This window comes from Megasphaera hutchinsoni (assembly GCF_001553405.1).
GTDB classification, from domain to species: Bacteria; Bacillota; Negativicutes; order Veillonellales; family Megasphaeraceae; genus Megasphaera; species Megasphaera hutchinsoni.
This window is the reverse complement of the sequence record NZ_KQ960953.1, coordinates 125517-183187: the sequence shown is the minus strand read 5'-3', so window position 1 is coordinate 183187 and position 57671 is coordinate 125517. Positions and strand designations below refer to the sequence as shown.

General features: G+C 40.4%; 48 protein-coding genes and 1 other annotated feature (1 of these 49 only partly in view). Of the genes, 10 read left to right on the top strand and 38 right to left on the bottom strand.

Translation table 11 applies throughout. From position 1 onward, the window contains the following. The coding region annotated (locus HMPREF3182_RS07825; protein ID WP_328587214.1) for a hypothetical protein crosses the window boundary (this coding region is incomplete at its 3' end): on the bottom strand, positions 1–2966 show 2966 of its 3397 nt. 431 nt of the annotated region lie to the left of the window's left edge. A 288-nt stretch (positions 2967–3254) separates the two neighbouring features. Here HMPREF3182_RS07825 and HMPREF3182_RS06555 point away from each other — a divergent pair. Together HMPREF3182_RS06555 and panB are read left to right on the top strand one after the other, a co-directional pair. Then, positions 3255–4139, top strand: a complete 885-nt coding sequence (locus HMPREF3182_RS06555; RefSeq protein WP_062486406.1) for a Rossmann-like and DUF2520 domain-containing protein — start codon at positions 3255–3257, stop codon at positions 4137–4139. Next, on the top strand, positions 4108–4911 hold the full coding sequence (gene panB, locus HMPREF3182_RS06550) for a 3-methyl-2-oxobutanoate hydroxymethyltransferase (RefSeq protein ID WP_082718224.1): 804 nt from the start codon (positions 4108–4110) through the stop codon (positions 4909–4911). The genes HMPREF3182_RS06555 and panB overlap by 32 nt, the downstream gene beginning before the upstream one ends. 138 nt (positions 4912–5049) lie before the next feature. Here the strand turns inward: panB and HMPREF3182_RS06545 are convergent, their stop codons facing one another. The 17 genes from HMPREF3182_RS06545 to HMPREF3182_RS06465 form a co-directional block, all read right to left on the bottom strand. Further along, positions 5050–5568, bottom strand: a complete 519-nt coding sequence (locus HMPREF3182_RS06545; RefSeq protein WP_062486403.1) for a shikimate kinase — start codon at positions 5566–5568, stop codon at positions 5050–5052. Then, on the bottom strand, positions 5555–6382 hold the full coding sequence (locus HMPREF3182_RS06540) for a shikimate dehydrogenase family protein (RefSeq protein ID WP_062486401.1): 828 nt from the start codon (positions 6380–6382) through the stop codon (positions 5555–5557). The genes HMPREF3182_RS06545 and HMPREF3182_RS06540 overlap by 14 nt, the downstream gene beginning before the upstream one ends. Then, complete coding sequence (gene aroC, locus HMPREF3182_RS06535; protein ID WP_062486398.1) at positions 6379–7473, bottom strand: chorismate synthase; 1095 nt, start codon at positions 7471–7473, stop codon at positions 6379–6381. Before aroC ends, HMPREF3182_RS06540 begins: the two co-directional genes overlap by 4 nt. Continuing rightward, complete coding sequence (gene aroA / locus HMPREF3182_RS06530) at positions 7470–8762, bottom strand: 3-phosphoshikimate 1-carboxyvinyltransferase (protein WP_062486395.1); 1293 nt, start codon at positions 8760–8762, stop codon at positions 7470–7472. Before aroA ends, aroC begins: the two co-directional genes overlap by 4 nt. After that, entirely contained in the window at positions 8759–9829 is a 1071-nt protein-coding gene (gene aroB, locus HMPREF3182_RS06525) for a 3-dehydroquinate synthase (RefSeq protein WP_062486392.1), read from the bottom strand. Before aroB ends, aroA begins: the two co-directional genes overlap by 4 nt. A gap of 25 nt (positions 9830–9854) precedes the next feature. Continuing rightward, positions 9855–10874, bottom strand: coding sequence for a 3-deoxy-7-phosphoheptulonate synthase (gene aroF / locus HMPREF3182_RS06520; protein WP_062486389.1), 1020 nt, complete (start codon positions 10872–10874; stop codon positions 9855–9857). Between the two features lie 238 nt (positions 10875–11112). Then, positions 11113–12126 (bottom strand): polysaccharide deacetylase family protein, encoded by a 1014-nt coding sequence (locus tag HMPREF3182_RS06515; protein WP_062486386.1) that lies wholly within the window; start codon positions 12124–12126, stop codon positions 11113–11115. Then, positions 12126–12914: a selenium cofactor biosynthesis protein YqeC gene (gene yqeC / locus HMPREF3182_RS06510; protein WP_007393323.1), complete on the bottom strand. Its 789-nt coding sequence runs from the start codon at positions 12912–12914 to the stop codon at positions 12126–12128. The genes HMPREF3182_RS06515 and yqeC overlap by 1 nt, the downstream gene beginning before the upstream one ends. Positions 12915–12929: 15 nt before the next feature. Next, positions 12930–13664 (bottom strand): hypothetical protein, encoded by a 735-nt coding sequence (locus HMPREF3182_RS06505; protein ID WP_062486383.1) that lies wholly within the window; start codon positions 13662–13664, stop codon positions 12930–12932. A 19-nt stretch (positions 13665–13683) separates the two neighbouring features. Beyond that, the gene (locus tag HMPREF3182_RS06500) at positions 13684–14382 is read right to left on the bottom strand and encodes a suppressor of fused domain protein (protein WP_082718222.1); all 699 of its coding nucleotides are present in this window, start codon (positions 14380–14382) and stop codon (positions 13684–13686) included. A 236-nt stretch (positions 14383–14618) separates the two neighbouring features. After that, positions 14619–15503, bottom strand: coding sequence for an L-serine ammonia-lyase, iron-sulfur-dependent, subunit alpha (sdaAA, locus tag HMPREF3182_RS06495; RefSeq protein ID WP_007393296.1), 885 nt, complete (start codon positions 15501–15503; stop codon positions 14619–14621). 10 nt (positions 15504–15513) lie between these two features. Continuing rightward, complete coding sequence (sdaAB, locus tag HMPREF3182_RS06490; protein ID WP_062486376.1) at positions 15514–16173, bottom strand: L-serine ammonia-lyase, iron-sulfur-dependent subunit beta; 660 nt, start codon at positions 16171–16173, stop codon at positions 15514–15516. Positions 16174–16182: 9 nt separating this feature from the next. Continuing rightward, a complete protein-coding gene (addA, locus tag HMPREF3182_RS06485) occupies positions 16183–19836 on the bottom strand; it encodes a helicase-exonuclease AddAB subunit AddA (RefSeq protein WP_235808664.1) in 3654 nt (1217 codons plus the stop codon). Further along, positions 19811–23221 carry a PD-(D/E)XK nuclease family protein gene (locus tag HMPREF3182_RS06480; RefSeq protein WP_062486370.1) on the bottom strand — a complete coding sequence of 1137 codons (3411 nt, stop codon included), beginning with the start codon at positions 23219–23221 and terminating at the stop codon, positions 19811–19813. Before HMPREF3182_RS06480 ends, addA begins: the two co-directional genes overlap by 26 nt. A 42-nt stretch (positions 23222–23263) precedes the next feature. Further along, a complete protein-coding gene (locus HMPREF3182_RS06475) occupies positions 23264–24010 on the bottom strand; it encodes an IclR family transcriptional regulator (protein WP_062486367.1) in 747 nt (248 codons plus the stop codon). A gap of 106 nt (positions 24011–24116) precedes the next feature. Continuing rightward, positions 24117–25157, bottom strand: coding sequence for an ADP-ribosylglycohydrolase family protein (locus tag HMPREF3182_RS06470; RefSeq protein ID WP_007393311.1), 1041 nt, complete (start codon positions 25155–25157; stop codon positions 24117–24119). Positions 25158–25182: 25 nt separating this feature from the next. Further along, complete coding sequence (locus HMPREF3182_RS06465; protein WP_062486364.1) at positions 25183–26127, bottom strand: cation diffusion facilitator family transporter; 945 nt, start codon at positions 26125–26127, stop codon at positions 25183–25185. A 634-nt stretch (positions 26128–26761) separates the two neighbouring features. Between HMPREF3182_RS06465 and HMPREF3182_RS06460 the strand changes: the two genes are divergently transcribed. Continuing rightward, positions 26762–27625, top strand: a complete 864-nt coding sequence (locus HMPREF3182_RS06460; protein ID WP_062486361.1) for a mechanosensitive ion channel family protein — start codon at positions 26762–26764, stop codon at positions 27623–27625. A gap of 57 nt (positions 27626–27682) precedes the next feature. Here HMPREF3182_RS06460 and HMPREF3182_RS06455 read toward each other — a convergent pair whose 3' ends face one another. The 12 genes from HMPREF3182_RS06455 to HMPREF3182_RS06400 form a co-directional block, all read right to left on the bottom strand. Further along, positions 27683–29008: an aromatic amino acid transport family protein gene (locus tag HMPREF3182_RS06455; protein ID WP_082718220.1), complete on the bottom strand. Its 1326-nt coding sequence runs from the start codon at positions 29006–29008 to the stop codon at positions 27683–27685. A 132-nt stretch (positions 29009–29140) separates the two neighbouring features. Next, positions 29141–29686 (bottom strand): glutathione peroxidase, encoded by a 546-nt coding sequence (locus HMPREF3182_RS06450; RefSeq protein ID WP_062486359.1) that lies wholly within the window; start codon positions 29684–29686, stop codon positions 29141–29143. Between the two features lie 199 nt (positions 29687–29885). Beyond that, positions 29886–31169, bottom strand: coding sequence for a DUF445 domain-containing protein (locus tag HMPREF3182_RS06445; RefSeq protein ID WP_007393338.1), 1284 nt, complete (start codon positions 31167–31169; stop codon positions 29886–29888). 1 nt (position 31170) lies between these two features. Next, positions 31171–32439 (bottom strand): DUF445 family protein, encoded by a 1269-nt coding sequence (locus HMPREF3182_RS06440; RefSeq protein ID WP_062486356.1) that lies wholly within the window; start codon positions 32437–32439, stop codon positions 31171–31173. A gap of 38 nt (positions 32440–32477) precedes the next feature. Further along, positions 32478–33176, bottom strand: a complete 699-nt coding sequence (locus tag HMPREF3182_RS06435; protein WP_062486353.1) for an MBL fold metallo-hydrolase — start codon at positions 33174–33176, stop codon at positions 32478–32480. 136 nt (positions 33177–33312) lie between these two features. Next, on the bottom strand, positions 33313–33597 hold the full coding sequence (locus HMPREF3182_RS06430; protein ID WP_007393361.1) for a ferredoxin family protein: 285 nt from the start codon (positions 33595–33597) through the stop codon (positions 33313–33315). Position 33598: 1 nt separating this feature from the next. Further along, positions 33599–34894, bottom strand: coding sequence for an FAD-dependent oxidoreductase (locus HMPREF3182_RS06425; protein ID WP_062486349.1), 1296 nt, complete (start codon positions 34892–34894; stop codon positions 33599–33601). A 66-nt stretch (positions 34895–34960) separates the two neighbouring features. Continuing rightward, complete coding sequence (locus tag HMPREF3182_RS06420; RefSeq protein WP_062486346.1) at positions 34961–35659, bottom strand: ubiquinone/menaquinone biosynthesis methyltransferase; 699 nt, start codon at positions 35657–35659, stop codon at positions 34961–34963. A 6-nt stretch (positions 35660–35665) separates the two neighbouring features. Continuing rightward, complete coding sequence (locus HMPREF3182_RS06415; RefSeq protein WP_062486343.1) at positions 35666–36583, bottom strand: prenyltransferase; 918 nt, start codon at positions 36581–36583, stop codon at positions 35666–35668. Next, complete coding sequence (locus tag HMPREF3182_RS06410) at positions 36580–37608, bottom strand: polyprenyl synthetase family protein (RefSeq protein ID WP_062486340.1); 1029 nt, start codon at positions 37606–37608, stop codon at positions 36580–36582. The genes HMPREF3182_RS06415 and HMPREF3182_RS06410 overlap by 4 nt, the downstream gene beginning before the upstream one ends. Before the next feature lie 28 nt (positions 37609–37636). Continuing rightward, positions 37637–39799, bottom strand: coding sequence for an L-lactate dehydrogenase (quinone) large subunit LdhH (gene ldhH / locus HMPREF3182_RS06405; RefSeq protein ID WP_062486337.1), 2163 nt, complete (start codon positions 39797–39799; stop codon positions 37637–37639). A 15-nt stretch (positions 39800–39814) separates the two neighbouring features. Next, positions 39815–40360, bottom strand: coding sequence for a LutC/YkgG family protein (locus HMPREF3182_RS06400; protein ID WP_062486333.1), 546 nt, complete (start codon positions 40358–40360; stop codon positions 39815–39817). A 503-nt stretch (positions 40361–40863) separates the two neighbouring features. Further along, positions 40864–41130: a binding site (T-box leader), on the top strand. Positions 41131–41174: 44 nt separating this feature from the next. On the opposite strand from HMPREF3182_RS06400, the gene cysE reads away from it, so the two are divergent. Further along, on the top strand, positions 41175–41873 hold the full coding sequence (gene cysE / locus HMPREF3182_RS06395; RefSeq protein WP_062486330.1) for a serine O-acetyltransferase: 699 nt from the start codon (positions 41175–41177) through the stop codon (positions 41871–41873). A gap of 114 nt (positions 41874–41987) precedes the next feature. Next, positions 41988–42917 (top strand): cysteine synthase A, encoded by a 930-nt coding sequence (gene cysK / locus HMPREF3182_RS06390; RefSeq protein ID WP_062486329.1) that lies wholly within the window; start codon positions 41988–41990, stop codon positions 42915–42917. A 97-nt stretch (positions 42918–43014) separates the two neighbouring features. On the opposite strand, the gene HMPREF3182_RS06385 is transcribed toward cysK, so the two are convergent. The 5 genes from HMPREF3182_RS06385 to glpK all read right to left on the bottom strand — a co-directional run bounded on the left by HMPREF3182_RS06385 (position 43015) and on the right by glpK (position 48591). After that, the gene (locus tag HMPREF3182_RS06385) at positions 43015–43389 is read right to left on the bottom strand and encodes a DUF1667 domain-containing protein (RefSeq protein ID WP_007393331.1); all 375 of its coding nucleotides are present in this window, start codon (positions 43387–43389) and stop codon (positions 43015–43017) included. 1 nt (position 43390) lies between these two features. Beyond that, positions 43391–44659 carry an NAD(P)/FAD-dependent oxidoreductase gene (locus HMPREF3182_RS06380; RefSeq protein WP_062486326.1) on the bottom strand — a complete coding sequence of 423 codons (1269 nt, stop codon included), beginning with the start codon at positions 44657–44659 and terminating at the stop codon, positions 43391–43393. Continuing rightward, on the bottom strand, positions 44659–46125 hold the full coding sequence (locus tag HMPREF3182_RS06375) for an NAD(P)/FAD-dependent oxidoreductase (protein WP_062486322.1): 1467 nt from the start codon (positions 46123–46125) through the stop codon (positions 44659–44661). Before HMPREF3182_RS06375 ends, HMPREF3182_RS06380 begins: the two co-directional genes overlap by 1 nt. Positions 46126–46300: 175 nt before the next feature. Further along, positions 46301–47029: an MIP/aquaporin family protein gene (locus HMPREF3182_RS06370; protein WP_062486319.1), complete on the bottom strand. Its 729-nt coding sequence runs from the start codon at positions 47027–47029 to the stop codon at positions 46301–46303. A gap of 59 nt (positions 47030–47088) precedes the next feature. After that, positions 47089–48591 (bottom strand): glycerol kinase GlpK, encoded by a 1503-nt coding sequence (gene glpK / locus HMPREF3182_RS06365; RefSeq protein ID WP_062486316.1) that lies wholly within the window; start codon positions 48589–48591, stop codon positions 47089–47091. A gap of 307 nt (positions 48592–48898) precedes the next feature. Here glpK and HMPREF3182_RS06360 point away from each other — a divergent pair, with 307 nt between their 5' ends. Beyond that, positions 48899–49846 carry a sugar-binding transcriptional regulator gene (locus HMPREF3182_RS06360; RefSeq protein WP_062486312.1) on the top strand — a complete coding sequence of 316 codons (948 nt, stop codon included), beginning with the start codon at positions 48899–48901 and terminating at the stop codon, positions 49844–49846. A 58-nt stretch (positions 49847–49904) separates the two neighbouring features. Here HMPREF3182_RS06360 and HMPREF3182_RS06355 read toward each other — a convergent pair whose 3' ends face one another. Both HMPREF3182_RS06355 and HMPREF3182_RS06350 read right to left on the bottom strand, forming a co-directional pair. Continuing rightward, positions 49905–50150, bottom strand: coding sequence for a GIY-YIG nuclease family protein (locus tag HMPREF3182_RS06355; protein ID WP_007393318.1), 246 nt, complete (start codon positions 50148–50150; stop codon positions 49905–49907). After that, complete coding sequence (locus tag HMPREF3182_RS06350; RefSeq protein ID WP_007393316.1) at positions 50150–50623, bottom strand: peptidylprolyl isomerase; 474 nt, start codon at positions 50621–50623, stop codon at positions 50150–50152. The genes HMPREF3182_RS06355 and HMPREF3182_RS06350 overlap by 1 nt, the downstream gene beginning before the upstream one ends. 261 nt (positions 50624–50884) lie before the next feature. Here HMPREF3182_RS06350 and hcp point away from each other — a divergent pair, with 261 nt between their 5' ends. After that, positions 50885–52453, top strand: a complete 1569-nt coding sequence (gene hcp, locus HMPREF3182_RS06345) for a hydroxylamine reductase (protein ID WP_062486309.1) — start codon at positions 50885–50887, stop codon at positions 52451–52453. 55 nt (positions 52454–52508) lie between these two features. On the opposite strand, the gene HMPREF3182_RS06340 is transcribed toward hcp, so the two are convergent. Further along, positions 52509–53885 (bottom strand): YadA-like family protein, encoded by a 1377-nt coding sequence (locus HMPREF3182_RS06340; protein WP_062486306.1) that lies wholly within the window; start codon positions 53883–53885, stop codon positions 52509–52511. Between the two features lie 314 nt (positions 53886–54199). Between HMPREF3182_RS06340 and HMPREF3182_RS06335 the strand changes: the two genes are divergently transcribed. From HMPREF3182_RS06335 to HMPREF3182_RS06325, 3 genes are read left to right on the top strand one after another with little or no spacing between them, the layout of a single operon-like run. Then, positions 54200–55021 carry a hypothetical protein gene (locus HMPREF3182_RS06335; RefSeq protein ID WP_062486303.1) on the top strand — a complete coding sequence of 274 codons (822 nt, stop codon included), beginning with the start codon at positions 54200–54202 and terminating at the stop codon, positions 55019–55021. A gap of 9 nt (positions 55022–55030) precedes the next feature. Beyond that, the gene (locus HMPREF3182_RS06330) at positions 55031–56143 is read left to right on the top strand and encodes an AAA family ATPase (RefSeq protein ID WP_062486301.1); all 1113 of its coding nucleotides are present in this window, start codon (positions 55031–55033) and stop codon (positions 56141–56143) included. A gap of 4 nt (positions 56144–56147) precedes the next feature. Further along, complete coding sequence (locus HMPREF3182_RS06325) at positions 56148–57542, top strand: vWA domain-containing protein (RefSeq protein ID WP_062486298.1); 1395 nt, start codon at positions 56148–56150, stop codon at positions 57540–57542. Positions 57543–57671: the final 129 nt, after the last annotated feature.

Below are 57671 nucleotides of genomic sequence, written 5' to 3'. Positions count from 1 at the left end.
TCTTCGTATGCCTTTTGTTTCTCCGTTAAAGTTGTTTTTAATTTATTTAATTCGTGTTTCAACTTACTCTTCTTCTCTGCATTTTCACCGGCAATACACATCTTACCGCATACTTTTTCGATAGTCGTAACCTCTTCCTGTTTGGCGTCAACGGCTTTCTTCGCTTCTTCATAAGCGGCTTTAGCGGCAGTATATTTTTCTGCCAACGGTTTAAGTGCCGCACTGTTGCCAAGGGCTGCCGCTGCGCCCGCTTCGTCAAGGACTTTGCCCGTTGCCACATCGTAACCGAAGGCGCCTTTATCCCGTTTAGCAATAGCACCGCTACCCAAGGCGATACCGCCTTCTTTTTCCACATGCGCATTATGGCCGATAGCGACGACATCGGCTACGGTCGTTTCGGTTTCCTTATCTTGCGAACCGAGTAATACGCCGTGTTTGACCTTGGTCACTTTTTGCTTGTCACCCATGACCACGGTGGATTCGCTGTCGGTGGCCGTATTTTCAGAACCGATCATGGTTACGTGCGTGCCGTTCGTTACTGTATTTTTGTAGCCGTCTATCATATTAAATTCGCTGACTTTATTTTCCGTACCGGTCACGGTATTATTTACGCCGACCAATTGTGAATGACGTACATAATCCGCTACGTTACCGCCGCCGATAGCCAATACGGCACCGCCGGAGTTGGAGTCTTTAATCGACTTTTGTAATGTCGTTACCGTATCTTCCCATGTATTCAATGTCGTAAGGCCACTGGGAGCGCTAATCGAAGTAATAGAATTTGTCACTTTATTTCCGGCACCGTACACCAAAGTACCGTTAGCATTTTCTACTGTATTTGCTACCCCGACAATGCTGTTGGCAATACCGGATGAACCGCTATGTCCTTTGGAACGGATACTGTTCAACGAACCAACCACATTGGCGCCGAAGTTTTGCGGTCCGTATGTCACGCTATTAAATCTGCCCGCACCGGTAAAACCGCCGGTAATCACCGAATAGGCACCGTACATATTGGCAAAGGCGCCCTTGTTGTATGTATTCGTACCGATAGTCGTCATGCCGACAATATTCGACTCACTATCATTCGTGCTTTGCGTGATGTCAACACCGCCCATTTGATAACCTACAAAAGTATGCGAACCGATTTGAATACTTCCCGTACGGGCATAAGAATTTGTACCGATAGCGATACCGCCCGGAACTTTATCCGCATTTTTCGGCAAAGTATTTCCGCTACCCAAAAATCCGGGTTTATCAAAATTATCCGGCGTAAAGCTCAAGCCCCGTTCCTGTTTACCGCTGCCGTTCAAGACCTTCGCATGTTTACCGATAGCGATACTCGCCAAATCCAGCCCGTTCGTCGTAATTAAGGTATTATCACCGATGGCGACACTGCCTTCACCGTCCGCATTACCGCCGTTGCCTAAAATTTGTGCATTTCTGCCGATAGACACGGTACCGCCTTTAGATGCCAGTGCCTTTTCGCCGATGGCTACGGCACCTTTACCCTTTGCACCGTCATTTTTGTAATTGGAATCGTTGTCTTGGCTCTCGCCTTTCACCGAAATATAGTGAACGGCACTGTTCGTTACCATATTTGCAACCGCTTTCAATTGTGCCACGTTCACCGCATCATGATCCATAATACCGCCTGCAACATTGACAATGCGACGATAATTGGCTTTTACCTCCGTCGTATCTCCTACTTTATAGGCCGGATTCCCTACCGATACAATACCGGCCGCCGCTTTTACTTCTTCATTCGTATACAATGCCTTTCCGTCCATTGCTTCTTTCGCAATGGAATTGGCACCGATAGCTACACTGTTTTCATCATAAGCCAGAGCATTACTGCCTAACGCGGTTGATCCCTTTTTAAAGGCAATACTTTTGGCCCCCAATGCCGTAGCAAATTCATCCCGTGTATCCGCCCAATGACCGACAGATGTCGTTTCCTGTCCGTATGTACGGGCTTGTTTCCCTAAAGCAGTACTGTGATGCCCTCTTGCCACCGCCGCTACACCCACTGCGGTACTGTTCGTATCATGCGCTTCCGCCGCCGCCCCGATGGCCACATTTTGATAACCGAATGCACCGGCACGCATACCGATAGCCAACGAATTTTCTTGTGCTGTTTTGTTATGCACCGCCGGATTTGTATCATCATCTGTCGGTTGGAACGGCATAACAGGCTTCCACTCATCTCCGGGTTTCGGCATAGCCGTCCCTTTATGTTCCTCCGTAACAGGCCCTACATACGCCCCGTCACCGATTGCAATGCCCCGTGCAGCCGTATCCACCACACTACTGTTCGTACCGACAGCTATCCCGCGCTTGGCGGAAGAACCGGCATTCGTACCGATACTGAGAGCATATTGTCCCGATGCACTTGCCTGCGACCCGAAAGATATGCCATCCTCACCGGATACATTAGCATTCGTACCGATACCGATTCCTCTAGTATTCGTTACTTTTGCCTGCACACCCAGAGCCAGACCCTGTGCAGCCTCCACCTTTGTAGCATAGCCGATAGCCATACCCAATTGTGCCGTATTTTTAGCATCTACGCCAATTGCCATACCCCAACCGCCGGCAGAATTTGCTCCACTACCGATGGCAATGTCACTCGAATCGGTACTTTTTGCCTTTTCGCCGATGGCAATGCCTCCATTTTGCTTTGCCCCGTCATTTTTATAATTGGAATCATTGTCTTGGCTCGTGCCTTTCACCGAAATATAATGAACACCGTTCTTTGCCAACACCTGCAAAACAGCATTATATACAGCTTGTTGCTCCTCCGTTAATGTCGTTGCCGCCGGCGGTTCGGCCGCATACCCGGTGCTTGATACCATCAATGGTAATGCCATCACCAAGGCAGCCACAAGGCGGACTTTTGTGTTATTAAGTCGCCGTTCTGCTTTATACGTGAGCGTATTCGTTCGATTTGTTACATCATGTTTCATTGCTTTCACTCCTTTATATGTATATTTTTTCTCAGCATGATATAGTATTTTTTCATATTATTTTTCATATTATATATTATCATATTTTTTATTAATAACATAGTCCTTACTTTTTATTTACCTTGTCAGTCTTCTTTTTTCGTGATACAATTCACATAGAGTAGGATGTAGGCTGAATGGTAACATCGGTACGATCATCATCCTATCATACAATTTAGCATCGCTTGGATCTCATGACCGGGACGAATCAAAAACGATATTCTGATAATCTAGTAATTAGGAGTTATTATGCGTTTAGGAATTATAGGCACCGGTAATGTCGGTGCCTCTTTTTTATTGGCGTTGCGGCCCATTCTTTCTTCTATCGGAATTGTCGCTTCGCATGCGAACAAAACTAATTTACAAGCTCGACAATGGCATGTCACGCCCTATACGTTAGAAACGATCGCCGCCGCTTCGGATGTACTATTGCTCACAGTCCGTGATGACGTGCTACCAACGTTAGCAGAACAAATCAGTCATCATCTTGATGGGCATAACCCTATTGTCTTGCATTGTAGTGGTGCCTTGGATACAACCGTGTTGCAGGCAGTCCAACAAAAAGGCTGCCCCATCGGCTCGTTACATCCATTACAAACGGTGTGTCGACCGCAAGCGCAAATTTGGCAAGGTGTATATTTCGCAATTGACGGCATGCCCTTAGCACAACAAGCAGCACGTACCTTAGTCCAATGGCTCGGTGGCCATTCATTCACGCTGACTGCGGCCGCTCGCCCTACTTATCATGCAGCGGCGTGCCTTGCGTCCAACTATATAGTCACCATCTATACGCTGGCACAACAGTTACTCGCACCGTTTTTATCCACGGGCGATGCGGCGACCGCCCTTGCCCCCTTACTCAACGGGACGGTACAACATCTCTGTCAAGCATCAACTAGTCGAACCGCTTTAACGGGACCCATTGCACGTGGTGACATCCATACGCTAACGAAACATCTCCACGCATTACCACCGGAATATATTGATCTGTATATCTCCTTGGGCATACCCACAGCGGCGTTGGCTTTACAAAATAAAACTATTTCAAGCGAACAATATCAGGCGATATTATCCATTTTCCGCAATGTGAAAGGAGCTAATCATGCAAAAAATAACACATCTGACCATTCGTAAACAAAAACAAGAAAAGAAACCCATTACCATGATCACCGCTTATGACGTACTCATGGCAAAAAATGTCGATGAAGCTGGTATTGATATGATTTTAGTCGGCGATTCTTTAGGTAATGTCGTCATGGGTTATGATTCTACTTTGCCCGTTACCTTAGACGACATGATCCATCATACGGCATGTGTCGTCCGTGGTACTAAACACGCCCTTGTTGTCGGCGATCTCCCCTTTATGAGCTATCAAGAAAGCCCTCTCCAGGCCTTACGCAGTGCCGGTCGCATGATGAAAGAAGCACGCTGTGATGCAGTCAAGTTTGAAGGCGGACAACACGTATGCGATGCCGTGTACAAAATCACCCAAAGCGGTATTCCCGTTGTCGGTCACCTTGGCCTAACGCCGCAATCAGTACATCAATTAGGCGGTTTTCGCGTGCAAGGTAAGGACGAAAAAACCGCCCGAACCTTGCTCGATGACGCACTCGCTCTTGAGGCGGCCGGTGCCTTCGCTATCGTCCTCGAATGCGTACCAACAACCGTTGCCACTACTATCACTAATGCACTAACTACGGCTGCTACCATCGGTATCGGTGCCGGTAACGGTTGTGACGGGCAAGTCCTCGTATGCACGGATCTCCTCGGTATGACGACGGGTTTTCGCCCGTCCTTTGTCAAGCCCTATGCGGACTTGCATCACGTCATTACGACAGCCGTACAAGCATACATTCACGATGTTACTGAACGCACCTTCCCTGATGACGAACATAGTTTCACGTAATGCAGCAACAAGAATCAACCGGTTACAGCAACGCAGGTAAAACAAACGCACCTCATCTATGCTAAAAAATTAAACGCTCGAAAAAAGCAACTCGTCCTATGGGCGGGTTGCTTTTTCGTTCTTCACACCTCTCGCTGTCTATGGTTTGTTCGCAGCGAAATAGTGTTGAATATAACAAGTCATCTTATCTATCGTTTGTTGCTCTGTTTTCGTATTACAGATACAAGCATCGCCATATTGGCGATATAACTCATATCGTTCTTTATATAAGGTTCGTAATCTTGTCTTGCTTCCTTGTAATAACGGTCTATTTTCTCCTTGCAACGTCCGCATCAGTTGATATAACGGACGATATAGCCACAGAATATGCCCTGCTCGTTGCAATAAGGTCATATTCTGTGCTCGTAAGACAACGCCACCACCAGTTGCCACAAGGGTGTATTCATAAGTAGATACCTGTTGACACGCCTTGCTTTCCCAATCACGAAAACAGGTTTCTCCCCGGGCAAATAAAGAGGGAATGTCATGGTGGCTATGTTGCTCAATCCATTCATCTAAATCAACAAAGGAAAGTTCCATTTGTTGTGCCACTAAACGGCCCAATGTCGTTTTCCCAACGCCAGGCATGCCAATTAAAATGATATTATGTTTCACCATTAATTTGCTCCATCTGCTTGACAAGGTATTGAATATACGCGGTATGCCACGTTCGTTTTTGCCAGATTTCTTCTGCCCGTAGGGCCTGTGCAACTAACATGTACATACCGTTAATCGTTTGTTTTCCCTGTTGGCGTGCCTGCTGTAAAAGCCGTGTTTCTTGCGGACGATAAATAATATCGATAACGACATCACCCGTTCCTACCGGCAAAGTCATGAGTGGACTTGCCTCTATCTGTGGATACATACCGACCGGCGTGGCGTTGACGAGAATATCGCATGTAGGCCGGGCATATAGTTCCGCATAGGATTCAATATGTCCACCCCATTTTTCTGCATATAGGCAATCTGCTTTTTTTTGCAATGGTTGTCGCGAGATAAGACGGATGTTTTTTGCCCCTTGTGCATGTAACAGGGCAACGATTGCTCGGGATGCACCGCCTGTTCCCAAGACGACACAGGTTTTGCTGGAAATATTCACCCCATGTGCCTGTAATGCCAGGTGAAAGCCGTCATAATCGGTATTATATCCATACCGCTTTCCCGCTGCGAAAACAATGGTATTGACGGCACCAATAGTTTGTGCGGCCGGCGAAAGCTGATCTAAAAAAGGGATGACCTCCGTCTTATAGGGAATAGTCACATTGATACCTGCAAAACCCGCTGCTTCTATCTGCTGTAAAAGCACGTCCATATCGGTTTTGGCATAAGCAAGTAAGGTGTATGTATCATTTGTCCCCAGGTCATCAAATATATGTTGATGAATCTGTGGCGATAGGCTATGGGTATTATTTCCTAATAAGCCGAATTTCATATGTACCCTCCTCTTATCCCCTCACTATCTTCCCATAGGTCTAGTAAACTCCACGCCAAAGCAGCTTCTAAAACAGGAACAACGCGAGGTACTATACACGGATCATGTCGTCCTCGTATCGCCAGGGTAATGTTCTTTTCGGCGTGTACATCAATCGTTTCTTGCACTTTGCCAATAGAAGGAGTTGCTTTGATTGCAACTTGGCAAATAAGAGGCATACCATTGGTAATACCGCCGTTAATGCCTCCATTATGATTGGTCCGCGTATATACAGTGCCGTTTTCATAGTAGAATGAATCGTTGCTTGCAGATCCCTTCATCGTCGCCAAAGCAAATCCACTACCAAAGGAAACCCCCTTCACCGCGGGAATGGAAAAGAAGAAATGACTAAGAACGCTTTCGACACTGTCAAAAAAAGGAGTTCCTAAACCGGCGGGAAGACCGCTTGCCATTAGTTCGACTATCCCTCCTAAGGAATCGCCCTCGGCTTTCACATTACCTATGGCTTCTTCTATGCGTGGTCGTAGTGTACTATCTAGTAAGGGCAATGCTTGCGTTGTCAAGGTACACAAGGTATCTTTGCTTTCACCGAGAGCTGAAAAGGGGCGATCGCCAATGGTCCCCACTTGTAAAATGTGACCGCCCATATATACGCCACGGCGTTGTAAGATTTGCTTGGCGATGGCACCGGCAAAGACGAGCGGTGCCGTTAAACGTCCCGAAAAATGCCCTCCGCCACGATAATCGTGGCAACCGTGATAGCGTATATATGTGGTATAATCAGCGTGACCAGGACGAACTACACCAGCTTGATAGTCCTGTACTTGGCAATCTTCATTGTAAATGCGTATACAAAGAGGTGTGCCTGTCGTCTTGTCTTGAAAATATCCGCTTTCAATCGTATAGGCATCTGTTTCTTGGCGAGAAGTCGTCCATGGACCTTGTCCCGGCCGACGCCGTGCCATTTCACGTTGCACGGCTGCCCAGTCAATCGTTTCGCCTGGTGGCAACCCATCCAATACGGCCCCAATGGAAGGGCCATGTGATTCGCCAAAAAGGGTTAAACGCACACGCGTGCCAATGGTATTCATATGGTTTCCTCCTGTGTTAATATACCTCCTACTTTCTGTATGTCCTGCCAAAAACAGGGATATGATTTAACAACGGCTTGGGCGTCTTCAATTTGTAACGCGTGCTGACAAAAAGGTGCTAATATGGCCAACGCCATGACAATGCGATGGTCACGACTACCCGATACCGTTCCGCCGCGGAGCGGTGTCGGACCGACAATACATAACTGATCGGCTCGTTCCGTCACCGTTGCACCTAATGTTTGCAAGGCCGTTGCCATGGCATGAAGACGATCGCTTTCTTTGTATCGCAATCGTGCCGCATGATAAAGTCGCGTAACGCCTGTCGCTTGTGTGCCTACGGCAGCTAATACGGGAAATAAATCGGGACAACTCGAAACATCTATGTCTATCCCCTGTAAATTCGATTGCCTAGCCGTAAGTTTATCCCCTTCCCAACCTACGTGTCCGCCCATTTGTTGTAAAAGGGCAAGTATCTGTCGATCGCCTTGCAAGGAGTTACGATTTAACCCACTGCAAGTAAGGGTGCCACGCAAAACGCCCGCAGCCAACCAAAAGGCAGCTTGTGAATAATCTCCTTCAACGTGATAGGTACCAGCCCGATAGGTTTGACCGCCGCGAATGAAATAGACAGCATTTTCTTTCGCTTGAATCGCTACGCCGTGTTCTCGCAAGCACGCACATGTCAAATTAACGTAACCAGCCGATTCAAGAGGCGTTGTACTTATAACCGTGGAACTTTCTTTTAGCAGCGGCAAGACGAATAATAAGCCCGAAAAAAATTGAGAACTAATGTCCCCTCGTAAAGCCATAGTTCCTGCCGTCCAATGACCTTGTACCGTAAGAGGGAATGTGTGTTCGCTTTGTTGCCAATATATTCCTTGCTTCATACATAAGGCTTGATAAGGAGCCAATGAGCGTTGTGTCAATCGTCCTCGCCCCGTAAATAAAACTTTATTATCACTATATATAGCTAGAGGTAATAGCAATCGCAACGTTGAGGCCGATTCACGGGCATCACATACTATCGGGTGGGAATAGGACTGCATACCGCCTTGTACCAAATAGGTGTATCTATGAGGACGCACTTCCGCCTGTCGTTGGATGTCTACGCCCAAACTGCGTAAAACTTCAATGGTTGCTTCGATATCATCGGACGGTGTTATTCCCTTAATATAACTAGTATCCCGACTTAACGCAGCAGCAATCAAGTGCCGGTGCCCCATACTTTTCGAGGAAGGCACATCAATTTCACCTTGCCACCGTGCTGCCATAATTTGTAATTTCATATTGCCGTTCCTTTCAAATAAATTCCCACCGCGGAAAATAAAACAGGATATAATACGGCTTGTCCCATACGAGAAAGAACGACCAACGTAATCTTGTCACCTCGTCTTTTTTTATCTTGTTGCAAAAAAGGGGTCATTTTCTCCCACGGAATATCCGTGGTGATGGGCAAATGATATTGTTGTAACAGTTGTCGTAAGCGTTCGGTTACGCCTGCTTCGGTGAGGTGCAAGGTTTCTGTCTGTGCTGTCAAAAGGGACATGCCAATGGCAACGCTTTCGCCATGCGTATAGCTCTGAAATTGACCTGCTCCTTCCACTGCATGACCAAGGGTATGACCAAAATTCAATAGTTGTCGTTCCCCTCGGTCGTAGGCATCATGTTGTACAATTTCCCCTTTTATTCGACAGCAAGTCGCAATAATTTCTTCCCAATGAGAATAAATACGTTGTTCATCTAAGGCCTCAAGCTGTGTAATTAACCGTTCTTCACGAATACAACCGTATTTAATGACTTCCCCCATGCCATCACGAATAAACCGCTTCGGTAAAGTACGTAATAAGTCGGGATCAATCCATACACCATGAGGTTGATAAAAGGAGCCAACTTGATTTTTCCTGCCACATACATTAATCGCAACTTTTCCCCCAATACTGCTGTCAACCTGTGCTATAATCGTCGTTGGTATCTGGATAAAGGGAATTCCCCGTAAATAGGTAGAAGCAACAAAACCGCCTAAATCTCCCGTCACACCACCGCCTAAAGTAAGGATGCAATCTTGCCGTGTAATACCCGCATCCATGCATTGACGATAAATATCCATCGCCATATGCATGGATTTGCTTTGTTCTCCCGCTGGAAAAACAATCGGTTGTACGACTAAGCCCATGTTGTTAATACTACGTTCCAACCGTTTCCCATACCGGGCATACACATTCTGATCACTAATAATAACAACCGTCTTAGGTGCTAAGGACGTAGGAAAATAGTTTTCTACCTTATCGAGGATTCCCCTTTCAATATGAATGGAATATGTACGTTGCTCCGTTTTAATTGGAATCTCTATCATATGTGCCTCCTCTATCATCTATTGGCTATATTTCACGTCCTACTAACGGTGCTAACTGACGTAAATCATCAACTAACTGGCCAAAGGTTTCAGGTGTAATCGATTCTTCACCATCGCACCATGCTTCTTCCGGCCGGGGATGTACTTCTACCATAATGCCATCGGCACCACATGCAATAGCTGCCTTGGCTAAGGCTGGTACCATCCATCTTTTCCCTGAAGCATGGCTAGGATCAACAATAATAGGCAAATGACTTTGCCGTTTTACCGCTAGCACCGCACTGAGGTCTAAGGTATTACGCGTATACGTTTCGTACGTACGAATCCCCCGTTCGCACAATATCACATGCGGATTTCCCGCAGCCATAATATATTCTGCCGCCATAAGCCATTCTTCAATAGTCGCACAAAGTCCTCGTTTTAAAAGTACAGGTACCTGTGTTTTGCCTACGGCCTGCAAGAGGTCAAAATTCTGCATATTTCTCGCACCAATTTGAATTATATCCACTTTTTTTTCCAAAAAGATATCAATCATATGCGGTGCCATGATTTCCGTTACAACGGGTAAATGGGCTGCCCTTGCCGTACGACATAACATATCAAGGCCTTTTTCTTTCAATCCTTGAAAAGAATAGGGCGATGTCCGTGGCTTAAAGGCCCCACCACGCATAACCGTTGCCCCTAACGTTGCCATTTTTGTTGCCAAATACTGCATTTGTTCCATTGTTTCTACGGAACATGGACCAGCCATTATAGCGAGTTTTTTGCCGCCAATGGTACTACCATTTTTCAACGTAATAATCGTATCATCTGCATGAAAAGCACGGGCCGCTTGTGTATAAGGAACTTCTAGTGGAATAACTTGCTCAACGCAAGAAAATTGTTGCCACTGTTCGTAATTTCTTTGTTTTGTATTCCCCATAACGCGAAGCACCATTTTTGTTTTTTCTTCAATGCGTTCTATTTGTAACCCTTGTATTTGCAATGTATCTGTTAATCGTTTTATCTCCAATAAAGAACTACTTGATTTTATGATGATTATCATATTCCCTCCCCCTTATAACAAATGGTAAAGCAGACTCCTATGAGCCTGCTTTACCATTATTATAAGGTTTTTACCATAAACCATACTTGTATATCATCGGCTTAAAATGGATATAGCTATATCTGCTGTAACAACCTTATATTTTCATCCTATCAGTACACTCGAAAATAGAATTATATGCAATACCCTGATATTTCGTTTATCATATGCTGTTTTGAATACATTTGTCAATATTTTTTTACCATGCGGGAGGTATTGCCGGTGTAATCACCCGAAATGTATAGCCTTGCTCTTTAAAATAATGGATAATTCTCGGCAATACGGTCACCGTTTCACCATGCCCAGCGGAATCATGCATTAAAATGACTAAATGGGTATGTAAGTAGGGTTGTTGTTGTATTTGCGATACAATATTTTGATACGCCTTATCTGCCGTTTTACCCGTGCCATCCGCATCCCCCGTCAAGGAATTCCAGCCTACTTCAATATAGCCATAGCGTTTTATCGTATCCCAATAAGCTTTCGTAAAATGTCCAGCCGTACCGCCAGGAGCCCGTGTAATAATCGGTCGTACTTGTAAAATACGATATATGACATCTTCCGTCATCATCATTTCATCCATATAATTCTGCGGTGATGCATATAGTTTCTTATAATTATGCGTATAAGAATGCAAGCCAATGGCATTTCCCGATTCAAAAATAGCACGCACGATACTAGGATGTTTGACAACATTCAAGCCAACTAAAAAAAAGGTTCCCTTAATATTTTCCTGCTTTAAAATACGTAAAATTGCCGGTGTATTTTGTTTATCCGGTCCATCATCAAAGGTTAGATATACAACTTTTTTACCGTAATAATACTCTCGTTTTGCCCCATACGTAAGAGGTAAACCCTTTTCTTGGCGTTGTCGTATGGTATATCTGTCATAAACAGGTCGATTTTCATGTGGATCTGGAAGCGTAAAGGCATCATCAAGATAGGTTACTTGATCATTCTTCGGTGTAACGGGTTGAGCCATTATGGGTTCTTCCGCAGGTTGTTCTTCTTTAGGCATAATGGACGTTTTTTCTTGTGGCGATGTAGCCGGTTGCGTTGAAATAACACGCTGTACTACTGATTCGTCTTTTAACCCCGATGTAGCAGATTCCCGCGTAGCTTTTTCCAAATGGTAAAAAGCTAGACTGCCACTAATTCCCAATAAAATAATGACACACAAACTAATAATAATAATATGTTTATTTTTTCTCATTACTCATTCCTATCTCGACTCACACCATAACATACGTATTGTCGAATTATACATGTATCTCGATAGCCATCAGCAAGTACGCTAGCTTCTAAGTCAAGATCTGTTAAATCGTCTAATAAAGCTGACGTCATGCGATGTTGTACTGCATTATACCCCGTGCAAAAAAGGATTTTCGCACAGGCGGCTCCACGAAATAAGCCACGTGGATGCATAAGCAAGGTTGCCAGCATCGACGGGGTTACGATAGCCCCGTGTGCACGGCCCATGATAGCGGTTGCCGTTTCAATGCCTGCAACTTTATCTGCCGTCAACGCCATACCCAACATTTGCAAATTGACTACGCCAATCACCAAATCGCAATCTACTGGTAAGGGAACATCATTAGGTAGCGGTGCTTTGAGCCATTTATTTTGCGTATAATCCCCTTCAATGAGAATGTACCATGCTGGATGATGGTGTTTTATCTGATCAATAAGAGTAGGACTTAACCCTTCATAACAATCCTCTTCGTTTAACCGACTAAACCAAGCGGGCAAATGTCCCGTAGCAATGCGTTCCTCACAAAAAGCCATCCCTTTTTCTATATCGTCCGTACAAATCACATCAAATGGTTCTACATTATCTACTCTTGCACTGTCTACCGGCACGGTACTACTCACCAACAATGGATATTTATTTGCATGGCCAAACGTTCCCAAGCGTTCTAAAACAGTTGTTTTTCCTCCTGCACCTAAAATCATTGTAATCCCCGGTCTTAACATACGTAGCCACCGATTATCTGCTGTCATAGCTATATCTCCCTTCTATTCTACCACACGACTATATCCGTGCCATGCCTTTTGTACCAATGCTCTTACGATCTGCTTAATATATTCCCGACGTGTTTGCGCGGTGCATAACTCGTCATCGCTAACAGCCATTTCTTCTGCCGCCAAGTGGGCAACGTTTTCACAAACGGTAACCCCTTTTTCCGTCAATTCGATGCTCGCATTATGGGCTACTAATGCACCGCCCGGTCTTGCACCAATAACGACTCGCCAGCCTTCTTCTCGTACGGCCACCGCCGCTGTAATATAAGGTATTTGCGTTTTTTCTTGTCGTATCGCCGCATAAGCAGCATATACTTTTTCTTTAGCAATGCGTATTTCTAAAATATCTTCTCCCAAGGGTGGGCAAGATATATAATCACGTACACACATACGGCCTTTATGCCGTAAAACCACATCTACCTTTAAGGAAATTAAAAAAGGGATGAGCAACGATTGAGGATTTTTAGAGGCAATAACTTCTCCTATGGATAGCGGATCTGTTTCCAGTGTATCTTGTGTATCTTGTAAAAATTGAACAAACGTTCCACCGGCTATATCTTGTAAAAGGGTATTATTTCGCAACACTTGTAATGTTGTATTCGCCCCAATGGCAATTTCTTCCACACAATCAGAAATATATACACCTGCTTCGCATTCGCTTTCACAAGGCGTAAGCACTGCTGCTATTTCCTGTTCTTCGTACATGTACGTATTGTGTCTTTCTTTCATAAGGATCGCTCCTTCCCTACTATATAAGAATAAATTCCATATCCGCTACATTCGGACGTTGCCGTTGTAGCTGAAAGGAATCATTATTACACGCAATGACCGACTCTACCAAGTCATCCGTACTAATATCTGATAATAAAGATAATTCTTCTTGATATACTAAAATAGGCATAAATAACTCTACCTTTCGACCGTCTTGCATAGTATATGCCGCCAGTTCACCAGATAGCTGCGACATGATCACACCGGATAAAGGCATTTGTTTCAAAAAGGGTACCGCCACTTCCCCCTGAGATAACACCCAGCCATTTGTCACCTTTACCTGATAACGATGAAAAAATTCAGCAAGACATAGCAGTAATCGCAACGGCCACGCCGCTGTATCATCTAATTTTATCGGAAACTTTGAAAAAGGCCATGACACCGTAACCATCAACCATAATTCAGCTCCGCCTATATCCTGATGTTGCCCCTTCGTCACCATAGAAGGGTGATTCATCCCAATAGTGTGAATGATATAAAATGGCTCTATGGCACAGGGATACAATACTTGTAAAGAAATTCCCGTATCCTTGCTTTGGTTCTCTATATATGCCGCTTGATGTTGAGGAAAACGAGCACGAAAAAATGCACCGATGTCTGCTTCATATGTACTTTTCTTTATATTTTTGCTGAAAAAAGAACCTTTCTTTTCCCATTTATTCTGCACTCGCATCATGGTTCTCCTCTTTTCTAGTATCTATGATTATTATACCATATACCTTTTACTTAGCCTATAAAAGGTATGTTAATATCCTTTTATCAGCCTCACATGTAAATAATCTTATCTATATTGTAAAGTTGTACATTCTATAGTACACTACTGGTGTAGAGAACAAAATCCTCTCTTTGACACCATAACAAAAAACGAGTCACTTCTATAAGAAGTGACTCGTTTTATCTTTTATTTTCCCCTTATGCATTCATCGCTTTTTCTAAGCGTGCCGCAATAGCTTTTCCCGTTTCCGTTTGTGCTAAGCCACCTTCGGATGTTTCTTTTAACGCGACTGGCATCAATCTACCAATTTCTCCCATCGCTTCAATAACTTCGTCTGGCGGAATAACACTTTCAATTCCAGCAAGTGCCATTTCTGCTGCCGTCAATGCAAGTACGGCATAACAGCCATTTCGTTTGACACAAGGTACTTCTACTAACCCTGCAACAGGATCACAAGCTAAGCCTAAGGTATTTTTCATGCACAAGGCAAATGCATGTAAAATTTGGGTCGTTGTCCCTCCACAGAGATATGCCGCCACCGCAGCTGCCATCGCAGCCGCACTGCCACATTCGGCTTGGCAACCGCCGACAGCACCGGCAACGGTCGCTTTATGTGATACCACCGCACCGACACCAGCAGCAATAAACATAGCTTCGCCTTGTTCTTTCTTGCCAATATGTCGCTCTTCCGCTACGGCTAATAAGACAGCTGGCACAATGCCGCAACTACCCGCCGTAGGACAGGCGACAATTTTAAACATTTTCGCATTGGCTTCGGCTATGGCAACCGCATAACTAAGTGCTTTATTAGCTAAACTTCCCAGGAAAATAGCCGGATGTTGTTGTACCCGTGCCGCATCACCACCAACTAAACCGCTAACAGAACGGTCTGTATCGTTCAGACCGGCTTGCACGGATTCATGAAATACGACAATACGTTCCTCCATTAATTGCCGTATTTCGCCTTCTGATTTTTCCGCTTGTTCCATTTCATGACGAATAATGATATCTGCCAAAGTTGTTTGATATTGCTGTGTTAGTTTTACTAAATCTTGTATTGATTTATATTCGTATTGAAACATGTATCTCCTCCTACAACGGTAATAATGTAACAACGCTGTCAATCGCCTGAATTTCCCCTATCGCCTGTACCATTTCTTCCGGTACAGGACTATCTGTACATACAATCATCACGGCCATGGCATTTTTACCACTACGAAATACACGCATATTCGATACATTGATATTTCCCGTTGCCATAATTGTCGTGGCTTGAGCAATAATGCCGGGCAAATCTTGATGCACCGTAATGAGCGTATGTTCTTCTCCACTCAACGCTACGGCCGATCCATTAATTTCACGGATTTCAATTTTCCCGCCACCTAGCGAAACGCCCATAACTTCCATTTGTTTTCCCGATCGTCCCGTCATGGCAATCCGTACCGTATTAGGATGATTCGGTTCTATATCGCTACGCTGCAAGGTAATATCCACCCCTTGTTGAGCAGCAATTTCAAAGGAATTGCGTAAGCGTACGTCATCTGCCATAAATCCTAATAAACCTGCCACGAGTGCACGGTCCGTGCCATGCCCTTTATACGTTTTCGCAAATGAACCGTATACGGTAATCTCTGCTTTTATTGGTTCTTCTTTTAATATATTTCGTGCCATGAGGCCAATCCTTGCTGCACCAGCCGTATGCGAACTTGATGGTCCAATCATAACGGGACCAACTACATCAAATACACCCATATATCCTCCTTAAGGTACAATAATCGCTTGTTGTAAATAAAAACTAAATAAGTACATTTCTTTTACCCGTTTACCTGTAACTTGTTCAATCGCTTCTTTATAGATATCTAATTGTACGCGATATCGTTTAATAAACGCCTCTTTATCGGGTAGAAAATCATTTTTATAATCTAATAAAATCCATTCATCCTGGTCAAGAAACAAGGCGTCAATAATCCCTTGTACCAAAACAGCTTCGCCTTTTTCTAAAGAAGGCAAGTATGTATTTTGTTTCAATAAAACGCTAAAAGGATATTCTCGATGCACTTCCGGTGACCTTGCCATGCACTTACCTATGTCAGATTGCAAAAAAGCCTGTAAATGTATTATATCCACCATTTCACTTTCTTCACTCGTAAGATGCCCTTTTTGCGTTTGTTCTACAAGATATGCCCGAATATCCGCTAAAGATAAATCAACTTGCAAGGGAATATACTGCATGGCTTTATGCATAGCCGTACCTCGCATAGCCCCACTCACACGGTCTTGTTGTGGACGTTCCCACGCAGGCGGTATCATAAAAGGATTTTCTTCCGTTAATGGCTTAATCAACGGTTCACTTAATTCTTCATTGTCAGCCTGCTGTATTAGCGAATGTTGTCGTTTAATTTCCGATACGGAAATTTTCGCTGACATATGCACAGCTTCAGGAAAGGGGTATTGCCACCGTAAAGCAGAAAGCAACCATCTTGGTGCTGGTGTTTGGGTCAATATACCTTGACGAACCGCTTCTATCCGTGCGTCAGCGGTCTTAGCACGTGCTTCCCCTGTTTCTGGTGAAACGGCACCACGAATTTGCACCTGCCATATATCGTCTTCCCATATTTTACTGTTTTCCAGCGATTCCATCAAGAAATTATCGACTTTATTTAATACGACCGACATCACCCAATCCAAATACGATTTTGCTTGTGCCGGATGTACCCGATGTCGCCAACGTAACAAATCGTGCTTCATCTTATTAGTATGTCCTACAAGGATTAATTTATCTCTTGCTCGTGTCATTGCAACATATAAAATACGTTCTTCTTCAGCTGTACTCTCCCAAGCCAACTGCGTTCGCACACCATTCCATGCCAAGGTAGGATAGAGCATCCGCCAGAGTGAATCGTATTGTTTAATGCCGATGCCCAACGTGTGATGACATAAAATCAATTCATTCGTATCACGACGATTAAAGGTTTTGCCCATATCCGCAACAATAACGACAGGGAATTCTAACCCCTTACTTTTATGAATACTCATAATGCGCACGACATTTTCATGTTCTCCTAACACGTTAGCTGGTGCTAAATCAACGCCATCTTCTTGCATTTTTTCAAGCAACCGAATATAGCGAAATAGACCACGATACCCTACCTTTTCATAAGCTTGAGCCCGATCATACAAGGCCTTCAAGTTACCTTGTCGCACGCTACCACCCGGTAATCCCCCAACATAATCGTAATATGAGGTATCTGTAAAGAGCCGCCAAATTAGCTCTGCAACACCATGTCTACGACCGTACGTACGCCATTCTTCAAATTGTCGTAAAAATTGTTGTACCCGTTTTTGCTCTTCTCCCTGTGCTATCTGACTAGCAAAATACGGCAAATTTTGCCACAAAGAACCAGTTTGGCAAGTCCGTAAATTAGCTAAGGCGATATCGTTTATCCCGACAATTGGCGAACGTAAAACAGCTGTTAAAGGAATATCTTGTTCAGGGTTATCAATACATTGTAGTAAGGATATCATAACCTGTACTTCAATGGCTGCAAAGTATCCACCTCGCTGTTCTGCCACAGAAGGAATACCAGCTTGTTGTAAACATTGGGTTAACGGGGCCGTTTTTCCTGCCAAAGAACGTAATAAGATAACAATGTGCCGATACGTCAATGGCTCTAATGAGCCATCTTTATTAGCAATTTTTTTACCGCTAGCAAGTAGTGCTTGTATACGTTCTGCTATAAGCGTGCACTCTTTTTCAAACGCCGTCTGTTCGGGCAAGAGTTCCTCTTCCGCCGGTTCTGCCAACCGTTTTTCCTCATCAGCATCTGTCACCAAAATATGTATTTCCGTCTTACCACCAACCCACGCTTCGTCATCCAGTTTTTCGCGTCCAGCATAAAGACGTTCTCGCGAACCATATGAAAGACCCGTTGTTTCTTCGGTCATTACCTGTTCAAATATTTCGTTTACCGCTGCTAATACACTCGGAGCACTACGAAAATTACGACACAAGTCGATACACCGTTCCGTTGCTGCTTCTTCTCGACTAAATTGGGTGTATTTCTGCAAAAAAAGCGTTGGATCGGCTAAACGAAAGCGATATATACTTTGCTTAATATCCCCGACCATAAAGCGATTATCTTTTCGCGATACTAATTGTATGATCGTTTCTTGTACGCCATTCGTGTCTTGATATTCATCCATTAAAACTTCACTATATTTTTGTTGCAGCTCTAACGCCACAGAAGAGGGAATAATCTGTTCGGGTGTAGATGCCGGATCCAATAAAATCTTCAGACACAAGTGTTCTAAATCGCTGAAATCAATCCATTGCTTTGCTTTTTTCGCCTCTCTATACGCATTAAAAAAATCAGTAGTGATGTCAACTAACCCCGATATAATGGGATACATCGTTTGCATACCCGCAAGCCACGAGTCTTCTGATACAGAAAAATAAGTAGGCACGGCCTGATCTTGAATATATTTCTTTATATCCGTACGAATTTTTTTACACTGTTCCCACACGGCTTTATCCACTTCATCCAGTTTACGAAATGAAGGCAAGCGTGAAAATTCTATGGCAACAAGGGCTTTTTGTAACCCTTGCCATGTCGTTTTAGATGCAGCCGTAATAAAGACTTGTTGTTCTTGCTGAAACAGCAATAATCCTTTTTCTAACGCCGGATATTCACTAAGTTTTTCAATAAGTTGTCCATATAACCGGATGTTTTCGCGTAGCATCCGTTGTATTTCCATGATAATAGGTTTGCTCCAAGCTAACTTATCTATACCTGTACCGTTCGGAATATCATAGGCTTTTGCCGCCTCTTGCAACCAATGCAAAGGCCAAGGCATGCTGATAGCATATTGATACAAGCGTTCAATCGTTTGCATACAAACATCATCACCACGAGCAGTGCCAAACATATCGACAATCGGATAGAGTATATTCGCCTTCGTTTCCGATTCATAATAGGATAACAAAACCTCTTCCATTACTTGTTTTCTAAGTAGACTGAGTTCTTCTTCGCCCGCTATTATAAAAGACGGATCTAAATCAATTGTATAAAAATAATTACGAATAACATCCTGACAAAAGGAATGTAATGTCGATATCGAAGCAGCCGGCAACAACGCCAATTGTCGTTCAATATCTGTTCTACCTGTCTTTTCTGCAACATCCGCCAAGGCAACGGCAATACGATCTCTCATTTCTGTTGCTGCAGCTTTCGTAAACGTAACGACCAAAACATCAGTAATATCCGGCGAAGACGGCGAGTCGATAATACGTTGTACAATCCGTTCAACCAATACAGCCGTTTTGCCTGAACCCGCTGCAGCAGATAATAACAACGTTTGACCACGGCTCATAATCGCTGCTTGTTGTTCGTTAGTCCATGCCATCTTCTTTTTCACCCTCTTGGCGAATTTTATCTCGCACGACATCATTGCTTTCTTGCTGCCACACATGATAGGCATTGCCACATTGCGTGTCAAAACGGCAAACCGCTTGATATGGGCAATATACACAAGGCGATGAGATTCCTTGCCGTAACGGAGCAATATCTATATATCCATCCGTAATGCGTAATGCCGTTTCATATAAACGTCTGCGTACCATAGAAAGCATATACGCCCACCCTTGTTCTGTATACATTTGATTGCCTGCATTACTAAGCGTACCATCTTTTTTAAGCCGTAAATTAAGAAATGCCGAATAATCATGCATCGAAATATCTAAGGATTTCATAATTTCACCATCATCTAAAAAGAAACCATTCATTTTATTACTTTTATAAAATAAATCAGCCTTCTCCTCTTCCGATAGACAATGTTTCAACGATTGTTTATCATCTCGCACATAACAATACAATACGGCCGCTGGTAATGCATCCCCCTCCATTTGTAATAGCGCTACATACATATATGTCAGTAATTGTAACTCTATGCCCATAAAAACGGACTGCAATGCCAACTCTTTACGCCCTGATTTATAATCCATAACAACAAGATAGAATTTATCATTTCGTTTCATGACATCCACTCGATCAATTTGTCCTGTTATAGCCGCTTGAAAGCCGTTCGACAAAGAAAGATCCAACGATGGCCATGAATTAGGCATGCGCCCAAAAGATTGTTCTAAGGCATACATGTTAAAATCGGAGGTGCTACTAAATGCCTTCAATTGCTCTACCGTACGAATCAACGTACGAATAAGCCGTTCTTTAATATGCAAAAAATAAGCATTAGACATCAAAATATCTTGACGTACCAACGGAGCGACAACTTCTGTTGCTTGTCTACATATATCAGGAATCGCCGTTCGGTCTAAATCCCGCCATTGTTTCCCCTGCGTTAATAAATCATCACCGATATATTTCAATGCTCCGTGAACTAACATACCTAAATCGGGTGCGGCAAATTGATATTTTTGTCTTTCTTGCAGTTGTAACCCATAACGCGAAAAATAGGCAAAAGGACAAGCTCGATATTGTTCAAACTTAGTCACGGAACCACGCAACACGCCATCCGGTGCAAATACCTTGCGGACCATTTCCGGTGACAACGTGACAGGGGTATTCTGATGAAATAGTCCCCGTACGATACGGCATACATCGTCATGATAACCGAGCAATATCGCTTGATCATATACGGCCCACCAAATAGGTGAAACGGCTTCCCCCTGGGTCGCCGGTTGCAATTGAGATGGCAATAACTGTAACGCCGCCGGAAAACCCGTAATGAGACGTTCTTCTTCCCCTTCTTGCAAAGTTCCATCCATATAGCGATATGTTTCTACATATCCCCGTTCTTTTAATTGCTTGATCCAAAGAGATGGTTCTAACGCACTGTTATCCGTATCAGTCAAAGCATACGTAAGATATATTTTTTCTTCTGCCCGCGTCAATCCCAAATAAAACAGAAATTTTTCTTGTAAGGAGCGAATTCTTTTTCCTGGTGCTAGTAAAAGCCCAGCATCTTCTAGTTGCTGGCGATCCCGTTCGTGAAATACACCTTCTTCACCATTACGTTTAGGAAATTCACCATCATTCATGCCACATAGGAAAACTACACGCCCTTGCATAGTATATCCTCGTTCTATAGAGGTTAAGGTGACGTGATCTAAGGTCGGCGGAATTAAACTAAATTGTAAAGTTTCAATTCCGTCTTTGATAAAAGTCAAAAATTCTTCTAACGATACGATATCATCTCCACAGAGAGTAACTAATTCATGCAAAAAGGACATCCACTTTTTCCATACTTGTTCATGCTCTTTGGCTTCCATTGCATGCCCACACGTTTGTTCTTCTTCTTGCCACTTCTGCAAAGTCTGAGGTACTTCAAGCTGCTGCAACCACTGATACAATAACGTACACCACTCTTGTAAGGTATGCGATGTCCGCGAAGCTTGCCAACAAGGCCATAAGCGTTGACGAATATCCTGACGAATAAGATTAATCTCTTGTAAAGTTTCGTCAGCAATCCCTTTCGTTTTCATCCCATCTATACCCACGATGGCTCTACCATACGACCAATCTTTTTCTTCTAACCAATGATACCCTTGAATACCATAGGCCAAGCAATAATTTTCTAACTGATCAACTTGCTCACGAGCAATGGGAAATAAATCGCTTTTTAGCAATTGGAACAACGGTTCATACGCCCAAGCACTCTGTAATACAGACAATAGAGAAAGTACCGTTTCGACAATGGGATGCGACGTCATCGGCCTTTGATAATCACTAAATACAGGCACACCATAGGTAGCAAAAATACGCTCTACCATTTCATTATACATTTCACTAGAGCGAACAACGATTAAAAAATCTTTATACCGATATCCTTTTCGACATAAAGATTGAATTTCTCCAGCAATACTAGCAATTTCAGTTTCTTTTGACGTACATTCCCATACAGATAACCCTGGAATTGTTTTGATTTGATTGCGTGGTTTCGCCTGAAAAAACGAATACACTAATTCTGATAATGCTTTTTTATTTATCGGAGATAAAACGACTGTTTCCGCATGAGGAAATTTCTTTTGCATATTTCTGTAATCGACATAAGAGCGATGAAATAAGGCTGTTTCTCGATGTTGCCATGCCATTTGCTCCGGTTCCATCGGTAACGTAATCCATATATCAGATGCTACTGCTTCTAACGCCATTAATACTTCTATTTGTTTAGGTGTAAACCATTGAAACCCATCTACACCTACCCAAATATCTCGCAAAAAAGGGATCCCTTTTATTTCTCTAATGGCAGCGGATAATAAATCATCCGTACTTCCTAGATGTGCTTGTAAGAATTGTAAATAACATTCATAGATGAGAGCCATATCTTGTAATTTATGTTGTAGTAATGGCTCCGCAACATGGTTTGCCGCTTGTTGCAAATGGGTTGGCTCGATACAGAAAGAGCGGCATTCTTCAATAAACTGGCGTGCCGTATCCGCAAAATTAGGTTGTAACGCCGCTTTACGCAAAACAGAAAAAGACGCTTTCTTTTCACGCAAAATCCGTTGCAATGCAATTTTTTTTCCTAAATCAGATATGGATACTTGTGTTTTTCCTCGTTCTTGTAATATCCAATAAGCTAGCCGTGAAAAGCCTAGTACTTGAACTCCCATGTACCCCTGCTTGGGCATATATTCAGCAAAACGGCGTTCCATAGTATACGTAGCCTGATCGGGAACAATAAAAAGTGCTTTTTTACCTTGCTCAATATGCTTATGTAAGGCGTCAAAACAATATTGTGTTTTCCCACTGCCACTCCTTCCTATGATAATCTGAACTGCCATTTTTTACCTCCTATTAGTGCTTATTCTACACCATTCCTTATGCTACTGTAATGCCATCGTAATTTCTTTTGCCGTTTGCACAATAGCCTGTATATATCTCTTTTCGCCATCATCGGAAAAGCGTGCAATCGGGGCAGAAATACTAATGGCAGCTTGAATTTTTCCTTGTTGAAAAATAGGGGCCGCAACACAGGCCATACCCAATTTTACTTCTTCTTTTTCTACGGCATATCCTTGTTTTTCTATTTGTGCTAACTCGCGCTCCAATACATCCCAATCCGTACAGGTATAGGCCGTAAATTTTTGTAATCGACACCCCCGATAAGTATTTCGATAGGTCGGGGAATATGCGAGCAAGCATTTACCAGAAGCAGAACAGTAACTGGCTCGTATCGCACCGACAGGTGGTGCTAAATCAATCGTTTGTGGTGCTTTAATCTTTTCTAAAATTACATGTTGAGGATATTTCATGGAAATATGGGAAAAGGTGGTTAAATGCACGCTTTCTCGACACGTTTCTACCAACGCTTGTGCATAGGGATATACAATATTCTGTAAGGTTGCTTTTTCTTTATACAACATCCCTAAAGAATACAACGGTAACCCTAGCCAATATTTTCCCGTAGCTTGTTTATAAACAAAACCACGTGCTTCCAGTGTTTCAATCGTCCGACTAACCGTGCTTTTTTGTAAGTCTAATTGACTACTGATGTCCGTAATACCCAATGGTCGTTCTTCTTGCAAAAATAATTGTAATATAGCTAATGCCCGATCTATTGATTCAATCATATGTGCCCCCCACTATAATTCCGTTATCATCTGCCATATCTTTTTTCATTATACGTATAATCAATATTCTGTCAATCTATCTTGAGATAAGAAAAAACGGCATGTTTCATGCCGTTTTTTCTTGCTGTGCCTCACATAGAGCCTGTGCCAATGTATCTAATATATCATGGCACTCTAAATTCTTCTTCCAATGTGCTGGCACTGCTTTTTCTCCATACAACGTACCGGCAATGCTACCACATACGGCACCACACGTATCACTATCACCGTCTTGATTGCATGCCATAATGACCGCTTCTCGCAAGGAATTATTTTTTAAAAGGCAATACAATGCAATAGATAGGGCTTCATCAGCAGACCATCCTAAGCCCAACGTTTGTATCGAATGGATCGGATTGTGATCCGATACGGCCTCATCCACAGCATGCAACAATTGCTTTAATAAGGAAACCCCTTCGGGTTTTTGTTGTAACAGTCTAAATCCCTCTGCTAAGGCGATACGCAATTCGCCTCCTTGTGCCAAAGAAGCGATCAAAGCACTCAAAAAACCAGCCGCTAAATATGCAGTCGGACTGCCATGGGTAATCCAACCAGAGCAACAACCCACAGCAAATGCTTTTTCTATATCATCAGAAAAATACAAGCCAATAGGAGCTGAGCGTAATACGCTGCTACCTTTGCACGTATTCTTGGCCGCTTTTCCTGGGGTAAAGGCACCTGCCGCTAACGTAACCAAACAATTTTTTCGCGGATAGCGGCGAGCAAATACTTTTTCTTCGCCCATAATATCATAATTCCACCGATTTTCATGCTGTTGCCGTTTCATCCAGTCAGCTTGTTCTGGCGAAATGATTCTTTCAGTCTGTGTATAATACCAACGCATGTAGGACTGATACAATCCTTGTTCAAAAGAAATATCTTCATGGGCGGCCCATAAAATACCATCCGCCGTAAAAAGAGATAAATGTGTATCATCAGAAATAATGCTCTTGTTGCCATGCTCAGGTAAGGCTAATACCGTTCTTAGTCCATGTGTCCCATAGCGTTGATGAATCGTGTTGAGATCTAATTTTTCCAATAAATACCCCAACGCATCCCCCACAGCACCGCCAAAAAAACAACCTCTAAACCGCTCTGCTTTTTCCATGATACACGCCACCTCCTAAGAATAATTATACTACTCCGTCATTATCATAATCCCGTGCCATCCATTTAGTAGTCGTCGTAAATGTAATGGTTACCCATTTTTCATAAGAACGATACCCTAAGGCGGCATCAATTTCTCCTCTTATTTCATCAAAATCAGACACGCGCTGAATCGGATAATCCAACGGTAACAATACATCTATTTCAATGATTTTCGCTCGTCCAAACACTTGCACGCTCGATACATAATCTTGAAAACCGTACTTTTTCAAAAAACCATCCATAACCTGTTGGACATGTTGATGGAGCTCCAATGGTGCAATCCCTAATAATTGTTTAACCGATGGAATTAAAATTTTCAATGACGGTGATACCATTTGTATGCCTAACACAATCATAATAAGTGGATCTACATAAATCTGCCAATACACATATGGGGTAAATTGTAACATCCATGCTGTGCTGAAACTAATCAATAACCCCGTAGCCAATACAGCATCAATTAACCAACTCAGATTGTCATAATGGACAAGATAAGATTTTACTTTTTTATTCGCCTGATGAACATACGCATAAAAGCTCCAATCACCAATCGTAAAAAAGATTGCATAATATACGGCTAATCCAAATTCAACTTCTCGACCACCGTGCAATAATCCCCATATACCGACGCTCAAAGCATAAGCTACGATGAAAAGGGTAAAAACACCTTCCATCAACATCACAAAAGACTCACATTGCCAATACCCAAATTGAAATCGTCGACTCGATTCTTGTTTTGTCAACATGGCCGTAAACATCATCAATAATTTAATAACAATGGCCACTAAAGAAAAAATACCGTCTAATAAAATCGCTTGTGAATGGCTCCATATGCCCATTACCAAACCGCCAACAGCGACTACACCCATCATTAATGCGGATAATAATAATAATCGCGTTTCTCTATTTACTAATATACTGCTATTCATGTTATATCCTCCTGATAGTTTTTTTATCTATCAGGAACAGCTCAAATACGCACTATAATACCGTACTTCCGCTAAAAAAAGGATTCTACAAAAACATCGCTCGTCTACATCACTTTCTTCACGGGAAGGTAACAGCTCAGAACCAGTGTTATTCAAAATATGCATTATATACCCTCCTTTTAAATTAAGTGTTTACAAAATATAATTATTGGTATATTATATATATTTTAGCTTTATTTATAGTATATCAAAAACTAGTATGCTAGTCTACTATGTATATGTAAAGCTTATTAAATGGCTATAAATAAGCACTATTTAAAAATTTACTGTAACCGCACATATTCCATTCTATCCATATATTTATTTTGACAAGCGGTTAATCCGCTACTATTCAATTCACTATGTTACACATGAAAAGAAAGTTATTTTTAATAAAAATAGATCGCTCGCAAAACAACTTAATGATATGATTATAAAAAACAATATAATATCATAACGTTATGCAGGTAATTATGATAAAAACATCAGATGTTATGAATAGTTTACAAATAGCTTCCTTTTCTTTCCGTTTTTGCTCTATACACTACCGCTGTTACAAGATACAATAAAAAAAACAAGAGAAAGGATTTTGCTTATGAATTCAACCACAACTGCTTTATCGACGGAATTCACAAAAACACTATTTTCCCTCGATACGATTTCCCATTTTGTATTACTGCACGGACCTAACCTAATATATGCATTATTCATCTTAATCCTCGGTCGTTATGTTGCTAAATTTTTCAAAAAAATAGTCAGTCAAATGATGCAACATGCCCATTATGACCATACAGTCAACACCTTTATCAGTCAAATTATTTATTATGGCCTAATGGCTTTAGTCCTGTTATCAGCAATCAATAAAATCGGAATTCCCACTAGTTCCTTTATTGCTGTATTCGGGGCCTTCGGTTTAGCCGTGGGTCTATCCATGCAAAGCAATTTAGCGAATTTTGCTTCGGGTATTTTAATCTTAATTTTTAAACCTTTCAAAGCGGGCGATTGGGTGACCATTGATACAATAGAAGGAAAAATTAAGGGCATACAATTGATGAATACGTCCATCATAACCAAAGATAATAAAATGATCTTTATCCCCAATTCCCATATTACATCCAGTCCTGTGACAAATAGCACCTATCTTGATGAACGGTACATTCCTTTATGCTTAGACATTAGCTATGATAATGACCATCATCAAGCAATTCAAGTCATCAAAGATGTGTTACACCAAAATAAGACTGTATTAAATGCAAATACTGTCGAGATTGGCATTCGTGAATTTGGCGATAACGCTGTCCGTATTGTGGCCTATCCACGTGTAAAGGGCTGTGATTTTCTATCGACTAAATATGCTTTATTGTCAGCTATAAAAGACGCTTTTGATACCCATGGAATTGATATTCCCTATCCACAACGAGTAGTTCATCTCCAACGTGATGAAAAAAGTTCTTCATAAATACAAAAACAGCAGGAAAACAAGGTTTCTTGTTTTTCCTGCTGTTTGTGTATTGTCTTACAACCATGCCAACAAAGGAGAAATCATCAAAAGAATCCCCATACCCACAATAGGATATAAGACCTTCCCTTTATATTTTTTAAAATCAGGCAACATCATCACGACATAAACGGGCAAAAAGCAAGCAATAATCCCAATCAAAGCGCCCAAGAACGGGGTTACTCTTAAAATAGGAATATTTAAGACACTAATGCCCCAACAAAGAAGTACACAAAATACACTACTACCATACAACAGTAGCTGCTGATTAATGTGCTGTTCTGACATATATCGTTTTAAAACATTCCTAAAAATACCCATACAAGCATCACGAAAGCCTAAAAACATGGCAAAATAAGCCGTAACCACGGCAAATATATTTAATAATAAATTCAGTAGTTTAAACCATGTATCATCTAAGTCTTTTGCCGCTAACGCCAATGCGGATATATTCTCCGCATAAGCTTGTAAAATTTGATCATGTTGCATTGCTAAATTAAAGGAAATCGTATAGAACAATACTAGCACTACCAAAAAAATATATGACAAATGATATATTCGTAAAGAGCGATAATGGGCAACAACTTTATTTTCATGGCGTGAGCGATAATAGATAGCAATAGGCCCTAAAGCGACAAAAAATTCAATCGACATAGCAATAAAAGGCAATAAGATAATAACGTGTTTAATCATATATGCCGCTTCCGAAGGGATAAACATATGTGTTACCTGCCATAATGGGATCATAACCAATCCTAACAAGGCGATCACTATCACTTTAGCGAAAACCATGCCTGACGATACTTTCATTAAGACCTTCTCGCCTTGTGAGGCAATGAGAACGATAGCTGTAATTAATCCTAATCCATACCATATGTTTTCTGACATATTAGATGTTGTAACGCCAAAAGTCATTAAAAAGGAGGCACTATCATTCGTTAAGGCTGTAGAATATAAGAAAATTAAAATAGTCGTAAAAATAAAATATAAGATACCTAAAAAAAAGCCCCAATTCTTTCCTAAATATCCTGAAATAATTCCAGCAAAATCTTCACATATTGGGGCCTCAATCAATACATTTAAGTATAACTTTTGATGTGCATAAGCAATAGGATAGCCAATTAAAGCCGCTATTAAAAAGACAAGCAAGCCTGATAGCCCTACTTGAATGGGTAAAAAAATAATTCCAGCCCCTAGGGACATACCAACACATAAGATGATCCAACCAAAATCCATTGACGTAAATGCCGTAGCTTGTTGCCAGGTCTGCTGATTCATCCCTGATTTTTTTTGATAGTTCCCTGCACCGCAGAACCAATCCATACAACGTTGTAATTTTTTCATAAGTCTTCCCCTTAATAAGATAATAAAAGTAATAATTTTATTCTATCGAAAAAAACAAATTTTGAAAAGAAAAAAGCACAACGAAATATACTTTTCGTTGTGCTTTTTACCAAACTATCTCATACAGACCAATTATAAGGTAGCTGCAATGATTTCATCTAATTCTTCGGGTGTTGTCGTCGGTTCAAAACGACTTATTTTTTTACCATCACGACTAATTAAAAATTTAGTGAAATTCCATTTTACTCCATTGCCTTCTACATTATCGGGATAATGTTCGGTTACCACATCTTTAATGATTTGGCCGCCTTGCTTATTTAATTCATACCCTTTAAAAGGTGCCGCTTCTGTTAAATATTTATATAAAGGAATAGCATTTTCTCCCCGTACATCTACTTTTGCAAATAAGGGAAACGTTACGCCATGATTTAATTTACAGAAACTTTGAATTTCCGTTGCATCTCCCGGTTCTTGTTCCAAAAACTGATTGCAAGGGAAACCCAATACAACCAATCCTTTATCTTGATACTTTTTATATAATGCTTCCAACCCATCGTATTGTGGCGTAAATCCGCACTTACTTGCCGTATTAACAATTAATAATACCTTTCCTTTGTACGCATCTAACGTTACTTCTTTTCCTAAAATATCTTTTACTGAATAATCATATACACTCATCGTGCATCCTCCTTTTACCTCTCTTAGTAGTATATATAACGCATAAAATCTGCGTTTTTAATAAAATTATCGTTTTTCATTATTAATTAGTAATCATTTTTTATTATAGATAAATAATACCATATTTCTAAGATAAAATCAATAGATTATCCTATAAGGAATGCAAAAAAAACGGATGTTTTTAACATCCGTTTTTTTCTTATAAAAATAGTTGTTGAATAAAAGGCGATATCCATGGATCATAGCAAAATTGAAGAAATAAAAATACTAAAAACCCAATCGTTCCCCCAACAATAGCACCATTAATACGTATCCACGCCAAATCCTCGCCTACTTTTGTTTCTAAAAAAGCATTAAAGCGTTTTTTATCAAAACCATACAATACATCTTTTACAGCTGTCGCAATCAAAGATTTTTCATTATCTAAAACAACTAAACAAGCCCGCCGAATTTGTTCGTTTAACCAGTCTTTTATTTCTGGATGTTCTTGGCAATAGGCAAGATACCGTAATACTTGCTCTTCTAGCATATCTTTCAATTCTTCTTTGCCTACTTCTCCCGTTGTGAAATGTTTCTGACTAGCTCGTTGCGTTGCCTGCAACCACTGTTCTAAAGGCAGTGAATCGACAAATTGATCTTGCCAATTTTGCACGGCATAGGCTAGTTGTCCATTCATCGAATATAAAAACAATTCAAATTTACGACAAAGCCATTCGCGTTCTTCGCCTTCCGCCGTTTCCCATTTTTCTAACCACGTTAAAATTCCCCCTCTAATATCTTGGGCAATTTTTTTGGTGTCAACAATACCCCAAAATTTATTAATTGTAATAATTGCATTCGGTGCATTTTTCGATTCTTCCATCCATTGTTGAAATAATCGTACCAACATATTATCAAATTCATCGCTATCGACAATACGCCGCCCCAAATGAATGGCATCATGAAACATGCTGCTATGAGGGTCTTCTAATAACGAAATCAGTCTGTTTTGAAAAAAACTAACCAACGGCTGTCTTTTTAAATAGATACGAATTTGATGAACCATATTTTCTTGGGTTTTATTTTGTGCGACAAAACGATATGCCCGTAAAGATACTTCAAAGAGAATCGCCCGAAATTTTTCTCGTCCTGTCGGACTCTGAATCCATCGAATGAACATATCCATAAAAGATAGGGTATACAGCTTTTCCTTCCATTTATCTGGTTGCAATAATTTTTCCGATATCATTCGTGTGATACTTTCGATAATTTGCGTTCGATTGCGATACAATAATTCCGTATGATAAGGAAATCCTAACGGTTTTTCAAACAACGCTGTCACGGCAAACCAATCGGCAATACTGCCAATTAAAGCCGATTGAATAACGAAGAACAACAATTCTTCTGCCACACTCAACGTGTGCGTGTACCACCACCACAAAATAGCCATAAAACATATGGCTGATAAGCCTAAAATCGCATTTGCACGCTGTCGATAGGTCATCCTATGCCCCTCCTTTCATGGCATACATTACCAGATAGATAACCGCACCTAAAACAGCTCCCACTAAAGAACCATTAATCCGAATCATCTGTAAATCATACCATATGCGACTTTCTAATTGTTCTGCTAAATAGTGGCTATCATATTTTAAAATTTCTTGTTCCGCCGTTGCCCCAAACCACAATTGCAAACGTTTTAATTCTTTTGCCACTAAAGCTAAGGCCGTACGATTTACCTGTTCAATGCGATCAGGGCTTTCACGCCAAGATTCTAATTTCTGTATGACATATGTCGCTGCTGATGTACATACACGTTTTTGCCTATCCGGATCCTGAATGTATCGCTGCCAGGCTTCTTTCGTATCTGGACGTATAACTACATTTTTATACATCCGATTTTTATATTCGTCCAAACTATTTTTCCAGTCTTCATTAAATTCAAAGCGATCTACTTGCTTCCATAAATACCGCAATGCCGCATCTCGTTTTGTTGATTCCGGCTTTTGTGCCTCCCTCAATACGTCTAAAACTTTTTGTGATATTTTTTCTGATACTGTGCGAGGGCTAAAGATTTCACTTTTCAATAGCGGTTTAATAAACAGCTTGACAAATGGATGACGATTCGCATATTGGTGAATCGAGGCTTCATAAATTTCGCCCATATATTTTTTCATCGTATCACTTTGTACCAATGTCATAAGATGAAGGATCATAAAATCCAAAAAATCTTTGCCTGATTCGCCCCGTAAGCCAATACGAATCGCTTTACTCATAATCGGTGCTAAATCAATATTTTCCACAGCTTTACCGCCGACATCTGCAAAGATACGCACAATCGTCCGCATATCTACCGTATATAAAAAAGTATTCAGTACTTGCCCGGAAATTCGTTCTGCTGCCCGAAAGCCATTTTCCGTATGCAAATAATTCAAGGTAGTTGCTAAAATGGGATGATGCTTTAATACATTGTACATATTCGGAACCGTTAAAATTTCTTTTTCAACCATATGTCTCGCCATTTCAGCAATGCGTTCTTTGCTATTAGGAATAAGCGCTGTTTTAAAAGAAATACCTAAGGGTTTTCTAAATAACGCCGTAACCGCATACCAATCGGCTAACCCACCTATAAGAGCAGCACCCGCTACATGCGTAATCATGCCTCCCCAAAACAATGTGCGTACAGGATACGCCAATAGTAACGCTACCACAGCAATACCGAGTATATAATTCGCTATCTGGGTATGCGGTCGCGTTGTCTTTACTTCTTCCATCATGTTCCTCCTCAACCATTTAACTCCCTATCTTTTTACTAACACCATACCCGTTCTTCGCCCTCTTTTTGAGGAATCCAGAGCGGCACACGTTGATATTGTGCAAGAAAAGATTGGGAAGGACTCCACGAAGAACCAAAATAATGCATCGGAATCATTCCCTTAGTTATCGTTACTCGCTGTAAAAACCCTTTAATGCCCCATTCTCTTGCCGCTCCTAAACGAGCATCAACAGGGAAAAAGGCAATGTCTGCTTGCATTCCTTGCAAATGTTCCATTTCGCGCTGAAAATTCATCTTTGCAATCTTATTGTTTTCATCTGTATCTTCCATCCAATGCCACCAATTTAAATCGCCTGCATGAAAAAAGGTATATCCATTGGTACGCACAAAAAAAGAACCGCCTTCATCCGTCGAGCCATATTGCGTAATTGATACATCGTCCACAGTTATTGTATCATATACCTTCATAGAACGCATTTTTTCACTATCAGATAATACCAAGGGGACTTCATCATTAACAATATAATATGCAGCATGCTTTACAAACTTACCTATGGCAGGATTAAAATGATCGCCGTGCCGATGACTCACAAAAAACCATAATGGCTTGTCTTGTGAATAATACGCCGACACGATCCCTTTCGGATCTTGATAATAATCAAAAATCAATACTTTATTTTCGGTTTCTACGGAAAAACCGCTATGTGCCAAAAATGTAATCTTTACTTCTGACATATATCCTCCTTGCCTATAATACTAGACTTTATATTTTGTATTTTTTTATTATATCATTAATTTCCCCAATGTATAAAGAAAATATCTTTTCTTTTATCAAAAAAGCTGCGATCCCCGTAGGTATCGCAGCTTTTTCTTAACCGTGATGAAACTCTACTCCCATAGCACCTTTAGGATGAGTCCAACTCTTCACACCTTTACCAATAGCAATGACCCGGCATGTGCCGCATTCTAAACATCCTTCATGCGAAAATGTCAATTTTCCATCTATATATTTATATAGTTCTGCAGGACAGGCCATAACTAACCGTTTGATTTCTGTTTCATCTGCAAATGTTTCGTCAATTTTAATATGTGATTCATGTTCATCTGTAACGAATTTTACAAAACCCAATTTATCATCAATACTCATCTTTGCCATGTTACATCGCCTCCCATGCTTTCTTCCCTAAGCCAAATAAGCCATTTAGTCCACCATTATTAGCCAAAACAGATAATCCTATCATTGGTAATGCTACTGGTGCACCGCCATCTACCTTATATACCATATCAGCAAATTCATCAGCCATCTTCGGAATATCATTGAAGATAATATGATCTTCTAATAACCCTGGTAAATTCTGATATTGCTTCATTAATTTCATAACAAAGCTTCCCTCTAACATTTTTTCATATACACTCAAGCTTTCTTTCGAGAAGTCTTGTTTTTTATGTGCTAATACGGCAGCTTCTCCAGCTAAGCGCCCTGCTTCAATAGCCAAATCCATCCCCCGTACAGTGTATCCCAGATTAACGACCATCGCCGCTGCATCACCAGCTACAATCACGCCATCACGTACGAGTTCAGGCATCATTTTTAAACCACCTTCAGTAACCAAATGGGCCGAATATTCCGTTAATTTACCTCCTTTAACAAAAGGTGCAATAGAGGGGTGATTTTTCATGCGTTCTACCATTTCCGGTACACTGATATCTACCCGACCAATATCAGCAATAGTTGTAACAATACCTAAAGACAAACTGGTCTTATTCGTATAAATGAAACCACCGCCTAAGTTACCGCCCGTAGGATCACCAGCAATCATCCATGCTGCACCTTCGCCGTTTTGTAAGCCAAAGCGTTCATTAATAACGTCTTCGCCTAATTCAATAACCTCTTTTACACCTACCGCAACGTCACGTGGTGCAAGTTCTTGTTTCATGCCCAATTTTTGTGCTAGCAAAGAATTTACGCCGTCAGCTAAAATAACAACATCTGCATCTACTTCTTCACCACCGCAATTAATCCCAATTACTTTGCCATCCTCTAGAACTAATTCATCAACAAGTAACCCCGTTGCGACCATAACGCCTTCTTCTTCCGCTTTATCGGCTAACCATTTATCAAATTTAGAACGTAATACCGAATAAGATGGATATTTTAATTGCTTTAATTTTTCCGATTCATATTGAAAACTCAACGCACCACCAGCGGTCATTAAAGATAGTCTTTCTTGCGTAATTTTACGTTCAATAGGAGCTTCTTCAGCAAAGTTTGGAACTAATTTTTCTAAACTATGACCATATAATCTGCCTCCACTTGAATTTTTTGCACCGCAAAATTTACCGCGTTCCACTAGCATAACATCTAATCCACCACGTGCCATAGCCAGTGCCGCTGCCGTACCGGCTAATCCGCCTCCGACAACAATGGCATCAAATTTTTCTTCACTACTCATAATCTTGCCCTCCTTAACTATATACTATTGAAAATTTCATGTATCTTATATCTTCCTAATATACACTTATATTTTTTTACCACCTTGTAATATACAGGCTCCAAACATATACGATCGCTGTTCCAAACGTTCTAACCCCACGTGGCTAAAAAGTGTTTGCAAAGCATCAGCGCTTAAAAAAGCCTGTGTAGACTCCCATAACCACTGATATTCCTTTCTATAATGAATCCCACCGCCTAAAATTGGCATAATATAGCGAAAATAAAATTCATAAAAGGGACATACCCATGCACTTTTCGGTCGCAACGAATCTAAACACCATACCATTCCCTGCGGTCTTATAACCCGAGACATTTCTTCTAATACACATTGGTAATTAGTCGTATTTCTCAGTCCAAAGGAAATAACCGCACTATCAAAATATTCATTGTCATAAGGTAACTTCGTTGCATCTCCTTGTTGCCACGTAACGATTTTCTTCTTATCTTTTGTACGAGCTATATGTAACATGGATGGCGAAAAATCCAGTCCCCATACATAACAATCACTTCTTTTTTCAGCTATGCCTAAGGCGATATCTCCCGTACCACAACATACATCCAATACGCGTCCCTGTGTTGGCAAATGCTGACAAACTTGTTGAATACATGCTTTTTTCCAACTTACTTCTTGTCCTAAACTAATCCTTTTGTTGGCTCGATCATACCGAACAGCTACTTGTTCAAAGACATGATAAACTTTCTGTTTTTTGCCTGTTTCTTGCATGTATCCTCACCTACAAATCATTAATGCTAATAATGCCACATACGTACCGCCATAAATGAAGTTTGCTTGTACGATATCTTTCATGAGCTTAATGCGATGCAACGGTGTTAGAGGAGTACAAAATAATGGTACAAGGATCGGTTTTCCCAATACTATATAAAGTAATAATAAGAAACCACTTCTCATTCCTACATATGACCAACTCCAGACAACCATCAGCACTAGCCAAATTACTACCCCGCACCGATAGCCCCAATAAGCCCATTTTCTTCCTAAAACCAAAGGAAGTGTATGTCGGTTTACTTGTCTATCTCGCTCCATATCACACGTGTTATTAGTCATCATAATTAACGCAATTCCTAACACAATCGGTATGCTCCATAAAGCAACGGGCCATTCTAACCGTCCCGTAACAACGGCAACAATACCTAAGGAGATGCCACACCCCATAACCATTCCGGAAATAACCTCACCAAGAGGTGTATACGAAATGGGATAAGGTCCGCCCGAATACAGCCATACCACCAAGGCGCCGCTTAGACCAATTACCCATGGTATGATACCAGCCTTATATAAATAGGGAAATGCTAACACCATCGCCCCAACAAGAAAGCTTATTCCCAACAAGAGTGCTTGCTTCGGCGGTACATTTTCATATACCAATACCGCATCATTTTGCACAAGATAATCTGCTTTTTGGTCATTTCCTTTTTGAAAATCAAAGTAATCATTAAAGGTATTTACCGCCGCTTGCATACAAACACACGCCACTCCTAAAAGAACCGCCATTATGAAAGTAATGTGATATCCCTGGACGACACAATAGACCTCCCCTAAAGCTACGGGAATCAACGTTGCTACCCAAGAAGGTGGCCCCGCCAAGTGCCAAGCTTGAGCTACAGTCAAACGTCCTTGCGTGCTCATAAGCTCCCCAGCTTTCGTACTAACTGCATTAATGGAGCAATCGCATTACGATCAGGTAATGTCGTTAAAATATATTCCGCCTGTTCTTGATAAGCATGAATGGTTTGCCATGTTTTTTCCATGCCACCAAAAGTCATAACATGTTGTTCCATCTCTTGTAACTCTTTTTCCGTCAAGCCACTCGTAGCATTCCGTTCCATGTAAGGATGCAAGCACTTCTTTCCTTCATTCGTTTCACAGGCGTATAAGACGGGTAACGTATAGATTCCTTCTCGAAAATCTTGATGCGATGATTTGCCAATAATCCTATTATCGGGTGAAAAATCCAACAAGTCATCCCGCATTTGAAACATATATCCCAATGTTTCGCCTAATTTCTCTAAGTTCATCCGAACTTCTGGCGTACACCCACTTTCAATAGCTCCTATATGACAAGCTGCCCGAAACAAAGCTGCCGTTTTACCATAAATGTTTTGCAAATACGCTTCTATGGTAAGATCCATTTTATACTTACATAGAGCTTGTGTTATTTCTCCAGTACACATCGCTTCTACCGCTTTAGCAAGTACCATACCTGATTTATTGAAGCCTTCTCTCATCAAATAATATGTAATCCGACTCATCAAGAAGTCTCCTGCAAATACAGCTGCACTTTTTCCATACTGATGCTGTATAGAGCTACGCCCTCGACGCAATGTTCCATCATCGACAATATCATCATGAATAAGTGATGCTAAATGAGTCATTTCCACTAAAGCGGCTACTTTATATAACCTTTCCATAATGATGTCAGAACTCGTACCAAAGCGACCAGCCATGAGTACTAACTGTGGGCGAACCATCTTTCCGCGAGAAGAAACAGCTTCCTGCAACACATCTCCAGTTTGCGTTCCAGCAAAGGAGTATTCCGTAAACTGTACGATGTACGATTGAACTCGATTCAAATCTTTTTTTTGTCTCTCTTCTAATACAGGTGGCAAAAACCGCCGTAAACGTGCTTCTATCGCACTAAAGTCTACTCTCATACTCCCCCTCCTTTACCAGCATCTTCCATTATGCTTCTGGGCGTTTTTCTACAACAATTTCAGCGGTATGTTTAACTTTAATATTATCTAATCCTCGTGCATCTAAACCACCGCGAATTTGCATCATACAACCGGGGCAGTCAACAGCGACCACATCAGCACCTGAATTTACAATATTATTAATTTTTTCAGCTAAAATTGGTGCTGACATTTCTGGATATTTAATAGAATAAGAGCCGCTGAAACCACAACATTTATCGCAGCCTTCCATTTCAATCAATTCAACGCCCTTCGTATTTCTCAACAATTCACGTTGTTCTTCCGTAACACCTAAAGAACGTTTCATGTGACAAGAATCATGATAGGTAACTTTAACCGGTTTTCCATCGCCTTCGGTTTCAAAGCCGCCGAGCATAGACATTAATTTAGAGAAGTCAAAGGTCTTTTTACTTAATTCTTCGGCTTTTTTAAACATTTCCGGATCGTCTTTAAACATTTCCTTGTATTCTCTCAACGCATGTGTACATGTTGGGCAAGCGGAAACGATGTAATCGTAATTTTCTGACATCATTGCTTCAACATTCATGATCGCTGCTTTTTTCGTATTTTCAACGTCCCCCATATATGTTGCTGGTGCACCACAGCAAGATTGTTCTAACGGCATTTCAACTATATATCCCGCCATATTCAATCCTTTAACAACAGACTTAGCAATATCAACATATACAAAATCTAATACGCATCCCGTGAAAATACCCACTTTGCCTTTCGGATTAGGCACATTCTGTTGAATCGTCGGTAAAATATCGCGGAAAGGTTGAGGTGCTACACTAGGCAAACTCCGGCCTTCTGTCAAGCCCGATAAAAACATCGGTAAATGACGAATCATCGGTTGTCCATCTGTAACCATTCCTTGTGCTACAGACGCAATACGCAACATCGAATGGAACAACTTTCTGTCAGCTACGGTATCTAAGCAGAATTTATGCACAGGATTTAACCCATCTTCTTGTGCAAATTTAGTCCGTAATTTTAAAATCATGCCAGCAACATCTAATTTACCACCGCATACAGTATTACAAGAACCACATTGTAAACAGATATTTTGAATGTCTTTCCCTCTTTCACGATTATTTAAAAAGCTTGTTAGCAAGGTACCGATGCCACCCGTATAAATACTACCACCATACACATGGCCGCCAACTAGACGAAAAGCAGGACAGACATTAAGACAAGCGGCACACCGTACGCAACATGCAATATCTTTGTACTCGTCACTAGCCATAATTTCACGACGTTCCGGCGTATCTAAAATAATGACATGGAAATTTTTCTGCCCTCTTTCATCGCTTTCCGGATCCAATATAACATCTGATGCCCCCGTATATGCCGACAAATACGCAGTTATATTTTGTGCTGTACCATTACGAGGCAATACTTTAAAAATGTAACGAACATCGCTCATTTTAGCAACAAATTTTTCAATACCAAAAATAAATAAATGCATCTTTGGCAATGTTCCTACCATACGAGCATTACCTTCATTGGTCATCGTAAATAACGAACCCGTTTCCGCAACGGCTACATTTGCACCAGAGACACCCATTTCTGCTGCTAAGAACTTCGGCCGCATTAAACGCCGCGATGTTTTAACCTCTTTAGCAATAACTGGTTCTTCCGGTTGCTTCGTATAAGAAGAAAATAAATCAGCTACATCCTCTTTTGAATAATGAATAGCTGGCATAACCATATGTGAAGGGCTATCACCGGCAATCGAATTAATAAATTCCCCTAAGTCAGTTTCTTGTGCATGAATACCTTCTTTTTCAAACCCTTGATTTAAATGAATTTCTTCTGAAGCCATAGATTTCGATTTAACAGCCAATTTTACATTATTGTCTTTCGCTAATTTGAGTGCATAATCAAAGGCTTCTTGTGGTGAGTGTGCTACAAATACATTTGCTCCATTAGCCGTTGCATTTTTAGTAAATTCTGCAATCATTTCATCAATATGATCACGCGCATAGGATTTTACTTCATGTACCCGTTCTCTTAATTCTTCAAAATCGTATCCTTTATACACGCGTTCACGATTTTTAGGATAGGCACCCGTAAAGTTTTTTAATGCTTTTTGCAATGGTGCGTTATCCATTGCCCGTTCAATTTCTTGTTTTAACAATTCATTTGACATGTCCTATTCCCTCCTTTACTTATCTTCAATAACAACCACCGAATACTGTCTCGGTCCATGCACGCCTACAGTTCCTACACATTCAATATCTGCGGTTCTACTTGGTCCAGTAATGACGCCCGCAAAACGAGGAAACGGCTTTAACTCTGACATGATATCAATCATCGCATCAAAATCATCCACAATACGTGACAGTTTGATAACCCCCACATATACATCCGAGACAATTTCAACAATACGACAGTCGATATCATCTTTTAATTGCACAATGGAGCCTAAATTAGCAATTCCATATTCCGCTTCTGTAACGCCGCCTTTGTCATCGGGCGCAAACTTTCTAAAATGATCCGTATGAACCGTAATTCCTGCCGTCTTTAATGCGTCTACGACACCAGCTTCCTTAAATAATTCCGATTCAACTACGGAAACAGAAGAAGTTTCTTTTTCTTGGAAAATACGGGCTAATACACTACCTAAATCTGCCGTTTTCGCCAAATGACATTCTCCATTCACATTAGTTAATCCTTGCTTAAATACGTCATACACAACATCCTTTTCCATATGCACACCTCTTTTTTATAAAATAAAAAGACACTTGTTACTTTACAGTAAAGTATTCGCTTTTATTGTATATCAATTTATATATATACTACAAGAATAAAATTCTTTTAGGTTATACATTTTATGACTATCTATTCTTCTTACTATATCTTTTAGGAATTTTGCCGCAATTTTCGCAAAACATATATTTTATTCTTTTCTATTACTTTTAGTTATATATTTTTTATATATATAGTATATATTCATATATTTTTCACAAAATACATTCTATTTTTTTTATGAAAACAGCCTTTTTTGATACCGTTTATTACTATCTTATTTATGACATTTGTCAATAAACACTCCTGATTGAGTATACTTTTTATGCACAAATGTTGACTTTTTTCTCCTTTATCGGTTTATTTATAATATTTGTATGTATATAAATTTATTTCTTGTTTTTTTATATCTATTATCATTTTTATATCATACTTGACAAAAGGGTATAATTATTTTATGATGATAAAAATGTAATGACCAAAAGAAGTACATCTATTTTTAACCGTATAGAGAATAAGAGCCACTGACTGAAAGCTCTTATCATTACTTTTAGCAGCACAGAGAGTAAGAGCCACCGGCTGAAAGCTCTTACCATCGCTAAATAGATGGAATGCATTTGCGAGCAGGATTGCAGAATAAGAGTATGCAATTTCGGATCCTTTCCGTTATCAGGTTTAAGTGGCAAATATATGTTTGCAATCAGAGTGGAACCACGGACCACCGTCTCTGTATGACGGTGGTTTTTTGTTGTCAAATTTCAAAATGAGGTATTATTATGTTTACTACGCTAAAAAAAGACATCCGTGTTATTCAAGATCGCGATCCCGCAGCCAAAAGCAAGGTCGAAATTGTTCTTTGCTACTCTGGCTTACATGCCATTTGGCTACACCGAGTAAGTCACTTTTTATACATCCACAATCATCCCGTTGTCGCTCGTTGTATCGCTACATTCTCCCGTTTTTTTACAGGTATTGAAATTCATCCTGGTGCCATCTTAGGTGAAGGACTTTTCATTGACCATGGAATGGGAACGGTAATCGGTGAAACAACCATTATAGGAAAAAATGTTACCTTATATCAAGGCGTTACCCTGGGTGGTACGGGCAAAGAAAAAGGAAAACGCCATCCCACGATCGGTGATTACGCAGTTATCGCCTGTGGGGCTAAAGTACTCGGATCCTTTACCGTTGGTGAAGGTGCAAAAATCGGGGCAGGTTCCGTTGTCTTACGGGAAGTTCCTCCTCATGCAACCGTTGTAGGCATCCCTGGGCATATCGTCTTACGAAATCCTAATGCCATCGTTCCGCATTCAGGCGAAGCAGCTGTTGACTTACAACATGATCACCTTCCCGATCCTTTAGAAGATGAATTGCAAGCATTAACGCAACAGCTCCAACAGTTGCGTCAAAAAATGCTACAACAGCATGAAAAACCTAATCCTATATCCTATACACACAATGCAAAAAATGTATAAGTCTCTACTAAAAAGGAATTTCTTATGATATATTACATTGCTCGCTCCTCGTATTTTCGATGTTATTAATATCTTCTTCATATATTACTAGTCATTCGCAAAGGAGAGATATTCATGTCAACATATTATACATCTATGTTAGAATTTATTGGTCATACACCTTTATTCCAGCCTCAACGATGGAATAAAAAACAAGGAGTATGTGCAAATTTACTGGTAAAAATAGAGTCCTTTAATCCCACTGGTTCAGCCAAAGATCGCATTGCTCTTGCCATGATCCAAACAGCGGAACAAGAAGGAAAATTAACACCTGACTCTGTGATTATTGAACCTACCAGTGGCAATACGGGCATTGCCCTTGCCGCAGTTGCTGCCGCCAAAGGCTATCGAGCAATTTTAGTCATGCCCGAAACCATGTCCATCGAACGGCGTAATTTAATTGCCGCCTATGGTGCTGAAATTGTCTTAACCAATGGTACAAAAGGCATGCAAGGTGCTGTAGATAAAGCCACTGAATTAGCACAAACTATCCCCCATGCATTTATTCCTGGTCAGTTTATAAATCCCGCCAATCCCGCAATTCATTATCGAACAACGGGCCCTGAAATTTATCAAGATACGGAAGGAAAAATCCATTATTTTATTGCCGGTATCGGTACAGGTGGCACCATTTCTGGTATAAGTCGTTATCTAAAAGAACAAAATCCAGCGATTCAAATTATTGCCGTCGAACCTGAAAGTTCTCCTCTCTTGTCAGAAGGGCATGCCGGGCCACACAAAATACAAGGTCTGGGTGCGAATTTCATTCCCAAAACACTATGCCGCACTAGCTATGATGCTATCACTACCGTATCCAATGAAGATGCCTTTCATATCGCTCGCAACTTCACTAAAACGGAAGGTATTTTTGTCGGCATTTCTAGTGGTGCTGCTTTATATGCGGCCTTAAAAATAGGAAAATTGCCCCAAAACAGCGATAAAACAATCATTGTATTTTTACCCGATAACGGGGATCGCTATTTGACTACAGAAAACTTCATATAAAAAAAGACTTGTGAAGCCTTAGTGATGTAATGTGCTTATGGACGTTGTCCAAAAAGTACTTACATCATAGACCTACACAAGTCTTTTTTATTTGTAATTAACCAATTTTTTCCATATCGCGACTAGCAATAATGTCAACACCAAGTCCTAAAATATTAGAAACAATGACATCTCCCGTCTTTATAGGTGCTTCCACAGATATATTTCGTAATTCATTCGCACATTCTAATATTTTTCCCTTAGGCAAAGTCGTTTTTGATACGACTGGTAGTAAGGCCAATACTCCACCTTGCACACTAACCGTAGATGTCAACATCCGCTGAGGATTCGTTAATTCTTGATGGGCATATATCTCTCCCCGAGGACATGTATTTCCCTTGACATCAGTTACAGCACCATCTGTTAGTGTAACCGTAAGCAAACATCCCATCGGACACATAATACAATTCATTTGTTTTGTTTCTACACTCATTTCAGCACTCCTCCCTTACGGAAACCGTCCAGTTTTCATGCTGTCCCCTTGCTTTTGCAGCGGGAATATTAACGGCAATCATTTCGCTAGGTTTAGCAACTTGCAAACGTTTTGTTAACAAAGTTGTGTCCCCACTTTTAACGGTCAATCGGACTTGTTTCATTGGTTTACGTACACGCATAAATAGCCGTATCATTTCTCCTTCCGCTGTTACCCTCATATGTTGTGGCACACATGTACGAACCTCATCAATGGCTTCAATCGCTACATCTGCTACAGCCGACTGCATTTGTTCCGCCGCCTTTAAAGCTGCATACTTTCCTGCAATCTCTGCTTCTTCAGAAACAAAGTCCACTAAATCATGTACATGAACGACATTACCGGCTGCAAAAATACCCGGAATGCTCGTTTCTCTATGTTGATCCACTAATGGGCCATTCGTCAATGGATGCATTTGTAATCCTAACCCACGTGATAATTCATTTTCAGGAATTAAACCAACTGATAATAATAACGTATCACAATCAATATCAAACGCTGTGCCTGCAATAGGCTTCATATTATCGTCCACTTTTGCAGCCGTAATCCCCTGCACCCGATCTTTTCCATGCACAGCCGTAATAGTATGCGATAAATACAAAGGAATGTCATAATCGTACAAGCATTGTACCATATTTCTCGTAAGGCCATTAGAAAATGGACATATTTCCAAAACAGCTTGAACTTTACAACCTTCTAACGTCATGCGACGTGCCATAATTAAACCGATATCGCCACTACCTAAAATAACGATTTTTTTTCCAGGTAAATACCCTTCCATATTTACCATACGTTGGGCCGCGCCAGCAGTAAATACGCCGGCTGGACGATAACCAGGAATACGAATAGCACCTCGCGTCCGTTCACGACACCCCATCGTCAATATAACGGTCTTTCCTTGTACGTGAATAACACCCTCCGTAGGATTAACGGCAGTGACCACTTTTTCAGTCGTCACATTCAACACCATCGTATCTACCATGATGGTAACTTCTGGACGATCTTTGACCAAATCATAACATCGTTGTGCATACCCTGGTCCAGTAAGCTCTTCTTTAAAATGGTGCAGTCCAAAACCATTATGAATGCATTGTTGTAAAATACCGCCCACTTCGCGATCTCGTTCTAACACCAAAATTTTCTTAGCCCCATTCATGCAAGCACTATATGCAGCCGATAACCCAGCCGGACCGCCACCAACAATAATAATATCATATAATTCCGTGCCCATTATGCTTTCCCTCCGCTCTGCGTGTGTTTATCATAAAACATATAGGATTCACGCATTTCTTTTCGTACTTGCGTAATAGGAATTTGCAATTCCCGTGCCAAAATTTGAGTTACCCGAGGGCCACAAAATCCACCTTGGCAACGGCCCATACCTGCACGAGTTCTCCGTTTCACCCCATCTACGGTGCGTGCTCCTACAGGACGAGAAATGGCATCGACAATTTCCCCTTCCGTGATCGTTTCACATCTGCAAATAACTCGTCCATAGCGTGGATCTTGCTTAATTAGTGCTTGTTGTTCTACATCAGTGAGCATGCGGAAACACGGTTGCTTGGGCCTGCTAGTTTGATAATGTGCTTTTGCCTGTGCACCAACCTCCATAACAAGCGGCTGAACAATATATTTTGCAATCGCTGGTGCCGATGTTAATCCTGGAGATTGTATGCCCGCAGCTTGAATAAGTCCTTTTATCTGCACTGATGGGCCTAACACAAAATCTCCCGTACTAGATACAGCCCGAACACCAGCAAACTCGGTAATCACCGCACCTAACGGTAATTGTGGTACTAATCGCCGTGCTTTATTTAAAATATCATCCATCCCAGGTATTGTTACCGACGTATCCTCTTTATCCGCTTCTTCTAAATCTTGTGCATTCGGTCCAACAAAAACATTTCCATGGGTCGTTGCACATACCAATATGCCCTTCCCCATTTTAGTGGGTGTAGGGAATATAGGCGAATATACTAAATCTTTTTGTGCGGTCTTATCAAAAAGAATATATTCCCCTTTACGAGGACAGATAGCAAAAGAATTGTCACCCGCCATCTGACTAATATCTGCAGCATGTACGCCTGCTGCATTAATAACATAAGCCGTTTCTATTATTCCCTGTTCCGTTTGGACGCCCACAACTTTTCCGTTATCTACTAAAATATCCGTTACGGCACAATCGCGAATAACCGTAGCACCATTACATACGGCATTTTCAGCAAAAGCCATAGCCAATCCAAAGGGCCAACAAATGCCTGCCGTTGGTGCCCATAAGGCCGAACGAATATCTTTACTAACATTAGGTTCCGCTTTTCTCATCGTATCCCCATCGATAATCTCAAGCCCTGGCACACCATTTTGTTGTCCACGCACCAACAACTCCTGTATAACGGCTTCTTGTTCATCATCTAATGCCGCTACATATGATCCAGTCCAACGAATTTCTAAGTCTAATACATCTTGCAATTCATGGTATAATGCATTGCCTTGTACATTCATCTGCGCCTTTAAACTGCCCGTAGGTGCGTCAAATCCCGCATGTAAAATAGCACTATTCGCCTTAGTTGTACCCGCGGCTAATTCGGGCTCCGCTTCTACTAAAACTGCTTGTATATCATATTTTGCCAATTCATACAATATCGCCGTTCCGGTGATTCCTCCGCCAATAACCACCACATCAGCTTGTTTTATCATAATCCCCTACCTCTTTCTTTATCTAATACAGGCATATAATTTCAGTTTCATTATAACCGTCTATGAACCTATTTGCAACTAAGGTTTTACAAAATTTCCCAAATGATATAAATAAATCATATATAAAAAAGCGATCTTCAAAGACCGCTTTTTATATATGATTCATAATTACTTACTATAAGAATACGCCTAATGCTGCTACAACGATATAAGCAATTCCTACACCGACAAGCGGAGCAAAAACAGGCACCCATGCATAGGCCCAATCAGATTTTCCTTTCCCCGCAATCGGTAAAATAAAATGTGCCAACCGTGGGCCTAAATCTCGAGCAGGATTTATGGCATAACCAGTCGGTCCGCCTAGACTCATTCCTATCGCCCAAATTAAAATTCCTACAATATATGGTCCCATCCCAGCAGGAATAGATCCTACTTTTGCTGAAAAGATCATCCAAATCACAAACATAAGGAAAAATGAGGCAATTACTTCGCATAAAAAATTTAAAGAATAATGACGAATAGCTGGTGCTGTGCAAAAGATTCCCAATTTTGCACCTTGATCTTCCGTTTCACGCCAGTGCGGTAAATACGCTAACCATACAATTGCAGCCCCACATATGCCACCTAAAATTTGCACTACTGATGTAGCTAAAAATTGTGGTACCGTATAAATACCTAATAAGCATTTACCCAATGTAACAGCTGGATTTAAATCTCCCTGCGGTGCTCCCAAGGTAGTGGCAGTAAAAACCCCCAACGTAACAGCAAATCCCCATCCTGCGGTGATGCAAATCCACCCACCGCCTTGTCCTTTTGACTTGGCCAACGTATTGCATGCACACACGCCACATCCAAATACGAGTAAGACCATTGTACCAAAAAACTCTCCAATTAAGTTGTCCATGTGCAATCCTCCTTTTTTTTAATGGTTTTATATTTCTCCTCGAAAATAGTTGTTCACTATTATTCTTCTTCTCCCAACCAATTTTGTGCATGCCGTACAGCTTTTCGCCATCCCTTATAATACGAAGCCGCTTTAACTGGTTGCATCGTTGGTTCAAAACGATTTTGTAATTTCCACCGCTGTTTCAATTCTTCTTTAGAGTCCCATACACCAACAGCCAAGCCTGCTAGATAAGCCGCACCCAACGCCGTTGTTTCTATAACTTGTGGCCGTTCTACGGGTACACCTAAAATATCTGCTTGGAACTGCATAAGCATATTATTAGCTACGGCACCTCCGTCTACTCTTAATTCGGCTAATTTGATACCTGAATCCGCTTCCATCGCACCTAATACATCTTTCGTTTGATATGCCATAGAATCCAACGTAGCACGGACAATATGTGCTTTTGTCGTTCCCCGCGTTAATCCAATAATCATGCCACGAGCATTCATATCCCAATAAGGAGCGCCTAATCCAACAAAAGCGGGAACCACATATACGCCATCAGAATCAGGAACACGCTTAGCCACCCATTCAGAGTCAGGAGCCGTATCAATCAATCGCAAACCATCACGCAGCCACTGAATAGCCGAACCTGCCACAAAGATAGAGCCTTCTAATGCATATTCTACTTTACCTTCTAAACCCCAAGCAATGGTTGTAACCAATCCATTTTTAGATGAAATAGGTTTGTCACCCGTATGCATTAACATAAAGCAACCCGTGCCATAGGTGTTTTTTGCCATGCCTGGTGAAAAACAATTCTGTCCGAACAAAGCAGCTTGCTGATCCCCTGCTGCACCGGAAATCGTAACGGGAACCCCTAAAATAGAGGATACCGTTTCCCCATACACCGCACTTGACGGACGTACTTCTGGTAACATCGTTTTAGGTACAGTCAAATACCGCAATAAATCTTCATCCCATTGAAGCGTGTTAATATTAAACATCAATGTTCTGGAAGCATTTGAATAATCCGTTACATGCACCTTATTACCTGTTAATTTCCAGATGAGCCAAGAATCAATTGTTCCAAACAGCAACTCGTCTTTCGAAGCCTTTTCTCTTGCACCTTCTACTTGGTCTAAAATCCATTTTACCTTGGTCCCTGAAAAATACGCATCAATAAGTAATCCTGTTTTATTCTTAAATTCTTCTACCAATCCTTGTCTTTTTAATTCTTCGCAAATTCCAGCGGTCTGTCTTGATTGCCACACAATCGCATTATATATGGGGCAACCCGTATTTTTATCCCAAACTACGGTTGTTTCACGCTGGTTGGTTATCCCTATCGCCGCAATATCCGACGCCGTTAATCCCGATTGTTCTAGAGCACCTTTCATAACCTCTACCATGGTATGGTAAATTTCATTTGCATCATGTTCTACCCATCCTGCTTGGGGAAAATATTGCGTAAACTCTTTTTGACACACGCTCACAATATGCGAATCCTTATCAAAAATAATCGCGCGATTACTAGTCGTTCCTGCATCTAATGCCATAACATAGTTTTTAGCCATAAAAATGCCTCCTTATCTTGTATATAAACAACGTTTTGCTTATATCCGCAACTTTTTTATAGTATAATTATAAAATAGTAAATACGTTTTTGGCAACCTATATTTTACAAAATTGCATTTACTGTATAATTTAAAAAAAACAATTCTTTTAACGCATTCTAGATTATTTTCATCATATCTACATCTTATTTATCATAATTAATGAATATTTTTTGAACATTTTTTCAATATATACTTGCAAAAATCTATATTTACATAGATAATAAAGATAATAGTCAATAATTTATTTATAGATAGGAACTACATTATGACAAAAGACAAAAATAAATTAGCAATCAGTGCCGCAAAACTATATTACCAATCCGATTTCAGTCAAGCTGATATAGCACAAGAATTACAGATTTCTCGTCCCTCTGTTTCACGCTTATTACAATATGCCAAGGACCAGGGATTCGTTCGCATTGAAATCTTTGATCCCATCGAAGATCAAAGCCATTTATCACGCAAATTAGCACACGCTTACGAATTAAAACGAGTCATCATTGCCAATGCTCCGATTGAAAATGAAGAAGATATTAAACGCTATATCGGCAGAAAAGGGGCTGAGTATTTAAGTTCGATTGTAAAAGATGGCGATATTATCGGCGTTGGTTGGGGTACAACCATGCATTATTTATCACATTCATTAACCCCTCATGAATTAAAAGGTGCTCAAATTGTCCAATTAGAAGGGGGTATTACTCTATCTGCTAGTGAAACATATGCTACAGAGGTATTAGAACGCTTTGCTTCCAATTACAAAACCGTTGCTCAATCACTACCTTTGCCCGTCCTTTTCGATTCTAAAGAAGTACGCAACATGGTATATCAAGATAGACATATCCATCGCGTGCTAGAATTAGGAAAAAATGCCAATATTGCTTTATTTAGTGTTGGCACTGTACGCGATACAGCCTTATTTTTCCGTTTAGGCTATGCTGATGAAGAAGAAAAATCTTTTTTAAAAAAACATGCTGTCGGTGATATTTGTTCGCATTTTTTTACCATGGAAGGCAATATTGCTGATCTAGAGTTAGATGCACGAACGGTAGGTATTGATTTAAATTGTTTGCGCCATAAAGAATATAGCATTCTTCTCGCAGGAGGGAAAGCCAAACTAGACGGCATCTTAGCGGCTTTGCGAGGACATTATGCCAATGTCCTCATTACAGATCGCTTTACAGCCCAACGTTTATTAGAAAGAACGACAAAATAACCCCATCTAAAAAAAGGAAGTTATCCTCATGTGAAACATGATAATAACTTCCTTTTTTTTATTTCTTCATAGTACAAAGTCTTTCTTTTTCTTCTTTTGTAAAATGCTTGATTTTCCATTCCCACTGCATCGCTAACTGTTTTGTCGGAAAAGACTGCACCCAAGCAATGACAACAGGTCTACGTGCACGGGTATATTTAGCACCGCGACCTTCATTATGTGCCTTTAATCGCTTTTCTATATCCACCGTCCACCCCGTATATAACGAATCATCGGCACAACGCACCATATATGTATAGTACATTATTTATTTATGATTTCTACTTGTTCCAGAACAACCGTTTCTATCGGTTTATCTAAACCATCCGTTGGCGTTTTACTAATTAATTCGACAATATCATAATTTTCTACGACTTTACCAAAAATAGAATGATGCCGTAAAAGCCATGGTGTCGGTGCTACCGTAACAAAAAATTGAGAACTTCCTGTATTCGGGCCTGCATTGGCCATTGCCAATACACCCGGTTCATTAAAATCTAATCCCGGTGCGAACTCATCGGGAATCGTTTCTTTTGATCCACCAAAACCAGTTCCTTCTGGATCGCCACCCTGGATCATAAAATCCGCGATAACACGATGAAAAATAGTATTATTATAAAAACCTGCCGTAGCTAATGAAATAAAATTTTTTACCGTAATCGGAGCTTGCTTAGAATATAATTCTACCGTAAATTCACCACAATTCGTTTTAAAAACAGCCAACACTTTACTTTCCATAACTCACACTCTCCTTAAATTTCTATATATTATTCTCTATCATACAGGAGAACCCCCACAATAGCAAGATTGCACTATACATCCAATCCATAAAAACGTATATCATAACTCCATATCCACTTTATCTCTCCGATCACCTCAAACTAAAGGGTGATTTTTTTTATTTCGTTGTAATTCCAACAGCTAAAAAAAATATGTTCTCCTATACTATACGCATACACCAAAAAATTACTATATTTCACAACCATTAGGAGGTTTATAATGACACAACAAATGTTTTGCTTTCAATGTGAACAAACCAATAAAGGATTATATTGCTCGCAAGCTAAGGGAAATTGTGGAAAAAATGATGCAGTTGCACACTTACAAGACGAACTCACAGGAGCACTTATCAATTTGGCCACTATTTACTTAGAAAAATCTACCTTCTCTGAAGTCTGTCCGCTCTTTATTGATGGCTTATTTGCAACCATGACCAATGTCAATTTTGAAGCCGCGTCCTTTCATGAACTAATTCAACTAGTTCATGACCGTATCCAACACGAAGGCGGTTCTCCCTCACACGATTATGATCTGCAATTACTTTGGGCCGATCAAGAAGATATTCGTTCCTTAAAATCATTGCTACTTTTTGGTTTAAGAGGTATGGCTGCTTATGCCCACCATGCCTATGCATTGGGCTATAAAAATGACGACGTAAACACGTGTATTATAGAAGGTCTGTCCGCATTAAAAGACAATCATACCATAGATGAATGGCTTTCCCTAATCATGAATGTTGGCAAAGCAAACTTAACGTGTATGGAGATGCTCGATACCGCTAACACTAGTACCTATGGAACGCCTTCTCCAGTTTCCGTACCATTAACGGTTGATCCCGGACCATTTATTGTGGTAACGGGTCATGACTTAAAAACATTAGAATGCTTACTAAAACAAACAGAAGGTACGGGGGTTTCTGTATATACGCACGGCGAAATGTTACCCGCCCATGCTTATCCTCAATTAAAAAAATACACCCACTTAAAAGGGAATTTCGGCACAGCTTGGCAAAACCAACAACAAGAATTTGCCAATCTCCCTGGGGCTATATTATTCACAACAAACTGCTTAATGCCCCCTCGTCCATCTTATGCCGATCGTGTTTTTACAACAGCTGTAGTTGGCTATGCGGATATTACTCATATCGATGCATCAAACGACTTTTCTCCCGTAATAAAAAAAGCCATCACTCTAGGTGGCTATACAGAATCTCAACATTTTACAGGTATCAATGGTGGCACGTCTGTCCAAACAGGGTTCGGTCACCAAACCGTACTTTCTGTTGCGGACACATGTATTCAAGCAATTCAAGATAATGTAATACGCCATATTTTCCTTGTAGGTGGATGTGATGGTGCCAAACCAGGCCGTAATTATTATACCGAATTTGTAAAAAAAGCTCCCTCAGATACACTTATCCTGACCTTAGCTTGTGGCAAATATCGCTTTAACGATCTAAATCTGGGTACGATTGGCGGCCTTCCTCGTTTAATGGATATGGGGCAATGTAACGATGCATATAGTGCTATTAAGGTAGCCCTTGCCTTAAGTGACGCATTCCATTGCTCTGTAAATGACTTACCTCTCACCCTCATACTATCTTGGTATGAACAAAAGGCAGTATGCATTCTACTTACATTACTATATCTAGGTGTAAAAAATATCTATTTAGGACCTTCATTACCCGCTTTTATTTCCCCTAATATTTTACAATATTTAGTAAAACATTATCATATATCTCCCATCAGTACTCCCGAAAAAGATTTAGCTACTATTTTACCTCAATAAGATACCTGATGACAAAAAAAGCTGTATCCATAGATACAGCTTTTTTCTTTATACGTTATTTTGCCATCAATGCATTTACTTGTTGACGCAATTGTTGATTTTCTCTTGCTAATTCATTAACCTTTTGAGATAACATAGCCACTTGTTCTTCTATGGATGACATCGTTCCTACCTTGGCTGTAGAAGTACCTACATGATAGGTAACGCCTACATTAGCTGCAAGATGTCCCGAAAAAACAGTAGATGCCCCCCAAGAAATTTGCATATTAGACTTTTTATGATAAAAACCACCTAAAGCCACCGCTGTTTTTCCATTATAAGTACCTAAGGCTGCCGCAATTTCCATTCCTTGCGTCATATTAGCCATAGGATGTAACCCTGCTAAAGCGGCTGATAAAGCACCCGTTTTTCCCATTTCCTTATATACTTGTCCTGTCGTTGCACCATCATGAGAATCGGCTTCCCATCTACCGTCTTTAACATTAACCAAACGACGATTTAACGTATTATTACCAACCGATACAGTATTTTCTTCAACAGCAACACTATTTACACCTAAAGCAACACTGTTATTTGCACGAACTTTTGCGTTAGTCCCTACCGCTGTCGCATTGTCATAAGCATGCATTTTTACCGTAGTATCTTTCGTCACTAATTCTTTAAGTTTATCACCTGTAATTACTCCTCGATATTTACTCTTAGGATCGGTTAATAGCAAATCTTCGTCTTTATTTTTATACGGATCTACAGACATATCACTATAGCCCTTCCCCCTTGGGGCCACTTCAATCCAACCCGTACTTGCATCTGCACCAATAGCCGTAGAATTTGTACCAAATCCAGTGGAATTTGTACCTACTGCCGTTGCATGATCACTTTTCTCAAAATGCAAACCATGTTTTAACTCCTTTTCATTCGCATACGAATCGGGTAACATATATCCTGTACGAGCATTCATCCCTAATGTAGTTGCACCCTTACCAAAAGCAATCGTATTCGCCCCTATAGCCGTACCATCACCTGCAGCAATAGCATTCGTCCCAAACCCAGTACGGGTATAATGAATCGTAACGCGTGCTACATCATATGCCTCGTCTTTAGGTAATAGCGCAGAAGATAAATTTCCAGGTCCCTGCCATCCTACTACTTCTCCCTTTTGATTCAATTTAGGTCCATATGGATAATCTGGCGTTTTTCCTTCTTCGTCTTTTACGGGATGTGCATCAAGAAGGACACTTGCTCCTGCTACTACATCAACAGACGTTGTCGTTTTTGTCGCAAATTGTGTGTGATGTTCCTTCGTTTTACTTGCTGGATATCCCATAACAACGGTTGCATTGGGTGAAATATCAACCGCATTAGCTGCAAATGCTACACTTCCTAATACCATAGTTGCAGCCATAACTGCTGCAATAGATGTTCTTCCTTTCATGACCCCCATCATCTCCTATTATTTTTTTGTTAAGACAAATGAAATATACAATACTAGATAATGATTGTCAATAATAAATTCATTTTTTTTAATCTTTTTTATTATACCGTTTATTTATTTTTTTAATTAGTTATATATATATATGATAGTATGCATTAATTAAACGCATCAGCGAAATATTTTACTGATAATCTTCAAGCAAACCATTCTTTATTAATAAAAAATGGTTATTATTAGTATTCCCTTTTACTTACTTATGCTATAATAACTCTATACGATTAATAAGTACGTACGCATAAATAAAGGATGCTATCATGTATACAGAAAAAGAAATAAAAAAATATATAAAAATGCTTCATTTAAATCCCTATGCTATAAAAAATATTGTTGAGCCGACGGAAGAAATGAAACGTATTGCAGTGCAAGAAAACGGACAGCTTTTACAATATATCGAATCTCCTTCGTTAGAAATCCAGACGTTAGCTATAGAAAATGCACCAAAGGCGATTCAATATATTACCGATCCATCACCCGAATTATTAATTAAAGCCATTAAACGTGGTTGGAATAATTTGGAATATATTCAAAATCCTTCACCCCAACTAATTCGGCTTGCCTTACAAGAATCAGGCTGGGCAATTCAATATATCAAAAATCCTTCGTTAGAATTACAATTATTAGCTGTAAAGAAAAATTATGATGCCATCAAGTTTATCGCCAATCCTGCACCAGAAGTGCAGCAAATAGCTATTGAAAAAAACTACGAAGCATTGCGATATGTAGAGCATCCCACCCATGAAGCATGTTGCTTAGCCGTAAAAAAAAGCGAGCGTGCACTTCCTCTATTGCGAAAAATCACCAAAGCAGATGCTCGTGAATATTTACAATTAAATATCTTAAGTGTAAAATATCTACCCCCACATATCGTATTTAGCGAAAAAGAATGGGGTGATTTATTACGCGAAGTCATCAGCCAGGAAACTGTCGATGAAACGTATATCCGAAATTTTATAAATTGTCATGCTTTCGATAAGAATGGCGATGTCTGCCCTATGAATAAATTGCAATTTATTTATGATTATGGAAGTAAAAAAGCCAAACAAATTACCGTAGATGAAAAATTATCCATTAAATAGAGGTACATTATGAACTTTAAGGAAACCTTACAAAGTGTAGAACTTATCTTAGCTGCCCGTGACGTGCCCCTGCTTGTAGGCGATACGGGAATCGGCAAAACCGCCCTGGCTTCTGATGTAGCCAAAAAAAATGACTGGTCTTTGCTTGTTATTGATGGCAATTTATTAAAAGAAGGTGAAATAGGCGGCTTACCTACCATTACAACATATACGCGACTAAATGCGGCCGGGAAATCTGTCAAGGAAACAACAACAACCTATGCAATTCACCACACCTTACGAGCGATTGATGAAGAAATTGCTAACCAACGTACGGTATTACTTTTTATTGATGAAATTAATCGCTGTGAACATGCAGTCCAACAAGAATTGATGAACTTGATTTTAAATAAAGAAATCAATGGATATCATTTACATCCAGACGTCCGCATTATTGCCGCAATGAATCCTAGTGACTCCTATGATTACGAAACGGTCAATATGGATTTAGCACAGCAAAATAGATTTGTCTGGTTATACATGGAGCCCGATTACGCCCAGTGGTTAGATTGGGCAGAAACAGCCGGTATCGAACCAGAAGTGCGCGAATTTATCGCCACCTTTCCCGATTATCTCAATCAGCATCATGAAGATGATATCCATGCTACGCCCCGTAGTTATGAACGAATTTCCAAAGCATATAAAATATACAAAGAAAAAAAACAAACCATTTCCAAATCCGTATTTTTTAATGTCATCCGCGGTAATGTAGGAAAAGTTATCGCCGAAGAATTTACCCATTTCATCGAATCTGATCACCTTCCATTATTAACGTATAATGATATTTTTGAAGGCTCTCCTGATGATACGCAATTACAACTTCGCATTCAAAAAGAAAGCCACACGCGACTTTATTTAACTGCCAAAAATATCTTTATGCGTTTAGAAAAAGATACCACTACGGACACTCCTCTAACAGCTTATCAAATAAAGCGAATCATCTCACTACTTGCTATGTATCCCGTTGATCTAATGATTGGTATGATGAAAGATATGCGTTTCAATACGCCTCATATATATCAACAAGTATTAAATGAAGAATCTTTTGTAAACTTATATTTTAAAGCATATTGTCAGGTATAAAACCATGCAGCATACAACAATCGAGAAAACAGCATTTCTCTTATACGAAGAACTAAAAGAAAATTATGAAGAGTATATCGCTTCACCTAACCATCAAACCACGCCATTTCACATGCCCAATTCTTTCACGCTAGATTTTTTCAAGTTAATCGATCATGTGATTTTAGGTTTAATGGAAAATGATGATAACTTTTTTGGCTTCTTTTCTTTTCAAATGAAAAAATCTCTTCGTTTTGACATTGCATCACCTACAGCGGTAAATTTTAAAAGTGCTGCCTATGTATTATATTTTAATCCATTTTTATATCTCCCTTTAACCGAAGATCAGATGAAAGATGCAATTAAACATGATATTTTCCATATTGTTTCCCTCCATTTGATTCGTGCCAAAGATGTAAAAAATATGTATAGCAAATTAGCTATCAATATGGCTATGGATGTTATTGCCAATATGTATATAAAGCATGTTCCCCCTAATGCCATTACCTTACAATGGTTGAATACGCAGTTAGGACTTTTTTTGCCACCTTTTGAAACCTTTGAATATTATGTAGAAAAAATTCAATCCGCCTTAGATAATCAAACGGAAATGCCTTCATATGAGGGAGATATCGAAAACGCCCCCCTCCAATTGCAATTTAATCCAGAAAAAACACATGATATCTGGGAAGAATCCGATACCTTAGATAGTTCAACGTTACAAAAATTTACCGAAAAATATATCAAAGCCGCATTAAAAGGAAATCCACCCACGTATCTAACGAATATATTAAATAAATTAGAACAGGAAGCCTCTTCTCTTCCTTGGAGTTTTTATGTAAAAAAATTTGTCGGTTCTATCGCTGCCGAACGAAAAAAAACCACGACACGCTTAGATCGTAGACAACCACATCGCTTAGATCTGCGTGGAAAATTACGTCATCACACTGCTCGCTTATTAATTGCATTAGATATTAGCGGTAGCATTAGTGATGAAGAATTTAAACAGGCACTAGTAGAAATAATTGAAATATTAAAAAATTTCAAACATAAAATCACTATCATTGAATGTGATGATAACATTCGCTGTGTCTATCCTTTACAGACCATAAAAGATGTCCAAGAACGACCAGAAGCTCGTGGAGGTACATTATTTTCTCCCGTTTTTTCGTATGCCAATCAACATAATATAGATGTTTTAATTTATTTTACAGACGGCAAAGGCGAAAAAACACTGTCCGTCACCCCCCAAAGATATAAAGTGCTTTGGGTATTGACGGGAGCTTCTTTATCCGTGACACCTACGCACGGCATAGTAAAACATCTTGCACCACAAAAAAAACAAGATCCCGATCTGATGTTTTATAACGTAGAAAGAGGCGGCTATTCCATGAATAATCAAGAAAAAATGTTATTATAAACTAGACTAATCTGCTTTCTTGTTCTAATGAAACCGAACTAAACAGATATAAAAAAGAACTTCTCTTATATTATACAAAGAGAAGTTCTTTTTTTTGGTGGGCGATGACAGGATCGAACTGCCGACATC

Bases quoted from the DNA above. Each gene is read 5' to 3' on its own strand.
- aroB (WP_062486392.1), bottom strand. From the start codon at position 9,829: ATGATAGAGATTCCAATTAAAACGGAGCAACGTACATATTCCATTCAT.
- HMPREF3182_RS06355 (WP_007393318.1), bottom strand. From the start codon at position 50,150: ATGTACTATACATATATGGTGCGTTGTGCCGATGATTCGTTATATACG.
- hcp (WP_062486309.1), top strand. From the start codon at position 50,885: ATGACACAACAAATGTTTTGCTTTCAATGTGAACAAACCAATAAAGGA.
- HMPREF3182_RS06385 (WP_007393331.1), bottom strand. From the start codon at position 43,389: ATGAGTGTAGAAACAAAACAAATGAATTGTATTATGTGTCCGATGGGA.
- HMPREF3182_RS06440 (WP_062486356.1), bottom strand. From the start codon at position 32,439: ATGGAAGAAGTAAAGACAACGCGACCGCATACCCAGATAGCGAATTAT.
- HMPREF3182_RS06480 (WP_062486370.1), bottom strand. From the start codon at position 23,221: ATGGCAGTTCAGATTATCATAGGAAGGAGTGGCAGTGGGAAAACACAA.
- HMPREF3182_RS06380 (WP_062486326.1), bottom strand. From the start codon at position 44,659: ATGGGCACGGAATTATATGATATTATTATTGTTGGTGGCGGTCCGGCT.
- sdaAB (WP_062486376.1), bottom strand. From the start codon at position 16,173: ATGGGTGTATTTGATGTAGTTGGTCCCGTTATGATTGGACCATCAAGT.
- HMPREF3182_RS06540 (WP_062486401.1), bottom strand. From the start codon at position 6,382: ATGAAATTCGGCTTATTAGGAAATAATACCCATAGCCTATCGCCACAG.
- HMPREF3182_RS06555 (WP_062486406.1), top strand. From the start codon at position 3,255: ATGCGTTTAGGAATTATAGGCACCGGTAATGTCGGTGCCTCTTTTTTA.
- HMPREF3182_RS06475 (WP_062486367.1), bottom strand. From the start codon at position 24,010: ATGATTGAATCAATAGATCGGGCATTAGCTATATTACAATTATTTTTG.
- HMPREF3182_RS06465 (WP_062486364.1), bottom strand. From the start codon at position 26,127: ATGAATAGCAGTATATTAGTAAATAGAGAAACGCGATTATTATTATTA.
- HMPREF3182_RS06360 (WP_062486312.1), top strand. From the start codon at position 48,899: ATGACAAAAGACAAAAATAAATTAGCAATCAGTGCCGCAAAACTATAT.
- sdaAA (WP_007393296.1), bottom strand. From the start codon at position 15,503: ATGTTTCAATACGAATATAAATCAATACAAGATTTAGTAAAACTAACA.
- HMPREF3182_RS06455 (WP_082718220.1), bottom strand. From the start codon at position 29,008: ATGAAAAAATTACAACGTTGTATGGATTGGTTCTGCGGTGCAGGGAAC.
- cysE (WP_062486330.1), top strand. From the start codon at position 41,175: ATGTTTACTACGCTAAAAAAAGACATCCGTGTTATTCAAGATCGCGAT.
- HMPREF3182_RS06470 (WP_007393311.1), bottom strand. From the start codon at position 25,157: ATGGAAAAAGCAGAGCGGTTTAGAGGTTGTTTTTTTGGCGGTGCTGTG.
- panB (WP_082718224.1), top strand. From the start codon at position 4,108: ATGCAAAAAATAACACATCTGACCATTCGTAAACAAAAACAAGAAAAG.
- HMPREF3182_RS06400 (WP_062486333.1), bottom strand. From the start codon at position 40,360: ATGGAAAAGGATGTTGTGTATGACGTATTTAAGCAAGGATTAACTAAT.
- cysK (WP_062486329.1), top strand. From the start codon at position 41,988: ATGTCAACATATTATACATCTATGTTAGAATTTATTGGTCATACACCT.
- yqeC (WP_007393323.1), bottom strand. From the start codon at position 12,914: ATGACAGCAGATAATCGGTGGCTACGTATGTTAAGACCGGGGATTACA.
- HMPREF3182_RS06425 (WP_062486349.1), bottom strand. From the start codon at position 34,894: ATGAGTAGTGAAGAAAAATTTGATGCCATTGTTGTCGGAGGCGGATTA.
- aroC (WP_062486398.1), bottom strand. From the start codon at position 7,473: ATGAATACCATTGGCACGCGTGTGCGTTTAACCCTTTTTGGCGAATCA.
- HMPREF3182_RS06500 (WP_082718222.1), bottom strand. From the start codon at position 14,382: ATGATGCGAGTGCAGAATAAATGGGAAAAGAAAGGTTCTTTTTTCAGC.
- HMPREF3182_RS06340 (WP_062486306.1), bottom strand. From the start codon at position 53,885: ATGAAAGGAAGAACATCTATTGCAGCAGTTATGGCTGCAACTATGGTA.
- HMPREF3182_RS06545 (WP_062486403.1), bottom strand. From the start codon at position 5,568: ATGGTGAAACATAATATCATTTTAATTGGCATGCCTGGCGTTGGGAAA.
- aroA (WP_062486395.1), bottom strand. From the start codon at position 8,762: ATGAAATTACAAATTATGGCAGCACGGTGGCAAGGTGAAATTGATGTG.
- HMPREF3182_RS06515 (WP_062486386.1), bottom strand. From the start codon at position 12,126: ATGAGAAAAAATAAACATATTATTATTATTAGTTTGTGTGTCATTATT.
- ldhH (WP_062486337.1), bottom strand. From the start codon at position 39,799: ATGTCAAATGAATTGTTAAAACAAGAAATTGAACGGGCAATGGATAAC.
- HMPREF3182_RS06430 (WP_007393361.1), bottom strand. From the start codon at position 33,597: ATGGCAAAGATGAGTATTGATGATAAATTGGGTTTTGTAAAATTCGTT.
- HMPREF3182_RS06410 (WP_062486340.1), bottom strand. From the start codon at position 37,608: ATGAGAGTAGACTTTAGTGCGATAGAAGCACGTTTACGGCGGTTTTTG.
- HMPREF3182_RS06450 (WP_062486359.1), bottom strand. From the start codon at position 29,686: ATGAGTGTATATGATTATTCAGTAAAAGATATTTTAGGAAAAGAAGTA.
- HMPREF3182_RS06435 (WP_062486353.1), bottom strand. From the start codon at position 33,176: ATGTCAGAAGTAAAGATTACATTTTTGGCACATAGCGGTTTTTCCGTA.
- HMPREF3182_RS06325 (WP_062486298.1), top strand. From the start codon at position 56,148: ATGCAGCATACAACAATCGAGAAAACAGCATTTCTCTTATACGAAGAA.
- HMPREF3182_RS06375 (WP_062486322.1), bottom strand. From the start codon at position 46,125: ATGATAAAACAAGCTGATGTGGTGGTTATTGGCGGAGGAATCACCGGA.
- HMPREF3182_RS06460 (WP_062486361.1), top strand. From the start codon at position 26,762: ATGAATTCAACCACAACTGCTTTATCGACGGAATTCACAAAAACACTA.
- aroF (WP_062486389.1), bottom strand. From the start codon at position 10,874: ATGATAATCATCATAAAATCAAGTAGTTCTTTATTGGAGATAAAACGA.
- HMPREF3182_RS06335 (WP_062486303.1), top strand. From the start codon at position 54,200: ATGTATACAGAAAAAGAAATAAAAAAATATATAAAAATGCTTCATTTA.
- HMPREF3182_RS06350 (WP_007393316.1), bottom strand. From the start codon at position 50,623: ATGGAAAGTAAAGTGTTGGCTGTTTTTAAAACGAATTGTGGTGAATTT.
- HMPREF3182_RS06445 (WP_007393338.1), bottom strand. From the start codon at position 31,169: ATGACCTATCGACAGCGTGCAAATGCGATTTTAGGCTTATCAGCCATA.
- HMPREF3182_RS06505 (WP_062486383.1), bottom strand. From the start codon at position 13,664: ATGAAAGAAAGACACAATACGTACATGTACGAAGAACAGGAAATAGCA.
- glpK (WP_062486316.1), bottom strand. From the start codon at position 48,591: ATGGCTAAAAACTATGTTATGGCATTAGATGCAGGAACGACTAGTAAT.
- HMPREF3182_RS06420 (WP_062486346.1), bottom strand. From the start codon at position 35,659: ATGCAAGAAACAGGCAAAAAACAGAAAGTTTATCATGTCTTTGAACAA.
- HMPREF3182_RS06370 (WP_062486319.1), bottom strand. From the start codon at position 47,029: ATGGACAACTTAATTGGAGAGTTTTTTGGTACAATGGTCTTACTCGTA.
- HMPREF3182_RS06330 (WP_062486301.1), top strand. From the start codon at position 55,031: ATGAACTTTAAGGAAACCTTACAAAGTGTAGAACTTATCTTAGCTGCC.
- HMPREF3182_RS06415 (WP_062486343.1), bottom strand. From the start codon at position 36,583: ATGAGCACGCAAGGACGTTTGACTGTAGCTCAAGCTTGGCACTTGGCG.